The organism is Variovorax beijingensis (assembly GCF_007828835.1).
Taxonomy (GTDB): domain Bacteria; phylum Pseudomonadota; class Gammaproteobacteria; order Burkholderiales; family Burkholderiaceae_C; genus Variovorax; species Variovorax beijingensis_A.
The window spans coordinates 169,019-223,044 of record NZ_VIVL01000001.1 but is presented as its reverse complement, the minus strand read 5'-3'; the positions used below and the strand labels follow the sequence as shown (position 1 = coordinate 223,044).

Annotated in this window: 57 protein-coding genes and 1 pseudogene (2 of these 58 running past the window's edge); 26 read left to right on the top strand and 32 right to left on the bottom strand. The window is 68.4% G+C overall.

Features of this window, described 5'->3' with window-relative positions; genetic code table 11:
* Nucleotides 1-839, top strand: partial view of a penicillin-binding protein 1A gene (locus FB547_RS01040; protein ID WP_145738898.1) — the 3' end only. It extends 1,555 nt beyond the left edge of the window; only the last 839 of its 2,394 coding nucleotides appear in the window; the start codon falls outside the window, past its left edge; its stop codon occupies nt 837-839.
* 79 nt (nt 840-918) lie between these two features.
* A complete protein-coding gene (locus FB547_RS01035) occupies nt 919-1,524 on the top strand; it encodes a hypothetical protein (RefSeq protein WP_145738896.1) in 606 nt (201 codons plus the stop codon).
* Between the two features lie 5 nt (nt 1,525-1,529).
* On the opposite strand, the gene creC is transcribed toward FB547_RS01035, so the two are convergent.
* A complete protein-coding gene (creC, locus tag FB547_RS01030; protein ID WP_145738894.1) occupies nt 1,530-2,969 on the bottom strand; it encodes a two-component system sensor histidine kinase CreC in 1,440 nt (479 codons plus the stop codon).
* Nucleotides 2,966-3,751, bottom strand: coding sequence for a two-component system response regulator CreB (creB, locus tag FB547_RS01025; protein ID WP_145738892.1), 786 nt, complete (start codon nt 3,749-3,751; stop codon nt 2,966-2,968). Before creB ends, creC begins: the two co-directional genes overlap by 4 nt.
* A gap of 568 nt (nt 3,752-4,319) precedes the next feature.
* Between creB and FB547_RS01020 the strand changes: the two genes are divergently transcribed.
* Nucleotides 4,320-5,270, top strand: a complete 951-nt coding sequence (locus FB547_RS01020; protein WP_145738890.1) for a YcjF family protein — start codon at nt 4,320-4,322, stop codon at nt 5,268-5,270.
* A gap of 30 nt (nt 5,271-5,300) precedes the next feature.
* Here the strand turns inward: FB547_RS01020 and cueR are convergent, their stop codons facing one another.
* Together cueR and FB547_RS01010 are read right to left on the bottom strand one after the other, a co-directional pair.
* Nucleotides 5,301-5,708 (bottom strand): Cu(I)-responsive transcriptional regulator, encoded by a 408-nt coding sequence (gene cueR, locus FB547_RS01015; RefSeq protein ID WP_145738888.1) that lies wholly within the window; start codon nt 5,706-5,708, stop codon nt 5,301-5,303.
* Entirely contained in the window at nt 5,705-5,899 is a 195-nt protein-coding gene (locus FB547_RS01010) for a heavy-metal-associated domain-containing protein (protein ID WP_018903395.1), read from the bottom strand. Before FB547_RS01010 ends, cueR begins: the two co-directional genes overlap by 4 nt.
* Nucleotides 5,900-6,034: 135 nt before the next feature.
* On the opposite strand from FB547_RS01010, the gene FB547_RS01005 reads away from it, so the two are divergent.
* Nucleotides 6,035-8,275: a heavy metal translocating P-type ATPase gene (locus tag FB547_RS01005; RefSeq protein WP_145738886.1), complete on the top strand. Its 2,241-nt coding sequence runs from the start codon at nt 6,035-6,037 to the stop codon at nt 8,273-8,275.
* 16 nt (nt 8,276-8,291) lie between these two features.
* On the opposite strand, the pseudogene FB547_RS01000 reads toward FB547_RS01005, so the two are convergent.
* The 4 genes and pseudogenes from FB547_RS01000 to FB547_RS00985 all read right to left on the bottom strand — a co-directional run.
* A pseudogene (locus FB547_RS01000) lies at nt 8,292-8,777 on the bottom strand (N-acetyltransferase family protein); the annotation flags it as partial.
* Nucleotides 8,778-8,840: 63 nt separating this feature from the next.
* Nucleotides 8,841-10,073, bottom strand: coding sequence for a beta-ketoacyl-[acyl-carrier-protein] synthase family protein (locus tag FB547_RS00995; RefSeq protein ID WP_145738882.1), 1,233 nt, complete (start codon nt 10,071-10,073; stop codon nt 8,841-8,843).
* Nucleotides 10,070-10,369 carry an acyl carrier protein gene (locus FB547_RS00990; protein ID WP_145738880.1) on the bottom strand — a complete coding sequence of 100 codons (300 nt, stop codon included), beginning with the start codon at nt 10,367-10,369 and terminating at the stop codon, nt 10,070-10,072. The genes FB547_RS00995 and FB547_RS00990 overlap by 4 nt, the downstream gene beginning before the upstream one ends.
* 13 nt (nt 10,370-10,382) lie before the next feature.
* Nucleotides 10,383-11,261: an alpha/beta hydrolase gene (locus FB547_RS00985; RefSeq protein WP_145738878.1), complete on the bottom strand. Its 879-nt coding sequence runs from the start codon at nt 11,259-11,261 to the stop codon at nt 10,383-10,385.
* 142 nt (nt 11,262-11,403) lie between these two features.
* Between FB547_RS00985 and FB547_RS00980 the strand changes: the two genes are divergently transcribed.
* Nucleotides 11,404-12,093, top strand: a complete 690-nt coding sequence (locus tag FB547_RS00980; protein WP_145738875.1) for a response regulator transcription factor — start codon at nt 11,404-11,406, stop codon at nt 12,091-12,093.
* Nucleotides 12,090-13,532 carry a sensor histidine kinase gene (locus FB547_RS00975; protein WP_145738873.1) on the top strand — a complete coding sequence of 481 codons (1,443 nt, stop codon included), beginning with the start codon at nt 12,090-12,092 and terminating at the stop codon, nt 13,530-13,532. Before FB547_RS00980 ends, FB547_RS00975 begins: the two co-directional genes overlap by 4 nt.
* Nucleotides 13,533-13,545: 13 nt before the next feature.
* Here the strand turns inward: FB547_RS00975 and FB547_RS00970 are convergent, their stop codons facing one another.
* The 3 genes from FB547_RS00970 to gstA all read right to left on the bottom strand — a co-directional run bounded on the left by FB547_RS00970 (nt 13,546) and on the right by gstA (nt 16,082).
* Nucleotides 13,546-14,067, bottom strand: a complete 522-nt coding sequence (locus tag FB547_RS00970) for a RidA family protein (protein WP_145738871.1) — start codon at nt 14,065-14,067, stop codon at nt 13,546-13,548.
* A 70-nt stretch (nt 14,068-14,137) separates the two neighbouring features.
* Nucleotides 14,138-15,241 carry an alkene reductase gene (locus FB547_RS00965; RefSeq protein ID WP_145738869.1) on the bottom strand — a complete coding sequence of 368 codons (1,104 nt, stop codon included), beginning with the start codon at nt 15,239-15,241 and terminating at the stop codon, nt 14,138-14,140.
* 232 nt (nt 15,242-15,473) lie between these two features.
* On the bottom strand, nt 15,474-16,082 hold the full coding sequence (gene gstA / locus FB547_RS00960) for a glutathione transferase GstA (protein WP_145738867.1): 609 nt from the start codon (nt 16,080-16,082) through the stop codon (nt 15,474-15,476).
* Between the two features lie 189 nt (nt 16,083-16,271).
* On the opposite strand from gstA, the gene FB547_RS00955 reads away from it, so the two are divergent.
* The 8 genes from FB547_RS00955 (at nt 16,272) to FB547_RS00920 (ending at nt 23,536) form a co-directional block, all read left to right on the top strand.
* On the top strand, nt 16,272-16,457 hold the full coding sequence (locus FB547_RS00955; RefSeq protein WP_145738865.1) for a DUF1328 family protein: 186 nt from the start codon (nt 16,272-16,274) through the stop codon (nt 16,455-16,457).
* 332 nt (nt 16,458-16,789) lie between these two features.
* Nucleotides 16,790-18,748 carry a tRNA uridine-5-carboxymethylaminomethyl(34) synthesis enzyme MnmG gene (gene mnmG / locus FB547_RS00950; protein WP_145738863.1) on the top strand — a complete coding sequence of 653 codons (1,959 nt, stop codon included), beginning with the start codon at nt 16,790-16,792 and terminating at the stop codon, nt 18,746-18,748.
* Nucleotides 18,745-19,386: a 16S rRNA (guanine(527)-N(7))-methyltransferase RsmG gene (gene rsmG, locus FB547_RS00945; RefSeq protein WP_145738861.1), complete on the top strand. Its 642-nt coding sequence runs from the start codon at nt 18,745-18,747 to the stop codon at nt 19,384-19,386. Before mnmG ends, rsmG begins: the two co-directional genes overlap by 4 nt.
* A 115-nt stretch (nt 19,387-19,501) precedes the next feature.
* Nucleotides 19,502-20,116: a LysE family transporter gene (locus tag FB547_RS00940; protein WP_145738859.1), complete on the top strand. Its 615-nt coding sequence runs from the start codon at nt 19,502-19,504 to the stop codon at nt 20,114-20,116.
* A 7-nt stretch (nt 20,117-20,123) separates the two neighbouring features.
* Nucleotides 20,124-21,038, top strand: a complete 915-nt coding sequence (locus FB547_RS00935; protein ID WP_012745213.1) for a ParA family protein — start codon at nt 20,124-20,126, stop codon at nt 21,036-21,038.
* Nucleotides 21,038-21,583, top strand: coding sequence for an RBBP9/YdeN family alpha/beta hydrolase (locus FB547_RS00930; RefSeq protein WP_145738858.1), 546 nt, complete (start codon nt 21,038-21,040; stop codon nt 21,581-21,583). Before FB547_RS00935 ends, FB547_RS00930 begins: the two co-directional genes overlap by 1 nt.
* The gene (locus FB547_RS00925) at nt 21,583-22,530 is read left to right on the top strand and encodes a ParB/RepB/Spo0J family partition protein (RefSeq protein WP_145738856.1); all 948 of its coding nucleotides are present in this window, start codon (nt 21,583-21,585) and stop codon (nt 22,528-22,530) included. Before FB547_RS00930 ends, FB547_RS00925 begins: the two co-directional genes overlap by 1 nt.
* Nucleotides 22,531-22,636: 106 nt before the next feature.
* The gene (locus FB547_RS00920; protein WP_145738855.1) at nt 22,637-23,536 is read left to right on the top strand and encodes a CsgG/HfaB family protein; all 900 of its coding nucleotides are present in this window, start codon (nt 22,637-22,639) and stop codon (nt 23,534-23,536) included.
* A gap of 81 nt (nt 23,537-23,617) precedes the next feature.
* Here the strand turns inward: FB547_RS00920 and FB547_RS00915 are convergent, their stop codons facing one another.
* Nucleotides 23,618-25,042 (bottom strand): FAD-binding oxidoreductase, encoded by a 1,425-nt coding sequence (locus FB547_RS00915; protein WP_145738853.1) that lies wholly within the window; start codon nt 25,040-25,042, stop codon nt 23,618-23,620.
* Nucleotides 25,043-25,128: 86 nt separating this feature from the next.
* Here FB547_RS00915 and FB547_RS00910 point away from each other — a divergent pair, with 86 nt between their 5' ends.
* From FB547_RS00910 to FB547_RS00895, 4 genes are read left to right on the top strand one after another with little or no spacing between them, the layout of a single operon-like run.
* On the top strand, nt 25,129-25,635 hold the full coding sequence (locus tag FB547_RS00910; RefSeq protein ID WP_145738852.1) for a DinB family protein: 507 nt from the start codon (nt 25,129-25,131) through the stop codon (nt 25,633-25,635).
* A gap of 13 nt (nt 25,636-25,648) precedes the next feature.
* Entirely contained in the window at nt 25,649-26,254 is a 606-nt protein-coding gene (locus FB547_RS00905; protein ID WP_145738849.1) for a cob(I)yrinic acid a,c-diamide adenosyltransferase, read from the top strand.
* Nucleotides 26,251-26,619 carry a hypothetical protein gene (locus FB547_RS00900; protein WP_145738847.1) on the top strand — a complete coding sequence of 123 codons (369 nt, stop codon included), beginning with the start codon at nt 26,251-26,253 and terminating at the stop codon, nt 26,617-26,619. Before FB547_RS00905 ends, FB547_RS00900 begins: the two co-directional genes overlap by 4 nt.
* Before the next feature lie 34 nt (nt 26,620-26,653).
* Entirely contained in the window at nt 26,654-27,172 is a 519-nt protein-coding gene (locus FB547_RS00895) for a class IV adenylate cyclase (RefSeq protein ID WP_145738845.1), read from the top strand.
* A gap of 12 nt (nt 27,173-27,184) precedes the next feature.
* Here FB547_RS00895 and FB547_RS00890 read toward each other — a convergent pair whose 3' ends face one another.
* Together FB547_RS00890 and FB547_RS33510 are read right to left on the bottom strand one after the other, a co-directional pair.
* Nucleotides 27,185-27,823 carry a GDSL-type esterase/lipase family protein gene (locus FB547_RS00890; protein WP_145738844.1) on the bottom strand — a complete coding sequence of 213 codons (639 nt, stop codon included), beginning with the start codon at nt 27,821-27,823 and terminating at the stop codon, nt 27,185-27,187.
* A 51-nt stretch (nt 27,824-27,874) separates the two neighbouring features.
* Nucleotides 27,875-28,300, bottom strand: a complete 426-nt coding sequence (locus FB547_RS33510) for a hypothetical protein (RefSeq protein WP_225613009.1) — start codon at nt 28,298-28,300, stop codon at nt 27,875-27,877.
* On the opposite strand from FB547_RS33510, the gene FB547_RS00880 reads away from it, so the two are divergent.
* Nucleotides 28,278-28,721: an RcnB family protein gene (locus FB547_RS00880; RefSeq protein ID WP_145738842.1), complete on the top strand. Its 444-nt coding sequence runs from the start codon at nt 28,278-28,280 to the stop codon at nt 28,719-28,721. The genes FB547_RS33510 and FB547_RS00880 overlap by 23 nt on opposite strands.
* Before the next feature lie 93 nt (nt 28,722-28,814).
* Here the strand turns inward: FB547_RS00880 and FB547_RS00875 are convergent, their stop codons facing one another.
* Both FB547_RS00875 and FB547_RS00870 read right to left on the bottom strand, forming a co-directional pair.
* Nucleotides 28,815-29,075, bottom strand: a complete 261-nt coding sequence (locus tag FB547_RS00875; protein WP_012745225.1) for a hypothetical protein — start codon at nt 29,073-29,075, stop codon at nt 28,815-28,817.
* A gap of 114 nt (nt 29,076-29,189) precedes the next feature.
* Entirely contained in the window at nt 29,190-30,134 is a 945-nt protein-coding gene (locus FB547_RS00870) for a CysB family HTH-type transcriptional regulator (protein ID WP_145738840.1), read from the bottom strand.
* A gap of 191 nt (nt 30,135-30,325) precedes the next feature.
* Between FB547_RS00870 and FB547_RS00865 the strand changes: the two genes are divergently transcribed.
* Entirely contained in the window at nt 30,326-30,928 is a 603-nt protein-coding gene (locus tag FB547_RS00865; RefSeq protein WP_145738839.1) for a TetR/AcrR family transcriptional regulator, read from the top strand.
* Between the two features lie 215 nt (nt 30,929-31,143).
* Nucleotides 31,144-32,061: an alpha/beta fold hydrolase gene (locus FB547_RS00860; RefSeq protein ID WP_145738837.1), complete on the top strand. Its 918-nt coding sequence runs from the start codon at nt 31,144-31,146 to the stop codon at nt 32,059-32,061.
* Between the two features lie 51 nt (nt 32,062-32,112).
* Here the strand turns inward: FB547_RS00860 and minE are convergent, their stop codons facing one another.
* The 5 genes from minE to FB547_RS00835 all read right to left on the bottom strand — a co-directional run bounded on the left by minE (nt 32,113) and on the right by FB547_RS00835 (nt 35,960).
* Nucleotides 32,113-32,391, bottom strand: coding sequence for a cell division topological specificity factor MinE (gene minE, locus FB547_RS00855; protein ID WP_012745230.1), 279 nt, complete (start codon nt 32,389-32,391; stop codon nt 32,113-32,115).
* A gap of 3 nt (nt 32,392-32,394) precedes the next feature.
* Nucleotides 32,395-33,210, bottom strand: coding sequence for a septum site-determining protein MinD (gene minD / locus FB547_RS00850; RefSeq protein WP_124960303.1), 816 nt, complete (start codon nt 33,208-33,210; stop codon nt 32,395-32,397).
* A gap of 55 nt (nt 33,211-33,265) precedes the next feature.
* Complete coding sequence (gene minC, locus FB547_RS00845) at nt 33,266-34,042, bottom strand: septum site-determining protein MinC (RefSeq protein WP_145738835.1); 777 nt, start codon at nt 34,040-34,042, stop codon at nt 33,266-33,268.
* A gap of 121 nt (nt 34,043-34,163) precedes the next feature.
* Nucleotides 34,164-35,450 carry a solute carrier family 23 protein gene (locus tag FB547_RS00840; RefSeq protein WP_145738833.1) on the bottom strand — a complete coding sequence of 429 codons (1,287 nt, stop codon included), beginning with the start codon at nt 35,448-35,450 and terminating at the stop codon, nt 34,164-34,166.
* A gap of 87 nt (nt 35,451-35,537) precedes the next feature.
* Entirely contained in the window at nt 35,538-35,960 is a 423-nt protein-coding gene (locus FB547_RS00835; protein WP_145738831.1) for a hotdog fold thioesterase, read from the bottom strand.
* An 83-nt stretch (nt 35,961-36,043) separates the two neighbouring features.
* Here FB547_RS00835 and FB547_RS00830 point away from each other — a divergent pair, with 83 nt between their 5' ends.
* Nucleotides 36,044-37,381, top strand: coding sequence for a hypothetical protein (locus tag FB547_RS00830; protein WP_145738829.1), 1,338 nt, complete (start codon nt 36,044-36,046; stop codon nt 37,379-37,381).
* Nucleotides 37,382-37,441: 60 nt separating this feature from the next.
* Here FB547_RS00830 and FB547_RS00825 read toward each other — a convergent pair whose 3' ends face one another.
* The 3 genes from FB547_RS00825 to FB547_RS00815 form a co-directional block, all read right to left on the bottom strand.
* Entirely contained in the window at nt 37,442-38,830 is a 1,389-nt protein-coding gene (locus FB547_RS00825) for a tripartite tricarboxylate transporter permease (protein WP_186454094.1), read from the bottom strand.
* Entirely contained in the window at nt 38,827-39,279 is a 453-nt protein-coding gene (locus FB547_RS00820; protein ID WP_145738826.1) for a hypothetical protein, read from the bottom strand. The genes FB547_RS00825 and FB547_RS00820 overlap by 4 nt, the downstream gene beginning before the upstream one ends.
* 92 nt (nt 39,280-39,371) lie before the next feature.
* Nucleotides 39,372-40,658 carry a hydroxymethylglutaryl-CoA reductase, degradative gene (locus tag FB547_RS00815; protein ID WP_145738824.1) on the bottom strand — a complete coding sequence of 429 codons (1,287 nt, stop codon included), beginning with the start codon at nt 40,656-40,658 and terminating at the stop codon, nt 39,372-39,374.
* A 137-nt stretch (nt 40,659-40,795) separates the two neighbouring features.
* Between FB547_RS00815 and FB547_RS00810 the strand changes: the two genes are divergently transcribed.
* Nucleotides 40,796-42,184, top strand: coding sequence for a PLP-dependent aminotransferase family protein (locus FB547_RS00810; RefSeq protein WP_145738822.1), 1,389 nt, complete (start codon nt 40,796-40,798; stop codon nt 42,182-42,184).
* A 10-nt stretch (nt 42,185-42,194) separates the two neighbouring features.
* On the opposite strand, the gene FB547_RS00805 is transcribed toward FB547_RS00810, so the two are convergent.
* From FB547_RS00805 to FB547_RS00790, 4 genes are read right to left on the bottom strand one after another with little or no spacing between them, the layout of a single operon-like run.
* Entirely contained in the window at nt 42,195-44,012 is a 1,818-nt protein-coding gene (locus FB547_RS00805; RefSeq protein ID WP_145738820.1) for a feruloyl-CoA synthase, read from the bottom strand.
* A 1-nt stretch (nt 44,013) separates the two neighbouring features.
* Nucleotides 44,014-44,955: a 3-hydroxyacyl-CoA dehydrogenase NAD-binding domain-containing protein gene (locus tag FB547_RS00800; protein WP_145738818.1), complete on the bottom strand. Its 942-nt coding sequence runs from the start codon at nt 44,953-44,955 to the stop codon at nt 44,014-44,016.
* A 10-nt stretch (nt 44,956-44,965) separates the two neighbouring features.
* On the bottom strand, nt 44,966-45,958 hold the full coding sequence (locus tag FB547_RS00795) for a Bug family tripartite tricarboxylate transporter substrate binding protein (protein WP_145738816.1): 993 nt from the start codon (nt 45,956-45,958) through the stop codon (nt 44,966-44,968).
* 40 nt (nt 45,959-45,998) lie between these two features.
* Entirely contained in the window at nt 45,999-46,952 is a 954-nt protein-coding gene (locus tag FB547_RS00790; RefSeq protein ID WP_261380197.1) for a 3-keto-5-aminohexanoate cleavage protein, read from the bottom strand.
* Nucleotides 46,953-47,053: 101 nt separating this feature from the next.
* Between FB547_RS00790 and FB547_RS00785 the strand changes: the two genes are divergently transcribed.
* On the top strand, nt 47,054-47,764 hold the full coding sequence (locus FB547_RS00785) for a Crp/Fnr family transcriptional regulator (protein WP_145738814.1): 711 nt from the start codon (nt 47,054-47,056) through the stop codon (nt 47,762-47,764).
* Between the two features lie 9 nt (nt 47,765-47,773).
* Here the strand turns inward: FB547_RS00785 and FB547_RS00780 are convergent, their stop codons facing one another.
* Nucleotides 47,774-49,576, bottom strand: a complete 1,803-nt coding sequence (locus FB547_RS00780) for an NAD(P)/FAD-dependent oxidoreductase (RefSeq protein WP_145738812.1) — start codon at nt 49,574-49,576, stop codon at nt 47,774-47,776.
* Nucleotides 49,577-49,805: 229 nt separating this feature from the next.
* Between FB547_RS00780 and FB547_RS00775 the strand changes: the two genes are divergently transcribed.
* The gene (locus FB547_RS00775; protein WP_261380196.1) at nt 49,806-50,450 is read left to right on the top strand and encodes a TetR/AcrR family transcriptional regulator; all 645 of its coding nucleotides are present in this window, start codon (nt 49,806-49,808) and stop codon (nt 50,448-50,450) included.
* Nucleotides 50,447-51,661 carry a glycosyltransferase gene (locus tag FB547_RS00770; RefSeq protein ID WP_145738810.1) on the top strand — a complete coding sequence of 405 codons (1,215 nt, stop codon included), beginning with the start codon at nt 50,447-50,449 and terminating at the stop codon, nt 51,659-51,661. The genes FB547_RS00775 and FB547_RS00770 overlap by 4 nt, the downstream gene beginning before the upstream one ends.
* Here FB547_RS00770 and FB547_RS00765 read toward each other — a convergent pair.
* The 3 genes from FB547_RS00765 to FB547_RS00755 all read right to left on the bottom strand — a co-directional run.
* Complete coding sequence (locus FB547_RS00765) at nt 51,658-53,589, bottom strand: sigma-54-dependent Fis family transcriptional regulator (protein WP_145738809.1); 1,932 nt, start codon at nt 53,587-53,589, stop codon at nt 51,658-51,660. The two genes, FB547_RS00770 and FB547_RS00765, sit on opposite strands and share 4 nt — an antisense overlap.
* A gap of 143 nt (nt 53,590-53,732) precedes the next feature.
* Entirely contained in the window at nt 53,733-53,975 is a 243-nt protein-coding gene (locus tag FB547_RS00760; RefSeq protein WP_145738807.1) for a tautomerase family protein, read from the bottom strand.
* 10 nt (nt 53,976-53,985) lie between these two features.
* On the bottom strand, nt 53,986-54,026 hold the final stretch of the coding sequence (locus tag FB547_RS00755; protein WP_145738805.1) for an SDR family NAD(P)-dependent oxidoreductase. It continues 700 nt past the right edge of the window; 41 of the gene's 741 nt are visible here — the last part of the coding sequence; its start codon lies beyond the right edge, outside the window; its stop codon occupies nt 53,986-53,988.

The following is a 54,026-nucleotide window of genomic DNA, read 5'->3' as shown; positions in this document are numbered from 1 at the left end:
AGAACTTCGACGGCGGCTTCGAAGGCCCGATGCCGCTGCGCACCGCACTGATGAAGTCGAAGAACCTGGTGACGGTACGCCTGCTGCAGGCCATCGGCGCGCCGTATGCGCAGGAGTGGATCACCCGGTTCGGCTTCGACAAGAACAAGCATCCGGCCTACCTGCCGATGGCGCTGGGCGCCGGTTCGGTCACGCCGATGCAGATGGCCACGGCCTACTCGGTGTTCGCCAACGGCGGCTACAAGGTCAATCCGTACCTGGTCACGCGCGTGACCGACCTGCGCGACAAGGTGCTGCTCGAAACCGAGCCGCCGGCACTCGACGAAAGCCGCCGCGCCATTCCCGAACGCAACGCCTTCATCATGGATTCGCTCCTGCAGAGCGTGGTGAAGGGCGGCACCGCCGCGCGCGCCTACCAGGCACTCAAGCGCGACGACCTGTTCGGCAAGACCGGCACCACCAACGATTCCTTCGACACCTGGTTCGCGGGCTTCCAGCCCACCACTGTTGGCATTGCATGGATCGGCTACGACACGCCGCGCCAGCTGGGCGTGCGCGGCGAAACCGGCGGCAGCCTGAGCCTGCCGATCTGGATCGGCTACATGCAGGCGGCGCTCAAGGGCGTGCCGGTCAGCAAGATTGCCGAGCCGCCGGGCGTCGTCAACATCGATGGCGAGTGGTACTTCGACGACTTCACGCCGGGCCACAGCGTGGCGAGCCTGGGCGTGGAGAGCGAGGCGCCGCCAGTGCCGGCCGAAGAACTCTCGGGTGTGCCGCCGCCCCTGGGCCCGCCGCCGCAGCCCGAAGAGCGCAACCGCATCCTCGATTTCTTCCGCTGAGGCACGGCGGGAAGGAGCCGCACCGGGTCTCTACACTCGGTGCGGCTCCTTTCGCTTTACCTTCCCACGCTTCTCCCCCATGGAAATCCTCATCCTGGCGACGTCGATCATCGTCGGCGCCTACATCCTCAAGTCCAGGGACCAGCGCCAGCGCATCGCGCTGCTGGGCAGCCACCTGGGCAGATACCAGATCGAAAGGCTGATGGAGAGCCTCACCGAAGGCTACCTGCGCTGCCTGGGCGAGGACAGCGCCGAGCGGCGCCAGCAGATCTGGAGCCTGCTCGACTCCACCGAGGAAAAGCTCTCGGCCCAGTTCGACAGCTTTGCCGCCGAGTTTGCGCGCGTCGACGCGGCCGACGCACGCGTGAGCAAGCTGCCCGTGGCCATTCCGTTCGCGCACAAGCTGTTCCCGGCCGCGACCTTCGACCTGCGCGAGGCGCTGGCGATCCACGCGCGCGGCATTGCCGATGTCATGCGCAACGATGCGGGCCGCACGCCCAAGGCCAAGGCCTTCACCATGTCGGCCGAGCTGTTCCTGATGCAGCACACCTGCCACTGGTTCTGCAAGTCGAAGACGGTGGCCTCGGCTCGCATGCTGGCGCGGCACAAGACCTCGTACGAGCAATTGCTCGAGGCCGTGAGCCCCGCAACGCGCCGGGCCTACGCAGCACTCACGGGCCAGTAATCCGCTCAGTGGTGTGACAGCAGCGGCAGCGTGAGCGTGGCCACCGCGCCGCCGCGCGCCGCATTGCCGAGCTCGATGCGCCCGCGGTGCAGCGCGGCAATCTCCTTCACGAAGGCCAGCCCGAGCCCGGTGCTCTTCTTCCGGCTGTGCGGCCGCGCGAGCGAATAGAACTTCTGGAAGACCTTTTCCTGTGCGTAGTCCGGAATGCCCGGACCATGGTCGCGCACGCTCACGCGCGCCAGCTTCGAGGTGGTCTCCAGCGTCAGCAATACCTCGCTGCCCTGCGGTGAAAAATCGATCGCGTTGTCCAGCAGGTTGCTGATGGCGCGACGCAGCAGGAACGGATCGCCCTCGGTGCGGGCCTCGGCGCGGATGTTCACGCGCAGCTGGATGCTGCGCTTGGCCGCCGCGGGCTGCGCGCTGAGGGCGATGTCCTCGATCAGCGAAGCCAGCACCACCGGCTCCGTGCGGTCCAGCCCGTGGCGGGTTTCCAGTGCGGTGAGCTCCATCATGCGGTCGACGATTTCCTGGATGCGCTGCGTCTCGCGTTCGATGTTCTTCAGGAAGCGCTCGCGCTCGGCATGCGGCATCGACGGCTCCTGCAGCAGCTCGGCCGCGCCGCGGATCGCCGAGAGCGGGCTCTTCACTTCGTGCGTGAAGGTCTGCACGTAGTCGGCCACGTAGTTGCGGCCGGTCAGCGCATCGCGCATTTCGCTGAAGCCGGTGCGCACCGCATCGACCGCGCGCCGCGCCATGCGCGAAAGGCTCAGCGTGCGCTGCGCGCGCACCCAGGCCCAGTAGTCCGAGATCAGCCCGAAAGGCCGCACCAGCCAGACCGAAACGATCACCGCCAGCAGCAGCAGCGCCAGCCCCGAACCGACGCCCACCCACAACGTGCGGGCGCGCGCGTCCTCCACGAACTGGCCGAAGCTCTGCACCGGCTTGCCGACGCTCACCATGCCGACGATCTCGTTGTTCCACCGGATCGGTGCGCCCACGTACATCACCGAAGTGCGGGGGTCGCCGTCGACGTCGCGCGAGGTGCGCGCGCCGTACAGGCCGGCAAGCGTGCGGCTCACGTCGCTCCACTGCGAATAGTCGGCGCCCAGGTGCCTGCCGAGCGAATCAAACACCACGCGGCCGCTGCGGTCGGTGACGTACACGCGCAGCTCGACGCGGTTCTTGTGCAGGTTGTAGATCTGTGCGGAGAACTCGCGCGCATAGACCGTGCGGAACAGCGGCTCGAGCCGCGCGGTGTTGAGGGCGCCCGCGATCACGTCCTGCTCGACCAGGCTGGCCATGAGCTGCGAAGTCTCGACCAGCGATTCCTCGGCCGATTCGCGATAGCGCGGATCGATGTCCGACACCACGCGGTAGAGCAGGAACGCGATGCCCGCCGTGTAGATCAGCAGAATCCCGATAAAGATGCGCGTGCGCCTGCTCACGGCGCGTTGAGAGGCAATTCTTCGTTCAGCGCATAGCCGGTGCCGCGCAGCGTCCGGATCGGCTCCACGTCGGGCGCCACGGCCTTGAGCTTGGCGCGCAGGGTCTTCACATGGGCGTCGACGGTGCGGTCGAAGCTGTCGCTCGCGTCGTCCCAGACCAGCTGCAGCAGCTCGTCGCGCGTGAACACGCGTCCGGGCCGCTGGACCAGCAGCCGCAGCAGTCCGTATTCGTAGCGCGAGAGCTCGAGCAGGCGTCCGTAGTAGCGGATCTGCATGCGCTCGTTGTCCAATGCAAAGGGCATTGCGGGGGGCTGAGCGGGCGCTGGAGGCGCCGCGCCCGGAATTCGAGGGGGTACCCCATCGCCGGGGCCTGCGGTCCCTCCAGGGGCGGCTCGTGCGCTGCGCCGCAGGATGGTGCGCACCCGCGCCACCAGTTCGCGCGGCGAAAAGGGCTTGGCAATGTAGTCGTCGGCACCGAGTTCCAGCCCCACCACGCGGTCGATCTCGTCGCTTCGGGCCGTGAGAAACAGCATCGGCACCTCGGCGCCGCCCTGCGACTGGTTCAGCGCGCGCAGCCGCTTGAACAGCTCGAAGCCGTTGAGGTCGGGCAGCCCCACGTCCAGGATCGCGAGCGCCGGCGGCTCCTGCGCGAACTGCGCGATGGCGTCTTCGGCCGTGGCGCACCAGACCGGCGTGAAGCCGTCGCTCTTCAGCACGTACTGGAGGGTGTCGGCAATGCCCGATTCGTCTTCGGCGATCAGGATCCGCGGTTTGAAGCTCATCCCCGGATGTTAGCGAGCGGGCGCCGTCCGGCGACGGCCGGTTTGGCCGCGTGGCGCCGCGAACACGGCGCGGCCGTTCACGGACTTTTTTTCGGGCACGGCGCTGTCCCCGTTTCTATTTCTTATTTCTCTTATTCAAATTAGTAGTAGTAGATAAGGGCGGGGCCGGTCTGTGGACATGGCACTTTTTCCCTTGCGTGACATGGACTTGTCATGCCCGCGTCACTGTGCGCAGCTGCGCTTCCGTGCTGTCGCGCCAAAAGGAACAACATTGCTGGAAGCGCCGGCCCTGTGGATAACGCCCTGCTTGTGCCGGAAATCTCCCCAGAGTTGTCCTTTGACACGCTCCGGAAAATCTGCCAAAGGCGTTTTCCCGTGCGAGAAATTCATTGCCTCATATTTGGGCAGACTGTAGATTTTTCATATAGATCAACCACTTAGCTTTCTCTTACAAGGAAGTGCGAGTGTTATCCACAGAGTTGCCCAAGCTTTGTGGGGAGAACCGGCGGCGGAACCTTTGGGCCCCATGCCGAACGAACTTTGTCCCTCAACCAGTGGAAATTCGAACGTGACACCTTCCGAAACCCGGGCCATCGTGTCCCTCAGCCTCCTGGCCGCCTTCGTCGATGGCGAGAAGCACGAGCGCGAACGTGCCGAGATCAAGCGCATTGCCGAAGGTCTTTCGCAAGCCGACGGCGTGAACCTGCCCACGCTCTACCAGGACGTCCTGATGAAGCGCGTCTCGCTGGCTTCGGTCGCGGGCGAGCTGAAGAGCACGGAATCGAAGCAGCTGGCCTACGAGATGGCGGTGTGCGTGTGCGATGCGGACGGCGCGCAGTCCGATGCCGAGCGCATGTTCCTGGCGGACGTGCGCACCTCGCTCGGGCTGGCTGCCTCGGCGGCGCAGTTCTCGCAGCAGGCGGAAGAGATTGCGGCAGCGGTGCCGGCGGCGGCCACCGGCACGGGCACGGCCGTCGCGCCAGCTGCCGCTGAGCCATCGCCTGACAGCGCGGAGCTCGACAAGTCGATCCTCAATGCGTCCATCCTCAACGGCGCGCTCGAACTGCTGCCCGAGACGCTCTCGACCATGGCGATCATTCCGCTGCAGATGAAGCTGGTCTACCGCATCGGCAAGGCCTACGGCTACGAACTTGACAGCGGCCACGTGAAGGATTTCCTGGCCACGGTCGGCGTGGGCCTGACCTCGCAGTACCTGGAGCAGGCCGGGCGCAAGCTGCTCGGCGGCCTGCTCGGCAAAATGGGTGGCGGACTGCTGCGCGGCCTCGGCAACCAGGCGGTGAGCTCGGGCATGAGCTTCGCCTCGACCTATGCATTGGGGCATGTGGCCAAGCGCTACTACGCCGGCGGCCGCACGCTCTCGGCGCAGATGCTCAAGGACACCTTTTCGGGCGTGGTGCAGGAAGGCAAGAGCCTGCAGACCCAGTACCTGCCGGCCATCCAGGAAAAGGCCCGCACCCTCGATGCCGGAAAGGTGCTGTCGCTGGTCAGGGGAGCCTGATCCCCTTTTTCAGGAACACCGTGGGAGAGCCTATCTGGCCAGGTCGTCGAGGATCGGGCAGTCGGGGCGCGCATCCCCGTGGCAGCAGTGCACGAGGTGCGCGAGCGTGTGGCGCATCGACTGCATGTCGGCAATGCGCTGCTCCAGTTCGCCCAGGTGCTTTTGCGCGATGCGCTTCACGCTCGAACTCGCACGCCGGCGGTTGTGCCACAGGCCCACGAGCTCGGCGATTTCCTCCATCGAGAAACCGAGATCGCGCGAGCGCTTGATGAAGCGCAGCGTGTGGATGTCGGCATCGCCGTACTGGCGGTAGCCGCTTTCGGTGCGCGCCACCGGGGGCAGCAGGCCCAGGCCCTCGTAGTGCCGCACCATGCGCGCCGAGACACCCGAGAGCCGTGCGGCCTCGCCGATCGAGATGGTGGTGCCGAAGCTGCTCATTGGACCCTGTAGCCGGCGTTCTCTATTGCTGCCACGATGTCCTTTCGAGGCTGCGCGCTCAGCACGTCGACATGGCCGGTTTCAAGATCCACCGTGACCTGCGCCTCGGGGTCCACCGTCTGTACCGCGTTCTGCACCGCGCTCACGCAGTGGCCGCAACTCATGCCCGAGACCTGGAATTTCTGGCTCATCGTCTTTGCTCCTGTTGAATGAAATGAAGTGAACGAATCGCCAGTTTGAACCTTCTCATGATGTCAATGTCCAGCGCAGGGACACTGCGTACCCCGGCTTGACCTTGCCATGATGTGAGACTTTAGCCTCGGGGCATGGACAATCTGCTGCACAACTTGAGCGACCCGATGAGCACCCTGGATCTTTCCGTCGGCGGCATGACCTGCGCCTCTTGCGTGATGCGCGTCGAACGCGCGCTCAGGAACGTGCCGGGCGTGCAGGAGGTCAGCGTGAATCTCGCCACCGAATCGGCGCGCGTGACCGCCGCCGGCGGCGAGGACCTGGATGCCCGCCTGCGCCGCGCCGTGCGTGCCGCCGGCTACGAGCCGCGCGCGGCCAGCAGCGCGGCCGACGAGGCGGCTGCGCTGTCGCCCTGGCATGGCTTCGCGCCCGTGGCCATCGGACTGCTGCTGTCGATACCGCTGCTCGCCCCGATGCTCGGCCAACCCTTCGGGCAGGACTGGATGCTGCCGCCCTGGCTGCAGCTGCTGCTGGCGGCGCCGGTGCAGTTCTGGCTCGGGGCGCGCTTCTATCGCGCAGGCTGGCATGCCGCAAAGGCGGGCACCGGCAACATGGACCTGCTGGTGGCGCTCGGCACCAGTGCGGCATTCGGCCTGTCGCTCTGGCTCTGGTGGCGCGCGGCCACGGGCGTGCATGCGGGGCACGGCGGCGTGCCGCATCTGTATTTCGAAGCCTCGGCGGTGGTGATCACGCTGGTACTGCTCGGCAAGTGGCTGGAGGCGCGCGCCAAGCGGCAGGCCACTTCGGCGATCCGCGCGCTGCAGCAGCTGCGGCCCGAAACCGCGCATCTGGTCGGCCCGCGCGGCGAAAGCGACGTGCCGCTGGCCGAGGTGATGGTGGGCGACCGGCTCGCGGTGCGTCCGGGCGAACGCGTGCCCGCCGATGCGCGCGTGATCGAGGGGCAGTCCGAGGTCGATGAATCGATGCTCACGGGCGAGCCGCTGCCGGTGCCGAAGGGACCTGGCGACGCACTGACGGGCGGCGCGGTCAATGGCGACGGCCGCATGGTCGTCGAGGTGCGCGCGGTGGGTGCCGAGAGCGTGCTGGCGCGCATCATCCGCCTGGTCGAGGACGCGCAGGCGGCCAAGGCGCCGATCCAGCGGCTGGTGGACCAGGTCGCGGCCGTGTTCGTGCCGGTGGTGCTGGCGATTGCGCTGGCCACGCTGGCAGGCTGGCTGCTTGCGGGCGCCGGCATCGAGGCTGCCATGATCCATGCGGTGGCCGTGCTGGTCATTGCCTGTCCCTGTGCGCTGGGCCTGGCGACGCCGGTTGCCGTGATGGCCGGCACCGGTGTGGCGGCGCGCCGCGGCATCCTCATCAAGGACGCGCGGGCGCTGGAGCTTGCGCACCGCGTCGGCACCGTGGCCTTCGACAAGACCGGCACGCTGACGCTGGGCCGGCCGGTGCTCACGGCGCTGGTGCCGGTGGCGGGCGGCAGCGATGAAGCCGCATTGCTCGCAACCACCGCCAGCCTGCAAGGCGGCAGCGAGCATCCGCTGGCGCGTGCCGTGATGGCTGCTGCCGCACAGCGCGGCGTGCAGGCACCGCCACTGAATGCGATGCAGGCGATGCCTGGCCGCGGCGTGCGCGGTCTGGTGAATGGCGAGCCCTGGGCCATTGCCAGCCTGCGCTGGTGCGCGGAGCTCGGCGCCGTGATCGACGCCGCGCAGCTCGAGCATCTGCACGGGCAGGGTGCCACCGTATCCGCATTGCTGCGTTTCGACGCGGCGGGTGCTGCCCGGGTGCAGGCGCTGCTGGCCTTTGCCGACGAGCCCAAGCCCGAGGCCGCGCAAGCCATCCGCACGTTGCATGCACGCGGCCTGCGCGTGGTGATGATCTCGGGCGACAACCTGCGCGCCGCGCAGGCCATGGCGGCGCGGCTCGGCATTGCGGCCGAGGACGTGCGCGCCGAGGTGCTGCCCGCCGACAAGGCAGCGCAGGTCAGCGCCTTGAAGAAGAACGGCCAGGTGGTCGCGATGATCGGCGACGGTGCCAACGATGCGCCCGCGCTGGCCGCGGCCGACGTGGGCATTGCCATGGCGCCTGCGGGTGGCGGCACCGACGTGGCGATGGAAGCGGCGGGCATCACGCTGATGCGCGGCGACCTGTCGCTCGTGGCCGAGGCGCTCGAGCTCTCGGCGCGCACGGTGGCCAAGATCCGGCAGAACCTGTTCTGGGCCTTTGCCTACAACGTGGCCGGCATTCCGCTGGCCGCCTTCGGGCTGCTGAGCCCGGTGGTGGCGGGTGCGGCGATGGCGCTGTCGAGCGTCAGCGTGATGGCCAATGCGCTGCTGCTGCGGCGCTGGAAGCCTTGAGCCCTCCCCGTCGATCTCAGTCGATCAGCAGCGCCAGCAGGTGGTCGTCGATGTAGTCGGCCTGGCCGGCGCGCTTGTAGAACTTGCGCAGGGTGCCTTCGTACTCGAAGCCCAGCTTCTCGTAGAAGCGCAGCCCCGGCGCGTTGTCGCTCTCGGCGTAGAGCTCGATGCGCTTGACCCCCTCGGCCTTGAGCCTGGCGATGGCATCGCTCACCATGGCCTGCGCAATGCCCTTGCCGTGCAGCGACGGATCGACCGCGAGCGTGCCGAAGCAGGCCACGTGCCGCGCACGGCCCGGATAGCGCGTCGCGCGGTAGAAGCCTGCGACACGGCCATCGGCTTCATAGACATAGAAGCTGCGGCTGTCGACCAGCTCCTTGTAGATGGCGCGGAATTCATCGAGCGGCATGGGGTCGTAGCCCAGGAACGGGACCACGCTCTCGTGCATGTAGATGGAGAAGACCGCTTCGAGGTCCTGGGGGGTGGCGAGCCTGCGCATGGATGACGGATTTTCTGCGGATGCGGCGACGAAAGCGCCAGCATACCCAGTCCGTCGTCGCGCTCCTCAGCGGTCCATGGCGCGGCCCGCGACCAGCACGGCGTTGGTGCCGCCGAACGCGAACGAATTGGAAAGCACGTAGCGCAGGTCGCGGGCTTCGCGCGCCTCGCCGAGCACGAAGTCGACGTCGAAGGCCGCGTCGGGCACCCGAAGGTTGGCCGTCGGCGGAAGCACCCCTTGCGCCAGCGTTCGCAGCGCCGCCACCAGTTCGATCGCGCCGCCGCCGCCCAGCACATGGCCGTGGATGGCCTTGGTGGCGCTCACGGGCGTGGCACGGCCGAATACTTCGCGGATGGACGCAGCCTCGGCCGCATCGCCCGCGGTGGTGGCGGTGCCGTGTGCATTGATGTGGCCGACCTGCGCGGGCTCGATGCCCGCATCGCGCAGTGCCGCGCGCATGGCGCGCACCTGGCCGGCGGGATCGGGATTGGTGATGTGCGTGGCGTCGCAGTTGGTGGCATAGGCCGCCAGAAAGAGCGAAGAGGCACGGACGGCGCTTCGCGCGCCGGCATCCGATTCAAGCACCAGCGCAGCCGCGCCTTCGCCGAGTGCGAAGCCTGCGCGGTCGCCGGAGAACGGGCGGCAGGCGCTGCCGGGTGCACCGGGCGGCGGCGGCGCCGTCACGCGCATCGCATGCCAGCTGGCCATCACGCCCGGCGTGAGCATGGCCTCGTGCCCGCCGACGATGGCCGTGTCGATCCAGCCGCCCCGGATGGCGCGCATCGCCTCGCCGATGGCCACGGCCGACGACGCACAGGCACAGGCATACGCAATCGCCGCGCCCTGTGCGCCGAACTGCAGTGCGAGTTCCGCCACCGCGGCGTTGGGCATCACGGTGAGCACTGTCGTGGGCCGCATGCGGCGTCGCTCGCCGTAGAGCGCGCGCGTGGTGTCGTCGAAGCTGCCGGCGCCGGCCAGGCCGCTGCCCCAGAAGATGCCAAGGCGTTCGGGGTCGACGCTGCCGGACCGGAGCCCGGCCTGCGCGGCGGCATCGCGCGCGGCCGCGACTGCCATGGCGGTGCCCCGATCGAGTGGCAGGCGCGAACTGCTGCGCACGGCGGCCGCATCGAAATCGCAGGCGGCCACGGCCAGTTCGGCCGGATCGAGGCCTTCGATCTCGAGCGTTCGCGCGCGGACTGCGGAACGTCCGTTGAACAGTGCGTCGTCGAACGACTCGGCGGTGCAGCCCAGCGGTGTGATGAAGCCGATGCCCGTGACGTGAACGCGCGCGCCGCTCACGCCTGCACGGCCATCGGCGAATCGAGCTTGCAGTCGATCTCGGCCTCGATCGCCTCGCACAGGCGGCCGAGCGTGATGCCGGCCTCGCGCGGATCGAGCCGGTCTTCGGGCAGGCGAAGATGGAAGGCGTCTTCCACCGCGAACACGAACTCCATCAGCGAAAGCGAATCGAGACCGAGCTCGGACAAGGCGGCTCCGGGCGCGATGTCGTCGCGTGCCACGTCGAACTGGTTCACCAGGATGGCTGCGATGCTGTTGAAGACGGGCGAAGAAGAGGAAAAAGAAGAAGAGGGCATGGCGTGCTTTCTTTCAGGCGGCAAAGGAGCGTGCGGGCAGGGCGCCGATGGCTTCGGGCGTGCCATGGGCCACGGCATCGGCGAAGGCGGAGGTTTCGCGCACCACCTGGTGGCGGTCGTTGTCGATCGTGATCATGTGGTAGCTGTTGGCGAGCACCACGCTGCGGAACGTCCCGCAGCGAAGCCCGCGCGCGAGGATGTCGAGATTGGCGAGGCTGGCCACCTCGTCCTCGCGTGCATGCAGCGCGAGGACGCTGCCGCATTGCACGCGGTGCAGGTTGCGCCTCACGTGACGGATCAGCCGGTCGTGCTCGCGCAGGTGGCCCACGCCGATCACCGCGCTGCCGGCGCTCGACACCTTGCGGTGGCGCAGCTCGCGCTCGATCCAGGCGCGCACGCGCTCGTTCTTCACGCCGTAGGGCGGGCGTTCGCGGTATTGCCAGAACCGCCCGAGCGGCGTGTAAAAGGCCAGCGGCAGCAGCACCTGGGTGCGCGGCACGGCCCAGCCGTCGAAGCGCAGCGTGGTCGACATCAGCACCAGCGCATCGACGCCGCTGCCGCAGCGGATGGCCGCGCCGAGCGCCAGAGAAGAACCGGCCGAGATGCCCACCAGCATCACGCGCTCGTGCTGCGTGCGCAGCGCCTTCACCCGTGCCTCGATGGCGTCGATCCAGCGTTCGTACGGCAGGGCCTGCTGCACCGGTGCGGCGGCATCGAAGGAGTAGCCATCGACACGCATCGGATGCACTGGGTAGCCGCTCGCGCGCAGGGACGATTGCACGGTCAGGAGCTCGTCAGGTGTGCTGCATAAACCATGCAGCAGCACGATGGCCGTGCGCCGCACCGCGGGGTGCACCACGCTCAGGAGATCGGAGGGATCGCGGGCGCTCATCGCGTTGTCGCTGCGGCCTGGAAAGAGACCCGTGCCGCAGGTTGCTGTCGTATGCTCATGGCGCGTTTATCGCCGGGGTGTGCTGACCGGCCGCTGACCCTCCTTCGCGCAAGAATAGGCACTTCAAACCACCATACACACCATGCGAATCCTGCTTGTCGAAGACGATGCCGTGCTGCGCGACGTGATGCTGCGCAGCCTTGCGGATGCCGGCCATCGGGTCGACGTGTCGACCAACATCGAGGACGCCGACCACCTCTGGCGCGTGCAGCCTTTCGATGCGGTGCTGCTCGACCTGAACCTGCCGGCCACGGCCAGTCCCACCAGCGGCCTGGCGAGCGGCCTCAACGTCCTGCGCCAGGCGCGTGCGCGCGGCGACCGCACGCCGGTGCTGGTGCTGACGGCGCGCGGCCGCACCGAGGAGCGCATCGCAGGTCTCGATGCCGGTGCCGACGACTACCTGGGCAAGCCCTTCGATCTGGCCGAGGTCGAGGCGCGGCTGCGCGCGCTGGTGCGGCGGGCCAAGGGCACCGAAGACATCGTGCTGCTGGGCCAGCTCAAGCTGGACCGCAAGGCACGCCGCTTTTCCACCGCAAGCGGGCCGCTCGACCTGCCGGCGCGCGAGTTCGAGGTGCTGTGGGAGCTGATGAGCCCGCCGGGCCGCACGGTGAGCAAGCGGGCCCTGTCCGACAAGCTCTCCAGCTTCGACGAATCGCTGGGCGACAACGCGCTGGAGGCCTTCATCTCCCGGCTGCGCAAGAAGCTGGCCGGCTCGGGCGCGGGCATCCGCACGCTGCGCGGCATCGGCTACCTGCTCGAAGCCGAAGTGTGAGCCGTACGCATCCGGCCGCGCCCGCGCCATCGAAGGCAGCGCCTTCGCTCACGCGGCGCGTGCTGCGCAACGTGCTGGTGCCGCTGGCGCTCACGTGGATGGTGGGCGCGGTGATCGCGCTGGTCATCGCAAATTATTTTTCCGAGCAGGCCTTCGACCGCGCCATGCTCGACGACGCCTATGCGCTGTCGGCCAACGTGCAGGCGGGCGAGCGCGGCATCGAACTGCTGCTCACGCCGCGCGAAGTGGCCACGGTGCTGTTCGACCAGGTCGACAAGATCTACTTTGCGGTGCAGCGGCTCGACGGCACGCTGATCTCGGGCCAGGCGGGCCTGAAAGCACCGCTGCCGGCGGCTGGCGCGCACTATCGCTTTTCGGACGTGAATTACGAAGGCAAGGTCCTGCGCGCGGTGGTGCTCGAGCCTGTCACCGAGCCTGACCGGCTGATGCCCTACCGGGTGGTGATTGCGCAGACCACGCTGAGCCGCGCGGCGCTGGTGCAGCGGCTGCTCGGCTATGCGCTGGCGCCGCAGGTGCTGCTGCTGATACTGCTCGCGGTATGGCTCTGGCATGGCATTCGCAGCGACCTGCGCCCGCTCGGCGAACTCCAGCAGGCGCTGGACCGCCGCGATGTGCACGACCTCTCTCCGGTCGTGGTGGTGCGCACCTCGCGCGAGGTGCAGCGCCTGGGCAATGCGGTCAATGCGCTGTTCGACCGCCTGAACCACAGCGTGCGTGCGCAGCGCGAGTTCGCGGGCAACGTCGCGCATGAGCTGCGCACGCCGCTGGCGGGCATCCGCGCACTGGCCGAATACGGGCTTGCGCAGCACGACTCCACCGTGTGGCGCGAGCAGCTCGCGCGCGTGGCCGAGCGCCAGGCCCGCGCGAGCCATCTCATCGACCAGCTGCTGGCGCTCGCGCTCGCGGACGAGGCGCGCACCGGCCTTGCGCGCGAGCCGGTGCGTCTCGACATATTGGCCGAGCAGACCGTGCTGCGGCACCTGGCCCGCGCCGACGCGCACGGCGTCGACCTGGGTGCGCGCGGCCTCGACGAGCGCGTGGCGGTGCTTGCGAACGAAGCATTGGTCGAGGGCATTCTCGACAACCTGATCGACAACGCGCTGCGCTACGGCGGACGCACCATCACCGTCGAGCTGGCGGGCCGCACCCTGAGCGTGATCGACGACGGCCCCGGCATTCCGCTGGAAGCGCAGCGCGACCTGATGCAGCGCTGGGCGCAGGGCCCGGCGGGCCAGAAGCTCGGGCAGGGCTCGGGCCTGGGCCTGTCGATCGTGGCGCGCTATTCGGAGCTGCTGGGCGCCGATCTGCGGCTCGATGCGGCCGAGCCCACGGGGCTGCGGGTGAGCATTACCTTCGCGGAGCTCCGCGCGGGCACTGTCGCCGATGCGGGTGGTACGGGCGCGGCGCGCGCTGCCTGAGGTGGCGCGGCGTTCAGGCCTTCGCCGGCTTGCGCGGGGAGATGCGAGTGCGCGACTCGAACTCCACTTCGCCTTCGATCTCTACGGGGATGTTGAACGGGAGCTCCGCCATGCCGACGGCACTGCGCGCGTGCGCACCGATCGACGGGCCGAAGAGCTCGAGCACGAGATCCGAGAAGCCGTTGATGACGGCGGGCTGTTTGTCGAAGCCCGGTGCCGAGGCCACCATGCCGAACACGCGCGTCCAGGCGGTGATGCGGTCGAGGTCGCCGAGTGCGCGCTGCAGGCTGCCGAGCATGGCCAGTGCGGTGAGCCGCGCCGCCGCATAGCCTTGCTCGACCGTCAGCTCGCGGCCCAGCTTGCCGAGCGGGGCGGCAATGGTGCCGTCGGCATTCAGCGGACCGTGCCCCGAGACGATGGCGCGGCGCCCGGCAATGCGCACGAAGGCGAAGGGCAGCACCACGCCGGGCGGCGGCGTGACCGGCGGCGGCAGCACGAGGCCGAGCGTTGCGAGACGCTGTTCGATGCGGGCCATGCATTTTTCTCCTGCGGCGGTTGGATCCGCCGCCGCATCTTGCCAGGGCCCCGCCGCGGCCGCGAGGGACTCAGTCCAGCGTCGGATAGTCCGTGTAGCCCTTGACCCCGCCGCCGTACATGGTGGCCTTGTCCACGGTGTTGAGCGGCGCGTTCTCGCGCAGGCGGCGCACCAGGTCGGGGTTGGCGATGAAGGGCTTGCCGAAGGCGACAAGGTCGTCGCCTTCCTTGACGGCCTGGTCCGCGAGCGGCTTGTCGTAGCCGTTGTTGACCATCCATGCGCCCTTGCCGCCGGCCTGGCGGTAGGCGGCCTTGAGCGCCTCGTAGTCGAAGGGACGGTCCTCGATCTCGCGCGGACCGCCGGTGGCGCCTTCGATGATGTGGATGTAGGCCAGGCCGAGCGGGGCGAGCTGCTTCACCACGTAGGTGAAGAGCGGCTGCGGATCGGAATCGTGCACGTCGTTGGCCGGCGTGACGGGCGACAGGCGGATGCCGGTCCTGCCGCCGCCGACCGCGTCGACCACGGCGCGCGTGGCTTCGAGCAGCAGTCGGGCGCGGTTCTCGATGCTGCCGCCGTAGTCGTCGGTGCGCTTGTTGCTGCCGTCCTTGAGGAACTGGTCGAGCAGGTAGCCGTTGGCGCCGTGGAGTTCCACGCCGTCGAAGCCGGCGGTTTCCACCGCGTTGCGCGCGGCGGCCGCATAGGCGTGGACGATGCCGGGCAGTTCTTCGGCGTCGAGCGCGCGCGGCTCGGAGGTTTCGACGAAGGTCGGCACGCCCTCCTTGATGAGCACGGTCTTGGTCCTGGCGGTGATGGCCGAAGGCGCGACAGGCTTGCCGCCGCCGGGCTGCAGTTCGCTGTGCGACACGCGGCCCACATGCCAGAGCTGCACCACGATCTTGCCGCCCTTGGCATGCACCGCATCGGTCACGCGCTTCCAGGCGTCGAGCTGCTCGGTGCCGTAGAGGCCCGGCACGTCGGCATAGCCCTGGCCCTGGTGGCTGATGGCAGTGGCTTCGGTGATGAGCAAGCCGGCGCTGGCGCGCTGCGCATAGTAGGTGGCGGCAATGTCCTGGGGAATCGCGTTGGGCGAGCGGTTGCGCGTGAGCGGTGCCATCACGACGCGGTTGGCGAGCTGCAGGTCACCGGCTTGTACGGGATCGAAAAGGGAGGGCATGGCGGAACGTCAAAGAGTGGGACGGAGGACGCGAGGCTAAACCTGGGCGGCCAAACCTGCTGTCGCACGGTTGTCCGATTGCTGCTAGGCGTTCAGGCCGCTGCAAATGCGAGCAGTTCTGCCCCCACGCGCACGCCTCGCCCTTGCCGGCTTGTGGCTGAGAGCAGCCCGGGGTTTTCCTGCGGGTGGACGGGCCGCTTTGCGACTCTTGCGAGCTTCTGCCGACTTCTTCTTACTTCAGCAGGCCTTCGGCCTTCATCGCCTCTTGAACAGCGGGACGAGCAGCCACGCGCGCATGCCAGGCCTGGAGATTGGCGAAGCCCGAGATGTCGACGCCGGTGGACTTGGCCCAGTTGGTGACGGTGAACAGGTAGCCGTCGGCCACGCTGAACTGGTCGCCCATCAGATAGGACTTGTCGGCAAGCTGCCCGTCGAGCCATCCATAGCGCGACTTGAGCTTGTCCTTGAAGATCGCCTTGGCTTCTTCGGGCATGTTCGGGTTGAACAGCGGGCTGTAGCCCTTGTGCATCTCGGTGCCGATGAAGGTTAGCCACTCCTGCAGGCGGTAGCGCTGCAGCGTGCCGGCGGCCGGTGCGAGGTTCTTCGTCGGGGCCAGGTCGGCGATGTACTGCACGATGGCCGGGCCTTCGCGCAGGCGCGTGCCGTCGTCGAGTTCGAGCATGGGCACGTAGCCCAGCGGGTTGATGCCGTAGTAGTCAGTGCCGTCCTGCAGCTTGTGGGTCTTGGTGCTGGCCAGCACGGGCTCGAAGGCAAGGCCTGCCTCGTGCAGCGCGATATGGGGCGAGAGGGAGCAGGCACCGGGCGAGTAATACAGCTTCATGCGAAGAAATCTCCAATATTGGGAATATGGATAGCGGGAATCGATCCATGGACCAACGGGGATGCTAGCGGGTTTGCCCGCTGGGCGTTTGTCCTACGGCCGCTCGCGCGGGGCGACTATCGGGGCGGCTGCGGCCGGTTCCTAAGCTCCCCCGCACGGTGGGCGAGGCTCGCCGCAAGGAGTTTTCAGATGTTGAAGTACGCGATTATTTTTGCCTTGATCTCGCTGGTGGCCGGGGTGCTGGGCTTCGGCGGCATTGCGGCAGGCGCAGCCGGCATCGCAAAGTTGCTGTTCGGGTTGTTCCTGGTCCTGGCGGTGGTGTTCGTGGTCCTGGCGGCACTGGGGATCGGCGCAGTGAAAAAGGTGATCGACTGATGCAGCATCCGGCACCTGTCTGGCCGCGGGCCCGTCCGCTCGGACTGCTGCTGCAAAGCCCGGCCCATCGCGTGGTGCGTGTGCTGCTCGTGACCCAGAGCCACTGGCAGCTTCCAGAGCACCGCTCGCGCCGGCGGCGCGTCTGAACGCCGCATTGTTGCTATTAAAATAATAGCAAACTATCCAGGATACAAGAGGGATCGGCTGGGTCCGGGGTGATTTAGGAGCAATTAACCATATTGCCCGCATTTCGGGCGCAAAGCGGCACCCCCGATTAAAATTGGTGCCCCCTTTGCGCAGCGCACGCGTCAGTAGTGCGCCCCCTCTTTCAAATGCTGTACCCCGAAGAATTCGATTGTGTAGTCGTCGGCGGTGGCCATGCCGGCACCGAAGCCGCGCTTGCCGCCGCACGCATGGGCGCCAAGACGTTGCTGCTCTCCCACAACATCGAGACGTTGGGGCAGATGAGCTGCAACCCATCGATCGGCGGCATCGGCAAGGGCCACCTCGTGAAAGAGGTGGATGCGCTGGGCGGCGCGATGGCCATTGCGACCGACGAGGCGGGCATCCAGTTCCGTATTCTCAATTCGAGCAAGGGGCCGGCGGTGCGCGCCACCCGCGCGCAGGCCGACCGCGTGCTGTACAAGGCCGCGATTCGCCGCCGCCTCGAGAACCAGCCGAACCTGAGCCTGTTCCAGCAAGCCGTCGATGACCTGATGGTGGAGGGCGACCGCGTGGTCGGCGCCGTCACGCAGGTGGGCATTGCCTTTCGTGCGCGCACCGTGGTGCTCACCGCCGGGACTTTTCTCGATGGCCGCATCCATGTGGGCCTGGACAACTACCAAGCCGGACGCGCGGGCGATCCGCCGGCGGTCAGCCTGTCGGCGCGGCTCAAGGAACTCAAGCTACCGCAGGGCCGCCTGAAGACCGGCACACCACCGCGCCTGGACGGCCGGAGCATCGACTTCTCGAAGTGCACCGAGCAGCCCGGCGACGGCATGCCGGGCGGGGCAGGGCCGATGCCCGTGTTCAGCTTCATGGGCCGGGTCGACATGCATCCGCAGCAGATGCCGTGCTGGATCACCCATACCAATGCGCGCACGCACGACATCATCCGTTCGGGCTTCGACCGCAGCCCGATGTTCACGGGCAAGATCGACGGCGTCGGTCCGCGCTACTGCCCGAGCGTGGAAGACAAGATCAACCGCTTTGCCGACAAGGAAAGCCACCAGATCTTTCTCGAGCCCGAAGGCCTGACGACCAACGAGTACTACCCCAACGGCATCTCGACCAGCCTGCCGTTCGACATCCAGTACCAGCTCGTGCGCTCGATGCCCGGGCTTGAAAACGCCCACATCCTGCGACCCGGTTACGCCATCGAGTACGACTATTTCGATCCGCGCGAGCTCAAGAGCAGTTTCGAGACGCGCTCGATCAAGGGCCTGTTCTTTGCCGGGCAGATCAACGGCACCACCGGCTACGAAGAGGCAGCGGCCCAGGGGCTGTTTGCCGGCATCAATGCCGCGCTCCAATGCCGCGAAGAAGAGGCGTGGCTGCCGCGCCGTGACGAGGCCTACCTGGGCGTGCTGGTGGACGACCTGATCACCAAGGGCGTGACCGAGCCGTATCGGATGTTTACCAGCCGTGCCGAATTCCGGCTGCAGCTGCGCGAGGACAACGCCGACATGCGCCTGACGGAAGCAGGGCGCAAGCTGGGCCTGGTGGACGACGCGCGCTGGGATGCTTTCAGCCGCAAGCGCGACACTGTTTCACGTGAAACAGAACGACTCAAGTCGATCTGGGTGAATCCGCGCAACCTGCCGGCGTCCGAATCCGAGCGCGTGCTCGGCAAGGCCATCGAGCATGAATACAACCTGGCCGACCTGCTGCGCCGGCCCGATGTGAACTACCAGACGCTGATGTCGCTGGACGGCGGAAAGTACAGCGCAGGGGCTGCACTCACTGAAACCGAGATCGAGCAGATCGAAATCTCGGCCAAGTACTCGGGTTATATCGAGCGCCAGCACGACGAAGTGGAGCGCGCCGCGCATTTCGAGAACCTGCGCCTGCCGGCCGACTTCGACTACAGCCAGGTCAAGGCGCTGAGCTTTGAGGTTCGGCAGAAACTCGACAAGCACCGGCCTGAAACCCTGGGCTTGGCATCGCGCATTTCGGGTGTCACGCCGGCCGCCATTTCCCTGCTGATGATCCATTTGCGCAAAGGCGGCCACAAGGCATTCAACCGCGATGCAGACTCGGAAGCGGCTGCTGAATCGCAGCCCGCCCAATGAGCGCGCCCATCGACACGCTGCGCCAGGGCGCGGCGGCCCTGGGCACGGCCTTGAGCGATGCGCAGGCGGAACAGCTGCTGGCCTACGGCACGCTGATGCTCAAGTGGAACAAGGTCTACAACCTCACGGCGCTGCGCGACCCGGCCAGCGTGCTGACGCACCATCTGCTCGACAGCCTGGCGGCCGTGGCGCCGTTGCAGCGTGAATGGGCAGGGAAGGGCAAGTTGCTCGACGTCGGTTCCGGGGGTGGCCTGCCGGGCGTGGTGATTGCCGTCATGCGGCCGGAGCTCGAGGTGAGCTGCCTCGATGCCGTGGCCAAGAAGGCGGCCTTCGTCCAACAGGTGGCAGCCGAACTCGGATTGCCCAATCTGCGCGGCCTGCACGCGCGCGTCGAATCGCTGACGGGCAGCTATGAAGTCATCAGCTCCAGGGCCTTTGCCTCGCTGCCTGATTTCTTCAACGGGTCCAGGCACCTGCTCGCGCCGGGCGGCGTCTGGCTGGCCATGAAGGGCAAGGTACCCACCGATGAACTCGCTGCCTTGCCCCAAGGTATCGCAGTGTTTCACGTGGAACAATTGACCGTTCCTGGCCTGGACGCCGAGCGCTGCATCGTCTGGGCGCGCCAGGAAGCGGCCTGAATCGCCAAAAAAGAGGCCGCCGCACCGGTGAAAGCCGGTGCCGAACGATCCTCACCGGGCCGGCCTCGCTTAGACTCGACGCCTCCCCCTGGCTCTCCTTCTCGAGGCAAATCCCATGTTCGGCATTGCTGACTACGGCGCATTCGTCGCCGCCATCGTCCTCTTTCTCCTGATTCCCGGTCCGGGCAACCTCGCGTTGATCACCTCGACCAGCAAAGGCGGGATCCGTGGCGGCCTGGCGGCCACGCTGGGCGTGATCGTCGGCGACCAGTTCCTGATGTGGGCGGCGGTGGCGGGCGTGGCGGCTGTGCTGGCGGCCTATCCGGCCGCGTTCAAGGCGGTGCAGTGGCTGGGCGCCGTCTACCTCGCATGGCTGGGCGCCAAGATGCTGCTGGCCAAGCCCGGCGCGGCACCCATCCTGAACATTCGCCCCAGCCACTTCATGCGCCAGGCCCTGGCCATCACCTTGCTGAACCCCAAGGCCATCGTGTTCTACATGGCTTTCTTCCCGCTGTTCGTCGACCCGGCGCGCCACCAGGGCGTGGTCACTTTTGGCGCCATGGCGCTGACGATTGCTGCGCTGACCTTCCTCTACGGCCTCACTTCGACGCTGCTCACGCACTTTCTGGCCGAGCGCATCCGCGCCAATCCGCGCATTTCGGGCAGGCTCGAAAAGCTCGCGGGCGTCTTCTTGATCGCCTTCGGCATCAAGCTCGCCATTTCCCGCTGATTCTCATATGGCCAAGATTTTCTGCATTGCCAACCAAAAGGGCGGCGTCGGCAAGACCACCACCACCGTCAACCTGGCCGCCGGGCTGGCCAAGGTGGGCCAGCGGGTGCTGATGATCGACCTCGATCCCCAGGGCAATGCAACCATGGGTTCGGGCATCGACAAGCGCCAGCTGGAGCTCACGGTGTACGACGTGCTGCTCGAGTCGGCTTCCGTGGCCGAGGCGCGCGTCAAGGCCGACAAGCTGGTGGAAGGCGGCTGCGGCTACGACGTGCTGGGCGCCAACCGCGAGCTGGCCGGCGCCGAGGTCGAGATGGTGGCGCTCGACCGCCGCGAAAAACGCCTGCGCACCGCGCTCGCGACGGTGGGCGCCGAGTACGATTTCGTGCTGATCGACTGCCCGCCGAGCCTGAGCCTGCTGACGCTCAACGGCCTGTGCGCCGCCCATGGCGTGATCGTGCCCATGCAGTGCGAGTACTTCGCGCTCGAGGGGCTCACGGACCTGGTCAATACCATCAAGCAGGTGCACGCCAACCTCAACAAGAACCTGCAGATCATTGGCCTGCTGCGCGTGATGTTCGATCCGCGCATCACGCTGCAGCAGCAGGTGAGCGAACAGCTCAAGGCCCACTTCGGCGACAAGGTGTTCGATACCGTGATTCCGCGCAACGTGCGGCTGGCCGAGGCACCCAGCTATGGCTTGCCGGGCGTGGTGTTCGATCCGGCCGCGCGCGGCAGCCAGGCCTTCGTTGCCTTTGCCAAGGAGCTGGTCGAGAAAATGCCGCCCGCCAGCGCCTTTGCATCCGGAGCCGTTGCGCCTCCCATTGCCCCGGTCGGGCCGGTCGCACCGCCCAACCTGGCCGTTCCCGAGGACGTGCTGTCGCCGGCGGGTGGCCCCGATTCGGGCGAGAAAAGCTTCTGATGGCAGCGTCCCGTGTCTTCCTGCTGCCGGGCTGGCAGAACAGCGGCCCCGGCCATTGGCAGACCCGCTGGGAGTCGGTCCATGGCGACCACCGCGTCGAACAGCACGACTGGATGCGGCCGCTGCGCGGCGACTGGTCCGCGCGGCTCGAGGAGGAGGTGCTGGCGGCGCCCGGGCCCGTGGTTTTTGCGGCGCACAGCCTGGGATGCATCCTTGTTGCGGCCTGGGCCGCGCATTCGCGCAACACGCACAAGGTGCGGGGCGCACTGCTGGTGGCGCCCGGCGACGTCGAACGCGACGACCTGCGCCAGCTGATTCCGGGCTGGGCGCCCATCGTGCGCCAGCCGCTGCCCTTTCCCTCGGTGCTGATCGCCGCCAACGACGATCCCTACTGCGAGGCCGCGCGCTCGTGCCAGATGGCCGCCGACTGGGGCGCGCGCTTCGTCGACGCCGGTGCGGGCGGCCACCTGAATGCCGAATCCGGCCTGGGCGACTGGCCCCAGGGCCGGCAACTACTGAACGAAATCTCGAAAGACACGCACTGATGGCGACCAAGAAACCCAAGGGCCTGGGACGCGGCCTCGAAGCGCTGCTCGGCCCGACGGCCGCGCCGTCCGCCGACCCCACCGGCGCCGACGAGGGCGCGGCCGCGCAGAATCCGAACACGCTGATGCTCGACGAGATGGTGGCGGGTGTCTACCAGCCGCGCACCCGCATGGACGAAGGCGCTCTGTACGAACTGGCCGAGAGCATCAAGGCGCAGGGCATCATGCAGCCGATCCTGGTGCGCCGGCTCGATGCCGAATCGGCCGCCGCCAAGAACGCCGAGTACGAAATCATCGCGGGCGAGCGCCGCTTCCGCGCTGCCCGGCTCGCGGGCCTGGACCGCGTGCCGGTGCTGGTGCGCGATGTGCCCAACGAGGCCGCGGCGGCCATGTCGCTGATCGAGAACATCCAGCGCGAAGACCTCAATCCGCTCGAAGAAGCCCAAGGCCTGCAACGCCTGGTCTCAGAGTTTGGGCTCACTCACGAAGCTGCCGCACAGGCCGTGGGCCGGTCGCGCAGCGCGGCCAGCAACCTGCTGCGCCTGCTGAACCTGGCCGAGCCGGCGCAGCAGATGCTGATGGCGGGCGACATCGACATGGGCCATGCCCGCGCGCTGCTCTCGCTCGACCGCGGCACGCAGATCACCGCCGCCAACCAGATTGCGGCCAAGAAGATGTCGGTGCGCGAAGCCGAGGCGCTGGTGAAAAGGCTGGCGGCCGAGTTCACCCTCACGCCGTCTCGCCGCAGCAACGATGGCGAGAAATCGCGCGACCTGCAGCGCGTGGAAGAGGAACTGGCCGACCTGCTGACCGCCGAAGTCGAGGTCCGCATCAAGAAGCGCAGCAAGCGCGGCGGCAAGGTGGAGGAGAGCGGCGAGCTGGCCATCCACTTCGGCTCCATCGAGGCGCTCAACGGGCTGATCGAGCGCATCCGCCGAACGGCCTAGGCGCGGAGGCGTCCAGTCGGACATTCGCGTGATTGATTCTTGCAATCTTTTACGCGTATCCTCGCCGCTGACGTTTCAACCAGATCCTGACGAGGGGGAGTTCTCCATGAAGTTCACGACAAAGTTTCCGGCCACGGCCCTGGCCGTGGGCGCGCTGCTGCTGGCCGGCTGCGTGACCACCGACATGCAGATGGGCAGCCAGTCGGCCAAGACCATGGCCACGGGCAGCGCGGCAGGCTCCGCCACCGCCGGCGAAAGCAGCCAGCTCGAGCGCTGCGAATCGCCGCTCGGTACCGTCTCGCTGATCGAGAACGTCAATGCCGGCTGGTACACCATTCTCACGGGCGAATACCGCCTGCCGCCCACGGCCAACCTGCTGCGCCTGCTGGTGCAGCAGTCGAACTGCTTCGTGGTGGTCGAGCGCGGCGCGGCCGGCATGAACGCGATGACGCGCGAGCGCGCGCTCATGCAGTCGGGCGAAATGCGCGGCGGCAGCAACTTCGGCCGCGGCCAGATGGTGGCGTCCGACTACGGCCTGTCGCCCGAGATCGTGTTCAGCAACAGCGATGCCGGCGGCATCGGCGGCGCGCTGGGCGGACTGGTGGGCGGCGGCCGTGGCCGCGCCCTGGCGGCCGTCGGCGGCAGCTTGCAGACCAAGGAAGCCAGCGCGCTCCTGACGCTCATCGACAACCGCTCGGGTGTGCAGGTCGCGGCCTCGGAAGGCAGCGCCTCCAAGACCGATTTCGGCGCCTTCGGTGCCCTCGCCGGCCGCAGTGCCGGTGGCGGCCTCGGCGGCTACACCAACACGGCGCAAGGCAAGGTGATTGCCGCGGCCTTCATGGACGCCTTCAACCAGATGGTGCGTTCGCTGCGCAGCTACAAGGCGCAGACGGTGCGCGGCCAGGGCCTGGGGGGCGGCGGCCGACTGGGCGTGGATGGCGGCGCGGCGCCGTCGCAGACCTACGTGCCGGCCGAGCAGCCGGCGCCCACGCGCCGCCGCAAGTAGGCCGCAGGGCGCACGCCCAGCAACAGAAAAGCCCGGGGCTCTTGCGAGCCGCCGGGCTTTTTCACGGGCGCTTTCGAAGGATCAGAGCGCGAAGATCTTCCCGGGATTCATGATGTTCTTCGGGTCGAGCGCGCGCTTGATCGTGCGCATCATGTCGATCGCACCCACGCCTGCTTCCGTCACCAGGAAGTCCATCTTGTGCAGCCCCACGCCGTGCTCGCCGGTGCAGGTGCCCTCGAGTGCCAGCGCGCGGCTCACGAGCGAATGGTTCAGTTCCTCGGCCTTCACGCGCTCTTCGGGAATGTTCGGGTCGAGCAGATAGCCGAAGTGGAAATTGCCGTCGCCCACGTGGCCGACCAGGAAGTAGGGGATGCCGCTGGCATCGGCCTCGGCCACGGAGTCGAGCAGGCAGTCGGCCAGGCGCGAGATGGGCACGCAGGTATCGGTCGAGATCACGCGGCAGCCGGGGCGCGACTGCACGGCCGCAAAGTAGGCGTTGTGCCGGGCGGTCCACAGGCGCGTGCGCTCTTCGGGCGTGCTGGCCCATTCGAAGGCATTGCCGCCGTGGCCGCTCGCGAGCTCCTGCACCGTCTCGGCCTGTTCCTTCACGCCGGCCGGCGAGCCGTGGAATTCCATCAGCAACATCGGCTCTTCGCGCAGGTTCAGCTTGGCGTAGGTGTTGACCATGCGCACCGTGTTCACGTCGATCAGCTCCACGCGCGCGATCGGCACGCCCAGCTGGATGGTCTCGATGGTGGTGCGCACCGCGGCCTCGATGCTCGGGAACGAGCAGATCGCGGCCGATACCGCCTCGGGCAGAGGATAGATGCGCAGCGTGATCTCGGTCACCACGCCCAGCGTGCCTTCGCTGCCCACCATGAGGCGTGTGAGGTCGTAGCCGGCGGACGACTTCTTCGCGCGCGTGCCGGTGCGGATGACATCGCCGCCGGCTGTGACCACTTCGAGCGCCAGCACGTTCTCGCGCATGGTGCCGTAGCGCACCGCGTTCGTGCCGCTCGCGCGCGTGGCGGTCATGCCGCCGATGGAGGCGTCCGCGCCCGGATCGATCGGAAAGAACAGGCCCGTGCTCTTGATCTCGTCATTGAGCTGCTTGCGCGTGACGCCGGGCTGCACGGTGACGGTGAGGTCGTCGGCATTGACCGACAGCACCTTGTTCATGCGCGAGACGTCAATGCTGATGCCGCCCTGTACCGCGAGCAGGTGGCCTTCGAGCGATGAGCCGACGCCGAAGGGGATGACCGGCACGCTGTGCTCGCTTGCGAGCTTCACCGCATCGGCCACGTCCTGCGTGCTTTCGGCAAACACCACGGCCGACGGCGGCGGCGCGTCGAACGAGGACTCGTCGCGGCCATGCTGCGTGCGCACGGCCATGGCCGTGGAACAGTTGCTGCCGAAGCGCGCTTTCAGGCCCTCGATCAGGCTGTCGGGCACGTCGCGCAGATGAAGCTCCGGCATCAGGTGCGAGGTTTGGGTCGGGGCGTTCATCGGGCGTCTCCTGGTCGTGAAAGGGGAGCGGGGGCTCTGTCCGGCCATTTTACGGAGCGAGCACCATAATGCGCTTCGGAAAAGCCATGAACCCTACGACCCTCGCTGCGCTCGCCGCATTCCCTTCGCAGCTCGAAGCCCACTACGCGGCCATTCCCGACGCGTTCCGGCATTGGGCGCCGCCCTCGTGGGAGGGCGTGCCCAGCGAGGCTTTCACGGCCATCGAGCAGCTCTGCCATGTGCGCGATATCGAGGTCGAGGGCTATCACGTGCGCTTTCGCCGCACGCTGGAAGAAAGCCATCCGACGCTGGCCTCGATCGACAGCGAACCGCTCGCCATTGCGCGCGCCTATGGCATGGCCGACGCGGCAAAGGTGCTGGCTGAATTCCGCATCGCGCGTGCCCGGACCATGGAAATCGTCTCGAACCTGACGGAGGTGCAACTTGCGCGCAGGGCCGTGTTCGAAGGCTATGGGCCGCTCACGATGCGCAGCCTTGTCCACTACCTCTGCAGCCACGACCAGCAGCATCTGGCGGGCCTGCAATGGCTGGCCGGCAAGATCGACGCATCGAAGGCAGCCATCGCCGGCTAAACCAGGAGCTCCCATGAGCAACCGACTTTCGCAGATCGCCACCCGCACCGGCGACGACGGCACCACCGGCCTCGGCGACAACACCCGCGTGCCCAAGGACCACCTGCGCGTGCACGCGATGGGCGACGTGGACGAGCTCAACTCGCAGATCGGCCTCTTGCTGTGCGAGCCCCTGCCGGAGCCCGTGCGCGAGCTGCTGGTCGACGTGCAGCACCAGCTCTTCAACCTGGGCGGCGAGCTTTCGATGCCGGGCTACACGCTGCTGAAGGCCGACGCGCTGCTGCAGCTGGACAACGCACTGGCCGAGCACAACGCCGCCTTGCCGCGCCTGGCCGAATTCATCCTGCCCGCGGGTACGCGCGCGGCCTCGCTCGCGCATGTGTGCCGCACGGTGGCGCGGCGGGCGGAGCGCGCGGTGGTGGCGCTCGGCGCGACGGCCGAACTCAACGATGCGCCGCGCCAATATCTCAACCGGCTCAGCGACCTGCTCTTCGTGCTCGCGCGCGTGCTCAACCGGATGAACGGCGGCGACGACGTCTACTGGAAGAGCGAACGCATGGCACGCGCCGCAGCGGCAGACGCAGCCGAGCCCAACGACGAAGAAGGAAGCCCATCATGACGACGAAGAAAATGCCTGCCCGTGCATTCGCACTGGCTGCGACAAGCGCCGCACTCCTGCTGCTGTCTGCCGCTGCTGTTCACGCGCAGAGCGCCGACAGTCCGCCCACGGCGCAACCGGCGCATACGCTCAAGCCGCCGCCGCGTGACAGCAAGGTCGTGAACAGCGTGCAGCGCGGCACCAACGCCGCCGGCCGCGGCATCGACCGCGCCGAGGACGCGACGCGGCGCGGCGTCAACAATGTTTCGGAAAAAGCCAGCCGGCCGGTGCGCAGGGTGGGCGAAGCCTTCGGACGCAAGCTCGCGCCGGGTTCGAGCGGCCGCACCGCGCCGCCGCCTGTGGGGCCGCAGGGCAGCGCGCCCTGAGCGAGAGCCGCCGCGGCGAGGCAGGCCAACCGGAATGGCAAGAAACATAGAGATCAAGGCCCGCATCGACAGCGTGGAACGCGTGGCATCCATCGCCGCGAAGCTCGCCGATTCAGGCCCCATCGAAATCGCGCAGGACGACACCTTCTTCCGCTGCGAAAACAGCGCCGACTGCCTCAAGCTGCGCATTTTCGCGCCCGACCGCGCCGAGCTGATCTTCTATCGCCGCGCCAACAGCAGCGGCCCGAAGGAATCGTTCTATCTGATCTCGCCCACCACCACGCCCGATGCGCTGCGCGAATCGCTCACGCTCGCCTGGGGCCAGGCCGGCCGCGTGCGCAAGCAGCGCCGGCTTTTCATCGTGGGCCGAACGCGCGTGCACCTCGACCGCGTGGAAGGGCTGGGCGAGTTCCTCGAACTCGAGGTGGTGCTGAGAGAAGGCGAGTCCGCCGAGGCTGGCACGGCCGAAGCGCATGCGCTCATGGCGCAACTGGGCATTGCGTCCGGGCAGCTCGTGCAGGGTGCCTACGTCGACCTGCTGCAGGCCGCCTGAGCCTTGCGGTCCTCAGCGCCAGCCCGCGGCCTTGAACTGGTCGGCGAGCTGCTGCGCAACACGGGCATAGCCTTCGGCATTGGCATGGATGCGATCGGAGCGCAGCGATGCGTCCGACAGCACGCTCGAATACACATTGGGCACAAGCAGCGCCTGCCCTGACTTCGCCACCTCCTCGTAGAACGACGCATCGCTCAGCGACCCGACAGCCGCGCGCATCGCGTCGGGCGAAGGCGTGGCCAGCAGCGCGACGTGCGGCGTGTGCGCGCGCGCCTGGCTGACAAGGGCCGCGAGGTTGTCGCGCGTGGCCGCGGGCGGCACGCCGCGCAGCATGTCGTTGCCGCCGATGCCGATCAGGACCGCGTCGTAGCTGGCGGCGGCCAGCAGCGGCGGCAGGCGCTCCAGCGCGCCGGCCGAGGTGTCGCCATTGAGGCCCGCGTTCTCGATCTGCCAGCCCGTGAGCTCGCCGAGTTTCACGGGCCAGGCGGCCTCGGGCGGCGCGCCGTAGCCGAAGGTCAGGCTGTCGCCCAGTGCGAGCACGCGGGCGTCGGCTTTCAGTGCGGCAGCGGAGGGCTTGCGCTTGCCGCAGGCGGCCAGCACGGCGCTTGCAGGCAGGCCGGCCAGCAGGTGGAGGAGGTGTCGTCGCTTCATGCTGCGCGCGAGCTTAAACGCAGTCCAGGAATCGCCTGCCTGCGCCTTCGCTCAATCGGAACGCTTGAAGAAGCGGTACAGGCCCGCGACCAACATGACGGCGCCCAGGAGAGCACCGGCGGTCTGACCGCCTTGATAGCCGCCGATTCCGGCAGGCGGCCCCGACATGAGCCACTTCAGGAGCATGCCCCCGCCCCACACGATGCCGATGGCACCAATGATCTTGTCACGCATGTTGATGAATGGCGCCTCCACGCCTCTGCTGCTTTGCAGGCCCATTGTCGCCAGAGCCCCGGGCCGGGCGCAAATCGGTACCGCGAAACCCGGCTTGAAGGACAACGCGCCGCCGCGATACCAGCACTTACCTGATTTCACCTGACCGCGACCTGATGCGTGCAGGGCGGACACAAGCGCCACTGACAATGGACTCGTCATCAACACGAAGGAGTTCCAGATGATCATCAAGTCAAAGAGCATGGCCGTCGCTGCTGCGGCGCTCGCGATGTGCATGGCAGCGGGAAGTGCCTTCGCACAGGACCGGGGCCACGATCGCGATCATGACCGCGGCAACGATCGAGGCAACGGCCGCTACGAACAGCAGGACCGCCGGTTCGACCGGCACGACGACGATCGTCGCGGCGACCGCTACGGGCGCCAGGACTATCGGCCGGGCCGGCAGTTCGACCGCGCCGGCTACCCCCAGCCGCATGCGGAGTGGCGTCGCGGCGGGCGCGTGCCCCATGAATACCGTGGCCGCAACTACGTGGTGAACGATTGGCGCGCCTACCGCCTGCAGCAGCCGCCGCGCGGCTACCAGTGGGTGGGCGTGGGCGGCGACTACGTGCTCGCGGCCATTGCGACCGGCGTGATCGCGCAGATCATCGTGGGCAGCCAGTAACCAGCCGGGCGCGCAGGCTGCTGCGCACCGGACATTTCAAGACCGCCGCGGGGCTTCCTGCGGCGGTCTTTTGCTTTGGCGGGCGCGAGGCTCTCAGGCCACCACCGTGGGCAGCGACTGGGCGCAGACATTGCGCCCGGTGATGGTGAGCCGCAGGCCGCCGCCGTGCCATTCGAGCCAGTTCAGGCTCACGTAGGCCTCGATGTCGCTGTCGTCGATGCGGTCCGCCTGGCGGCTCTGCAGCAGCTCCACCGTGGCGGGCAATGCCCGCCTCAGCCGCTCGCGCCGTTCGGCGGCGTCGGCGGCCTTCAGGGCGGCCCTTGTTTTCTGTTGCTGCTGCGGGGTCGATGCCATTGCTGATCCGTTCCGGGAAGCCAAGGAATTAACCCGAATGTACGCCCCCTGTGTGAAGCGGCGCGCATCTTTTTAAAACCTGTTGCTGCAGGCGCCGAAGACGTTGCGCGGGCCCTAGATTTCGTAGTGCGATCCCTTCGCTTCATCGCCCAGAGCCTTTTCGACGACCGCGCGCGTCAGCGTGGGTGCGAACGACTCGATGAAGGCGTAGACGTACTTGCGCAGGTAGTTGCCGCGGCGAACCGCGAGCTTGGTCATGTTGATGCCGAAGAGCCGGCCCGCATCGAGCGCGCGCAGCTGCGTGTCGCGCTCCGTCTCGTAGGCCACGCCGGCCACGATGCCCACGCCCATGCCCAGCTGAACGTAGGTCTTGATCACGTCGGCATCCATCGCGGCCAGCACGATGTTGGGTTCGAGCCCGTGCTGCGCAAAGGCCTCGTCGATGCGCGAGCGGCCGGTGAAGCCGGTGTCGTAGGTGATCAGCGGATGGCGCGTGAGCGCCTCGAGCGTCAGCGGCGCATCGAGCAGCGCGTGGCCCGGCGGCACGATCACCGAATGCGTCCAGCGGTAGCAGGGCAGGGCCACCAGCTGGGGATAGTCGCCCAGCGCCTCCGTTGCAATGCCCACGTCGGCCTCGCCGTCGATCAGCATCTGCGCGATCTGCCTGGGCGAACCCTGGTGCAGGTGCAGCTTCACGTTGGGAAACTGCGCGCGGAATTCCTGCACCGCCACTGGCATCGCATAGCGCGCCTGCGAATGCGTGGCCGCCACCGAGAGCAGGCCGCTTTGCTGCGCCACGAACTCCTGCCCGGCATGGCGCAGGTTGCTGCTCTCCATCAGCATGCGCTCGATGATCGGCAGCACGTGGCCGCCCGGCTCCGTGAGCCCGGTGAGCCGCTTGCCGGCGCGCACGAAGAGTTCGATGCCGAGCTCTTCCTCCAGCTCGCGGATCTGCCGGCTCACGCCCGGCTGGGAGGTGTGGAGGGTATGGGCGACTTCGGTCAGGTTGAAGCCGCAACGAACGGCCTCGCGTACCGAGCGCAGTTGTTGGAAGTTCATCTGGCGCGGAGAAGATCGGGAGGAGAAGGCACAGGCCCGCGGCGGGCCGAGCGGCGATTCTCGGCACAAGTGCTCATGCGGGGAACGATGCGTTTGTTGGTTTCACATGAGCAAAACATCTGTGCCGGCCTGCTGCCGATGCCGCGGCCAGCGAGTTTGCAATTTCGCACGACTGTGCTAAAGTTGCCGGCATGGACGCCAAGACCCAGAAAAGCGAACTCACCCGCGCCGCCATCGTCGGCGCGGCAATGGACCTTGCGCTGGCCGAAGGCCTGGAGGCCATCACGCTGCAGGCCGTGGCCAGCCGCTTGGCGCTCTCCAAGAGCGGCGTGTTCTCGCGCGTGGGCTCGCGCGAAGCGCTGCAGAAGGCGGTGATCGAGGAATACGGCCGCCGCTTCCTGGCCGACGTGTTCGTGCCGGCCATGCAAAAGCCCAAGGGCCTGGCGCGCCTCAACGACATCGTCGGGCGCTGGATTGCCCGCACCCGCGACATCGAGGCCGAAACCGGCTGCATCTACATGGCGGGCGCCTTCGAATACGACGACCGCGAAGGCGAGCTGCGCGACCTGCTGTTCGGCGAGATCACGCGCTGGCGCGCCGCGCTGCGCCGCACGGTGCTCCAGGCGGTGGAAACCGGCGAGCTGCGGCCCGACACCGACCCGGCGCAGCTGGTCAGCGAACTGAACGGCCTCATCATGGGCCTGCTGCACGACGCGCGCTTCCTGCGCGACCCCCAAGCCGCCGATCGCGCCACGCAGACCTGGCAGCGGCTTCTTTCGAGCTACCGCGCCTGAGCCACGGCACAGGCCATTTCGTTCCGTCTTTCTTTGTCTTAATTTCGCACGATCGTGCGATAAAAGGAGAAACACCATGCTGATCATCGCCCTCTGTCTTGCCGTCTATGTGGTCGCCATCGGCGCCGACGCCACCCGCGATGCGCTGCGCAGCCTGCCGCGCAGCAATGAGGACTGGGTCTGGTACTGAACGACCGTACGCAGGAGCCCATTGCATGACGAGCACCACCACCTCCGCGGCCACGCACGCCGCCCAGTCCAACTACTACCGCCCGGGCCGCCTGATGCGCGCACTGCGCTTCGGCCTGACCGCCTCGCAGCGCCTGTGGCCCGCGCTGGGCGTGCGTGCGGCCTACCGCGTGTTCGGCACGCCGCTGCCGCCCAAGTGGCTCTACCGCGGCCAGGGGCCCGGGGCCGACTGGCGGCGCGAAGGCTGGGCCTTCGAGAATGCCGGCATCGGCCTCTATCACCTGGCCGCGCAGGACTCAGGTGCGGAATCGGCGCCCGTCGTGCTGCTGGTGCACGGCTGGGGCGGGCATGCGGGGCAGATGCTGGCGCTCGCGCAGGCGCTGGCCGATGCGGGCCTGCGGCCGGTGCTGCTCGAACTGCCGGCCCATGGCCGCAGCGCGGGCACGACGAGCAACTCGCCGCAGTTCGCGCGCGCCATCGCGTATGTGGTTGCTAGGCTCGCGGCCGACGGCCATGCGCTGCGCGCGGTGGCTGCCCATTCGCTGGGAGCCAACGCGCTGGCGCTGGCGGCCGCGCAGGGCCTGCAGGCCGAGCGGATGGTGCTGCTCGCGCCGCCGGCGTCGCCGCGCGAATACACGCGCTATTTCGCGCACACCTTCGGGCTCAGCGAGGCGACGCGCCAGGCCATGCAGCGGCGGTTCGAGGCGCGCGAAGGCATCCTGATGGCGCAACTGGAGCCGGCGGCCGTCGGTCCGCGCATCGCGCAGCCGACGCTGATCGTGCATGACCGCGACGACCGGGTGAACCGCTTTGCGGATGCCGAGGCCTATCGAGACGCGATCAGCGGAGCGCGGCTGGTGGCCACGCAGGGACTGGGGCACCGCCGCATCCTCAAGGAGGAGGACGTGGTCCACCAGGTGGTGCGCTTCGTGGCGCAGCCCTGAGCGGTGGGCGGGCGTGGGGGGCAATGCCGCCCGCGCCGCGTTCTTTCTTTTTCAGCGCGCCGGCGAGGGTGCCGGGTCGGGCAGCTCGATCTTGATGTCGAGCACTTCGAGGTCGTCCTGTTTTTCCAGGTGAACCTTGATGTCATCGGCATTGATCTTCACGTACTTGGAGATCACCGCCATCAGCTCGCGCTGCAGGTCGGGCAGGTAGTCGGGGCGCTTCTTGCCGCTGAGGCTGGACCGCTCGTGCGCGAGGATGATCTGCAGCCGCTCCTTGGCGACGCTGGCCGTCTTCTTCTTTTCGCCGAGCAGGAACGAGAAAAAGGACATGGCCTACTTGCCTCCGAAAATTCGCTTGAAGAAGCCCGGCTTTTCGGCGTCGACGAAGCGCATCGGGCGGTCCTCGCCCAGGAAGCGCGCCACCACGTCGCTGTAGGCCTTGGCCACGTCGGTTTCCTTGTCGTGGATGGCGGGCACGCCCTGGTTGGAGGCCTGCAGCACGCTCTCCGACTCGGGAATGACGCCGATCAGCTTGATGCGCAGGATGTCCTGGATGTCCTCCAGAGAGAGCATCTGGCCGCCGGCCACGCGGTTGGGGTTGTAGCGGGTGATCAGCAGGTGCTCCTTGATGGGGTCGCCGCCTTCCTTCGCCCGCTTGGTCTTGCTGCTGAGCATGCCCAGGATGCGGTCGGAGTCGCGCACCGAGGATACCTCGGGGTTGGTCACCACGAGCGCCTCGTCGGCAAAGTGCATGGCCATCATCGCGCCGGTCTCGATGCCGGCGGGCGAATCGCAGACGATGTAGTCGAAGTCCATCGCGGCCAGGTCGGTCAGCACCTTTTCGACGCCCTCCTGCGTGAGCGCTTCCTTGTCGCGCGTCTGCGAGGCCGCGAGCACGAACAGGTTGTCGCACTGCTTGTCCTTGATGAGCGCCTGGCTCAGGTTGGCCTCGCCCTGGATCACGTTGATCAGGTCGTACACCACGCGGCGTTCGCAGCCCATGATGAGGTCGAGGTTGCGCAGGCCCACGTCGAAGTCGATCACCGCCGTCTTCTTGCCCGCGAGCGCGAGGCCCGACGCGAAGCTGGCGCTCGTCGTGGTCTTGCCGACGCCGCCCTTGCCTGAGGTCACCACCACAATTTTGGCCATGGCCATTCCTTCTTGTTTCGATTCGGTTGTTGGTTGTCGGATGCGGCGCGGCCCGTCAGGGAATCGCGTCGATCATTAGCTTCTTGCCATCGAGGCGTATCTGGGCCGGCTTGCCGAGCACCGGGTCGGGCAGCGGCACTTCGTTGGTGCGATAGATGCCCGCGATGGCCACGAGCTGCGCTTCCATGCAGGTCGAGAAGATGCGCGCCTCGGTATTGCCGCGCGCGCCGGCAATGGCCTTGCCCCGCAGCGGTGCGTAGACGTGCACGTTGCCGTCGGCAATGACCTCGGCGCCGAAGCTCACCACCGCGGTCACCACCACGTCGCCGCCGCGGGCGTAGACCTGCTGGCCCGAACGCAGCGGCTTGTCGATCAGCAGGGTGCCGTTGGCCGGCACCGGCACTTCGCGCACGATCTGCGGTGCTTCGCTGGCGGGCGCCGGCGAAGCGGCCGGCGGTGCCGGGGAGCGCGGCGCGGGTGCCACCGGCATGGCCGTGAGCGACAGGCCGGCGGCGCGCGCCGCCGCATTCTGGGCGTTGTTGCCTCCGCGCACCGCAATCGGCTGCGTCTGGTGGCGCGCCAGCAGGCCGCGCAGCGCCGCGAAGTCGAGCGCCGGGGGTTCCTCGCCGCTTTCCTCGTCCGGCTGCAGCTGCGAGAGGTCGATGACCACCGGCTCCTGCTCGAAGAAATCGGGCGAGTCGGCCAGCTGCGCGTCGAGGGCCTCGGCCAGCACGGCCAGGTCGGCCGTCTTGAGGATCACTGCGATCAGCGGCAGCGTGGCGCTCTTGAATTCGAAAACCGCCTTGGTGCGCGCGGCGGAGACATCGGCCATTGGAAAACGTCGGTGCGAAAAGCGTTGAAGTCTAACGGGCGCGGGCTTCCGGCCAGTGACCGGGGCCCGCTTCAAGCACCTCGGACAACATTTCTTGCACGAGGTTTCACTTTGCAAGGCCTCAGGCGTTGCGCGTCCGGCCCAGAAGCGCGTAGAGGATGATGGCGCCGAAAGTCGCGGTGCCGATGCCGCCCAATGCGAAGTCGCCGAACTTCAGCGTGAAGTCGCCGGTGCCGATGATCAGCGTGATGGCGGCCACGATCAGGTTCTTGTTCTGCGAGAAGTCGACCTTGTTGTCGACCCAGATCTTGGCGCCCGCAATGGCGATGAGCCCGAACACCACGATGCTCACGCCGCCCATCACCGGCAGCGGAATCGCCTGGATCAGCGCGCCGAATTTGGGGCTGAAGCCCAGCACCAGCGCGATGAGTGCGGCCACCACGAACACCGCCGTCGAGTAGATGCGCGTGGCCGCCATCACGCCGATGTTCTCGGCATAGGTGGTCACGCCGGTGCCGCCCGAGGCGCCGCTCACCACGGTGGCGATGCCGTCGCCGATGAAGGCGCGGCCGATGTAGGGGTCGAGGTTGCGGCCGGTCATGGCCGTGACCGCCTTCAGGTGGCCGAGGTTCTCGGCCACCAGAATGATGGCCACGGGCGCGATCAGCAGCATGGCGTTGGCCGTGAACACCGGGGCGGTGAAGGTCGGCATGCCGAACCAGGCGGCGTTGGCGATGCCGCCCAGGTCCACCGGCTTGCCCAGGCCCATGCCGTTGGTCAGCGCCGCATAGACCAGCGTGGCCAGGATCAGCCCGACCAGGATCAGCAGCCGCTGCAGCATGCCGCGTGTGAACACCGCCACCAGCCCCACGCAGAGGAAGGTGACGGCCTGCATCCACGAATCGAAATTGCTGGCCGCCATGTTCTTGATCGGCACGCCCGCCAGGTTGAGCCCGATCACCGCCACCACGGCGCCCGTGACCACCGGCGGCATGAAGCGCTCGATCCAGCCGGTGCCGATCGCCTGCACGAGGGCGCCGATCAGGATGTAGACCACCCCGCAGGCCACGATGCCGCCGAGCGCCACCGCGATGTTGGCGTTGGGACCCTTGCCCGCGTAGCCGCTGGCCGCGATCACCACGCCGATGAACGCGAAGCTCGAGCCCAGGTAGCTGGGCACCCTGCCGCCCGTCACCAGGAAGAAGATCAGCGTGCCGATGCCGCTCATCAGGATCGCGATGTTGGGATTGAAGCCCATCAGGATGGGCGCCAGCACCGTGGCGCCGAACATCGCGATCACGTGCTGCACGCCCATCATGCCGGTCTGCAGCCAGGGCAGGCGTTCGTCGGGCGCGACCACGCGGCCCTCGGTGGCGGCGACTTCGCGCCAGCTGAACAGGTTGTTCATGAGTGGTGATCTCCTCGGTAGTTATTGATGTTCCTGGGGGGCTTCTCTCGGCCCGCTGCCGCCCGCATGCCGGGCGGGTTTCCTGCCCTAGCGCGGCGCCAGCACCGCCATTGTGATGCGCGAGACGCAGGTCAATTCGCCCGCGTCGTTGGTCATGTCGATCTGCCACACCTGGGTGGTGCGCCCGCGGTGCACCGGCCGCGCGGTGCCCGTGACCCAGCCGCTCGTGGCCGAGCGGATGTGGTTGGCGTTGATGTCCAGGCCCACGGCCCGGTCGCCCTCGGGGGCCGAGTAGTGCGCGCCGCAGGAGCCCAGCGTCTCGGCCAGCACCACCGACACGCCGCCGTGCAGGATGCCGTAGGGCTGGCGGGTGCGCTCGTCCACCGGCACGCGGGCGCGGATGAAGTCGTCGCCCACCTCCAGGAATTCCATGCCCAGCGTGGACACGGCGGTGCCGATGTGGTTGCGGGTCAGTTCCTCGACAGAGATGTCTTTTTTCCAGATACGCATTCGGTTTCTCCGGTGCAGGGTTTGGGAAACTATAGCGACGGGGGCTGACAACGGCAGTCGCCTTTGCGTGCTAAGTTGGCCGGATGAAACGCCCTGTCCGCCGTTGGCTCATCGGCATTGCCGCGGTCCTGCTGCTGGGTGCCGGCGCGCTGGTGTGGGTGGCGAGCACCCGCCTGCCCAGCGACGAGGAGGTGGCCGCGCGCATTGCCGAAGGTTTCGAGAAGCGCTTCGGCGTGGGCCTGAAGATCGGCGGTGCGCACTGGGCGCTGTGGCCCAGCCCCGTGCTGGTGCTGTCCGACTTGGCCACCGAGCAGCCGCGCCCCGTCACGCTGCGCCGCATCACGGTGCAGCTCAAGCTGCGGGAGCTGCTGCGCCGGGTCGTCGCGATCGACGAGGTCGAGATCGAAAGCCTGGTGCTGCCGCGCGAGTCGGTGCGCGCGTTCCGCGGCAAGGGCCCCAAGCCGAAGGAGGGCGCCCGCATCGTCGCGCTGCCGGCGCCCTGGACGCTGGCGCCCGTTCCGCTCGAAAAGCTGCGCTGGCGCGACCTGAGCTGGATCGACCGGCGCGGCATTGCGCTGGCCTACGACGGCGAAATCAGCTTCGACGCCGGCTGGCGGCCGCGCCAGGCGCGAATCGAGCGTGCCGGCGTGTCGCCGCCCGCCCGGCTGCGGCTGGACCGCGCCGCCGGACAGGACCGGTGGCGCACCCGCATCGACATCGGCGGCGGCACGGCGAACGGCGTGGCCTGGTTCGAGACCCTGCCCGGCGACCTGCTGCGCGTGTCAGCCGAGCTCGAGCCGCGGCAGGTGGACATCGAGGGCATGGTGCAGGCCTTCGGCCGGCGCAGCGCCGTCGCCGGCAAGGTTTCGGGCCAGTCCGCGCTGGTGGCCGAGACCGGCGAAGTGGGCGCGCTGCTGCGCAGCCTGCGCACCCGCACCACCTTCTCGGTCCAGCCCGCCACGCTCACGCGGCTGGATCTGGCCAAGGCCGTGACCACCGCCGGCATCAGCCGCGGCGGCACCACGCCGCTCGACGAGCTCACCGGCGTGCTCGACACGCAGGGTACCGAAGACGGCGTCGTGATGCGCTACACCGGGCTCAAGGCGCGTTCGGGTGTGCTCACGGCCAGCGGCAGCCTGCGGCTGTTCAACCGCAAGCTGGACGGCGAGATCGCGGTCGACCTGGTCGACGGCGTGGTCGGCATGCCGCTGAAGATCGGCGGGACCATGAGCGAGCCCGAGGTGTCGCTGACCGGCGGTGCGCTGGCCGGTGCGGCGGTCGGCACCGCGCTGCTGCCGGGCGTGGGCACGGCCATCGGCGCGCGCGCGGGGCAGCAGATCGAAAGGCTTTTCGGCGAGGAAGAGCCCGTGAAGAAGGCAGCGCCGGCGGCTCGCAGGAAAGGCCCTCGGGTTTCCCCCTGACCGGTGCCGGCGGGGCCTGCGACTGAAGGTCGTTGAAGCCGCGCTGCGCACCTCGAGGCATCAACCGAAGGCCTTGATGACGGCCGGCACCGTCAGCACCGCTGTGTAGTAGCCCATGAACTGCACGCCGGTGTTGAAGCCGATGGCGCGCGACAGCAGGCCCCCGAGCAGGCCCATCGTGAGGATCACCAGCAAGCCGAGCAGCTGCCCTTCCCATACGCTGATCACCACGATCAGGCCGACGAAGGTCGCGATGATGGCCTCGTGGCTCACCTTGCGCGAGACGAAGAGTGCCGCGCGGCGCGCGAAGTTCATCGTGAACGGATAGGCCACCAGCGCCGCGAGCATCACCGCCAGCATGCCGTAGCCCAGGAACTCCCAGTGGTTCAGCAGGTTGTGCAGGTTGTGGGTCTGGCCCGTGGCCGAATCGATGGTGAACACCGGCGGCGCATTGAAGAGCGGCGCGGCCGGGCCGGCCGCCACCGGGCTCAGCGGCAGGCCGATGGCGATCAGCGGAATCAGCGCCTCGGCGATGTAGGTGGCCTCGGTCACGCCGTTGCGCGCGGCCAGCGTGGTGGTCAGCCGGTGGTAGGCGTGCTTGATGCGCGAACCCACCAGCTCGCCCAGCACCACCGTCATTGCGACCGGGCTGAACACGAAGGTGGCGCTGGAGATCGCGGCGGTCGCAACGGTCCACTTCACCTGTCCGCGGTCGAGCACCTTGAACGGGTTCGGAAAGTAGCCTGACCAGCCCTTCACGTCCGGCGCGAGCGAGAAGGTGCGGACCTTGTCGCGCTTCATGCGGGCGCGTGCCGCCGGCGAGATCACCGAGAACAGGTCGGCCACCAGCGGCCCGATCGCGATGCCCAGGAAGTAGCTGATGCTGAGCTTCACGCCGTACTTGCCGGTGAGCGCTTGCAGCGCCACGATCACCATCACGAACGGCACCAGCGTGGCCACCGAGGCCCAGCGCCCGCTCGAGAAATACGCAATGGCCACGGCCGCCACCACGAAGATCCAGGGCGCCGCCTTGGTGATGGCTGCACCATAGGGCGCGAGCAGCACCGCGAACAGCACGGCCAGCGGCACGGCGAGGAAGGCCGCGATGATCGCGCCCGACACCATCTTGCGCAACGCGATGTGCGGCACGCCGAGGTTGCGCAGCACGTTCGCGTCCTGCAGCAGCGGTGTCGCCATGGTGTCGCCCGGGATGCCGAGCAGCGCCGTGGGCACCGCATGCGTCATGTGCTTGGCCACGGCCGCTGCGAGAAAGAAGGTGAACACGCCTTCGGGCGGCACGCCGAGCAGCACCACCAGCAGCGTGAGCGGTGCGAGCGTGGTGGTTTCGTCGGTGCCCGAGACAAGGCCGATGGCCGCGAAAACAATGGCCCCCACGAGGCCCATGCCGGTGGCAACGAGGATCTGGTCGAGGAGTGCGGCGTCGATCACGGTGCGGCTCCTCCGGCGCTGCGTGCGCTGGGCTTGTACGACGCGAACAGGTCGTAGATCTCCAGTTCCTTCATCTCGCGCACCACGGACGGCGGCAGGTCGTCCACCGAGCCCAGGTCGCCATGCTCGCCGGCCAGTTCGGCCAGCACTTCTTCGCGCCAGCGCGGATCGGCTTCGGTGCCTTCCACTACTTCGCGCTTCGGCGTGAAGAGCTTCGCGCAGACCAGGCCCGACACCACGCAGCCGCCGAGGCCGGCGAGCATGGCGTAGGCGCGTGCCAGCTCGGGTGTGCTCACGGCGCTCGCGAGCACGCGGCTGGCCACGAGATAACCCGTGAGGCTCACCGCGACGCCGATGACGATCGACCACGCGAGGTGGCCCAGGTCGGCCGTGTCGCCCCATATCTCCACCAGCCGCCATCTGGCGCGCGTTGCACTGTCTGCGTTCATTTGTGATGTCTCCGTCTTGGTGATGTGACGGCCACTTCCATGGCCGCCGCGGTTTCGGCCGCGGTCCGTTGTGCGGGCCTCTCCGGCCCTGCCTACTTCCTGCGCAGCGCTTCGAGCAGTGCCATGGCGCGGTCGGTACGCACGTCATGCTCGGCGGCCATCTGCCTGGCGATGCTGTCGATCTCGTCGCCGGTGGCGCCCGCGACCAGCGCGATGTTGCGGGCATGCAGCGCCATGTGGCCGCGCTGGATGCCTTCGGTGGCGAGCGCGCGCAGCGCGCCGAGGTTCTGCGCGAGGCCCACGGCCACCGCGACTTCGCCGAGTTCCTGTGCCGACTTCACGTCGAGGATCTTCAGTGCGAGCCGGGCGAGTGGATGCGTCTTGGTGGCACCGCCGACCAGCCCTACCGGCATCGGCATCTCGATGGTGCCGACCAATGCGCCTGTCGTGTCCTTTTCCCAGGTGGTCAGCGAGCTGTAGCGCCCGCTGCGGCAGGCGTAGGCATGCGCGCCGGCTTCCACCGCGCGCCAGTCGTTGCCGGTCGCGACGATCACCGGATCGACGCCGTTCATGATGCCCTTGTTGTGCGTCGCCGCGCGGTAGGGGTCGATGGCCGCGAAGGTGTACGCATCGATCACGCCCTCGACCACTTCTTCGCCGCTGCGCTCGCGCGTGGCCAGCACGGCCGGTGCGAGCCGCACGCGCGCACGCGCCAGCCGCAGGTCCGCCAGGTTCGACAGGATGCGCAGGCGCACCGTGCCGCCCGTGAGCTTCTCGACCAGCGGCGACACCGCCTCGGCCATGGTGTTGACCGTGTTCGCGCCCATCGCGTCGCGCACGTCGACGATCAGGTGCATCACCACCATCGCGCCGCGCGGCGTGTCGCCGAACACATGCACCTCGATGTCGCGGCAGCCGCCGCCGAGATCGATCAGCACTTTGTCGCGGCTGTTCGCCACGGCCAGGATCTCGTCGCGCGCACGCAGCAGCGCGAGCCGCGCGCCGTAGGGGTCGGTGATGCCGATCACCTGCACCTGCGCGCGCATCAGCGGCCCGGTGCTCGAGGCCTCGAAGCCGCCGCCTTCGCGCGCCAGCTTGGCCATGAACGACGCGGCGGCCACCACCGAGGGCTCTTCGACGGCCATCGGCACGAGGTAGTCGCGCCCGTTCACGGTGAAGTTGCCGGCCACGCCCAGCGGAAGCTCGAAAGTGCCGATCACGTTCTCGACCATGCCGTTGGCGCGGTCCACGCTCAGGGCGCCCGGTTGGGCGAGCAGCGCCGCCTCGTCGCCGGTGAGCGATGCGGCCTGCGCGATGTGGGCAAGGCGCTGTGCGGGCGTGAGCGCGCGGAAGTTGGGAATGCGGGAATCGGCGACCATCGTTGCTTGTCTCTTCGGAAGATGAATTCGGGAGCAGGCAATTTAGGCCGGCTGTACCGGCCGCGGAAGGCACAGTTTGGCGGGACAGTGCGGACAGTGGTGCGCCGCGGCGGCCTGCTGTGTCACAGTCGCAGCCCATGACCACGATTGCCGATTCGCTTGCCGACACCCTCGCGCGCCAGATCGCGAGCGGCGCCTACAAGGCCGGCGACAAGCTGCCGTCGCTGCGCGAACTCGCGCAGCTGCACGGCTATGCCAAGAACACGGTGGTGGCCGCGTTCGAGCTGCTGGTGTCGCGCGGCCTCGTCGAGCCGCGGCGCGGTTCGGGCTATTTCGTGCTCGCGCAGTCGACCGTCAAGCCCGTCGAGGAAGAAGCGGGCAGCCTTGGCCGCGCGATGGACATCGTGTGGCTCATGCGCGAGCAGCTCAAGACGCAGCCCGACGCGGTGGCCGTGGGCGACGGCTTCCCGCCGGTCGAATGGCTGGCCGACGTGCGGCTCGACAAGTACCACCCCAAGGTGGTCCGCACGGGGCTTGGCGCGCTGTTCCGCTACGGCAGCCGCTTCGGCTATGCGCCGTTGCGCGACCACCTCGTGCGCAAGCTGGCCGACTTCGGCATCGGCGCCGAGCCGCGGCAGATCGTGCTCACGCACGGCGCCAACGAGGCGATGGACATCGTCATCCGCTATTTCGTGCCGCCCGGCGGCAAGGTGCTGGTGGACGACCCGGGCTACTACCCGCTGTTCGGAAAGCTCAAGCTCGCGGGTGCGCAGATGCTCGCCGTGCCGCGGCTGGCCGACGGGCCCGATCTCGACGTGCTGGAGCGGCTGTTGATGGCCGAGCGACCGCGCCTCTTCTTCACGCAGTCGCTCGCGCACAACCCCACGGGCTCCGACATCTCGCCGGCCAAGGCCTTCCGCGTGCTGCAGCTCGCGCAGAAATACGACCTGCTGATCGTCGAGAACGACCCGCTGGCCGACTTCAAGCCCACGGCCTTGCCGCGGCTTTCGGCGCTCGACCAGCTGGAGCGCACCATCTACATCGGCAGCTTCTCGAAGTCGTTCTCGGCAGCCTTGCGCGTGGGCTTCATCGCCTGCGGGGCCGGCCTGGCGACCGACCTCGCGGACCTGAAGGCGCTGATCCACGTGAGCAGCTCGGAGTACAGCGAGCGCACGGTCGACGTGATCCTGAGCGAAGGCCACTACCAGCGGCACCTGAACCGCCTGCAGAACCGCCTCGGCGAGGCCACGCGCAAGGCCTTGCAGCTGTTCGATTCGGTCGATGCGGAAGTCTTCGCGCGCACCCCGCAGTCGCTCTATGTCTGGGCCGCGCTTCCCGGCGTGGCCGACTCGCTGGTGCTGGCGAAGGAATTGCTGCCGCGCAAGATCGTGATGGCGCCGGGGCGCATTTTCAGCACCGATTCGACGCAGGTCTCGCGCTGGTCGCGCTTCAACGTCGGTGCCACGGCCGACCCGCGTTTCGCGAAGGCGCTGCGTACCGCGCTGCGGCGACGTCCCGGCGGTTGATCTTTTTCAGTCAGTCGCGCAGCCGGATGACCTGCAGGTCGTGATCCGCGCCGGCATGCAGCCGCGCCACCTCGGCCGCGCGGCGCACGAGCACCGCGCGCTGGTTGATGTAGCCCTTGTCGGTGATCTCGCCCGCGTCGAGGCTCGGTGGTTCGCTGAGCACCAGCGCGCATGCGGGGCATTGCGAGGAACCCGCGCCTTCGCTGCGCAGCCTGCGCAGCACCTCGGCGATGCGCCCGGCCAGCGCCTGCGGCGCGAGCGAGGCGGCCTGCGGGCTCGCGAACACCAGCATGCCGATCTCGTCGCGGTCATGGCCCGTGAGCACCACGTCCTGCACATGCGGCGCCAGCATCGACACCAGCTTCACGCGCAATGTGCCCACCGAGACCCAGGTGCCGCTCGAGAGCTTGAAGTCCTCGGCCACGCGGCCGTTGAAGATCACGCCTTGCGAGGGCTCGGCGGGGTCCGCAAGAAAACCGGCATCGCCGATGCGGTAGTAGCCCTCTTCGTCGAAGGCCTCGGCGGTTTCGCGCGGCGCATGGCGGTAGCCCGGGAACACCGAGACGCCCTTGACGCGCATCTCGAGCTTCTGGCCGTTGGGCACGAACTTGAGTTCGAGCCCCGGCAGCGGTGCGCCGATGCAGCCCGCGCCGTCGAGCTTCCAGTGCGCCGAGGTGATGGCTGGCGAGGTTTCCGTGGCGCCCCATGAAGTGGTGAGCCACAGCGGCCGCTCGGGCCGCACGCGCCGCGCCACGGCCTCGAGCCGCTGCCAGGTCGAGGGCGCGAGCGCCGCGGCCGCATAGAAGGCCAGCCGCAGGCGCGAGAACACCTCGCGCGCGAGGGCATCGTCGGCTTCGAGAAAGGGCAGCAGCATGTCGAAGCCGCGCGGCACGTTGAACAGCAGCGTGGGCTTCACCTCGCGCAGGTTGCGCACGGTCTTCTCGATGAGCCCCGGCGCGGGCCGGCCCTCGTCGATGTAGAGCGCGCCGCCATGGGCGAGCACCATGTGCAGGTTGTGGTTGCCGCCGAAGGTGTGGCTCCAGGGCAGCCAGTCGACCAGCACCGGTTTTTCGTGCGCGAGGAAGCGCCAGGTCTGCGCCATCATCTGCTGGTTGGCGCAGAGCATGCGGTGCGTGTTGATCACCACCTTGGGCTTGCCGGTGGAGCCCGAGGTCAGCAGGTACTTGGCGTGGGTGTCGGGCAGGATGGCTTCGTAGGCCTGCATCACGGCGGATGTCTCGCGCGCCTGCAGCAGTTGCGCAAAGGGCAGGGCGCCGGCATGCGCGTCGGCATGACGGCTGAACACCGTGACCGCCTCGACGCCGCAGCCCGCGAGCGCGCCGCCGTAGATCCTGGCATCCGAGGCGTAGATCAAGGCGGGCTGCAGCGCCTGCAGCATGCCGTGCAGCCGCGATGGATCCCTGGCCAGGCGCGAGTACGCGCTCGACAGCGAGCACGCCGTGCGCCCGATGTGCATCGCCGCGAGCATCAGCACCGCGTGGTCGATCGCGTTGTCCGAGAGGATCACGATGGGCTTTGCGGCCGGCAGCGCCAGGTCGAGCAGCGCCTGCGCGACGCCGCCCACGGCCTCGCGCAGCGCGCGGTAGTCGAGCTTGCGCCAGCCTTCGCCGCTGTCGTCGCGTTCCGCGAAGGCCAGCGCGTCGGGTGTCTCGCGCGCCCAGCGCTCCAGCCATTCGCCGATGCACCGCGCATAGGGCTTGAGCGCCATCGGCGAACGCAGCGCGAAGGAGCCGTCGTCGAAGTCGATGCGCACCGTGCGCGGCGGGGCGATCTGGCTTTGGTCGAGGAGGAAGTCGTCGTCGTTCATTTCAATCGAGTCTGCCGGTTTCGGACTTCGCGCGAATCAGGTTCAACAGCAGGATGTCGCGCGCGGCCTCCAGCTCGGCCACGCGCCGCGCGCCCAGTTCCTCGGCCACGCCTTCGGCCACCTTCTGCTTGAGTTCTTCCGTCATCGACGGCGCGCCCAGGTCTTTCCACCAGTCCTCGATCGGCCCGCCCAGGTGCGCGAGCACGTGTTCGATGCCGCCCGCGCCGCCTGAAAGATGCAGGTTCATGAACGGCCCCATCACCGCCCAGCGCAGGCCGGGGCCGTGCGCAATGGCGGTGTCGATGTCGGCCACGCTCGCCACGCCTTCATCGACCAGGTGGAAGGCCTCGCGCCAGAGCGCAGCCTGCAGCCGGTTCGCGATGTGGCCCTTGACCTCGCGCTTCACGTGGATCGGCCGCTTGCCGATGGCGGCATAGAAGGCCATCGTGCGTTCGATGGTCTGGTCCGAGGTGCGCGCGCCGCCGACCACCTCCACCAGCGGGATCAGGTGCGGCGGGTTGAAGGGATGGCCCAGCACCACGCGCTCCGGGTGCTTGCACTCGGCCTGCACGGCGCTGATCGCGAGCCCCGAGGAGCTCGACGCCAGGATCGCGTGGGCCGGCGCGGCCTCGTCCATGCGCCGGAACAGGTCGACCTTGAAATCCAGCCGCTCGGGGCCGCTTTCCTGGACGAAGTCGGCCTGGGCCACCGCATCCTCGAGCCGCGCGTGGAAGCGCAGCCGCCCGGCCGAGGCGCCGCTGGCCACGCCGAAGCGTTCGAGCGTGGGCCAGTGCGCAGCCACGGCCGCGCGCAGCCGCGCCTCGGCATCGGGCGAGGGGTCGGTGGCCTCCACGTCGAGGCCGCGCGCGAGGAAGTAGGCGGCCCAGCTGGCGCCGATGACGCCGGTGGCGACCACCGCCACGCGTTTCGGAGTCGGTTCCATCTGCATCGCCTCAGGAGTCCGCCGTGAAGCCGATCTTCTTGACCAGCGGGCCCCAGCGCTCGACCTCGGCCCGCTGAGAGCGCGCCATCTCTTCGGCGGTGGAGCCCTGGGCGATCAGGCCGACCACGGCCAGGCTGTCCGTCGCCACCTTTTCCTTGATGGCCGCGTTGATCGCCGCATTGGCCGCTGCCACCACGCTGGCTGGCGTCCGGGCCGGCGCGTAGAAGCCGAACCATTCCTCGGTGGTCAGCTCGGCGAAGCCCTGCTCGGCGAAGGTCGGCACCTCGGGCGAGAAGGGCGAGCGCGCCTTGCCCGAGGTGGCGAGCAGCCGCAGCTTGCCGGCCTTGTGGTTGGGAATGAAGTCGCCGCTGGGCGTGACCATGGCGGCGATCTGTCCGCCCACCACGTCGGTCACGCCGGGAATGGAGCCGCGGTAGGGCACGTGCTTGAGATCGACGCCGTTGTGGAGGCCCAGCAGCGCGCCGATGAAGTGCGGCGTCGAGCCGGCCGCGGGCGAGCCGTAGCTGGCCTGGTTCGGGTTGGCCTTGGCCCAGGCGAGGAAGTCCTTCACCGTGCGCACCTCGGGCGGCACCAGCGGGCCGACCGCGAGGCCATGGTGCATGACGGCGGCGATCGACACCGGCACGAAGTCCTTGCCCGGGTCGTAGCTGAGCTTGCTGTAGATGTGCGGATAGATCGAGGTGCACGAGAAGGGCGACAGCGCCAGCACGCTGCCGTCGGCCGGCGCGCTCTTGAGCGTTTCCAGCGCGATGCGTCCGCCGGCGCCCGGCTTGTTCTCGACCACGGCCGCGTTGCGGCAGTAGGCCGAGCCCGCGAGCTTTTCGCCCACGCGGCGCGCCACGCTGTCGCCGGCGCTGCCGGCCGGGAAGCCGTAGTAGATCTTGACCTGCTCGAGCGCCTGGGCCAGCGCGGCCAGCGGCGAGAGGGCGCCCAGCGCAGTGGCTGCGCCCAGGGTGTGGAGGAAGCGGCGGCGGGTGTTCATGGATGTCTCCTTCGATGTTCTGGCGGGGTGAACGGCCGCTTCAGCGCGGCGCGAATTCGGGGCGCGGGCCGCTTCTGCGCGGCAGCCCCATCATCTGCCTTGCTTCGGCCGGCGTGGCCACTTCCATGTCGAGCTCATGGATGACGCGCACGATGCGTTCGGTGAGCTGCACGTTGGTGGCCAGCTCGCCGTGGCGGAAGTAGAGGTTGTCTTCGAGCCCCACGCGCGCATGGCCGCCCAGCAGCAGCGCCGCCACGTTGGCTTCCAGCTGCGAGGTGCCGATGCCGCTCACGCCGAAGATGCTGCCGCGCGGCAGGGTGTCGACCATCATCTGCAGGAAGCGGGGCGAATACGGCATCGCATTCTGGAAATTGCGGTGCACGTTCATCACCAGGTTGATGAAGTAGGGCTCGTCGTCATGGCCTTCCTCGATCAGCGTGGTGGTGTCCTGCAGGATGTGCGTGGGGCTGAACACCTCCCACTCGGGCTTGATGCCGCGCGCCTTCATGCCGGCCGCGAGCTCGCGGCCGCGGGTGATGGGCGTGTCCATCAGGATCTGCTTGCCCTCGAAGCTCAGGTTCAGCGTGGTCGCGTCGAGCGTGCACATCTCGGCGCCCGCGTCCATGCCCTTGATGCGCTCTTCCCAGGCGATCTCCCAGCGATCGCCCGCCAGTGGCTTCACCATGTCGCCGTGCACGCCGCCGCCGGTCGAGTTGTTGATGACGATGTCGCAGCCGGCATTGCGGATTCGGCTGTTGATGTCGCGGTACACGTCCGCGTCGCAGGTCGCGCCGTCATCGGGGCGGCGCGCATGGATGGCGGCCACGCTCGCGCCGGCGTTCCAGCAGCGCAGCACGTCGGCCGCGATCTCGTCGGGCTGGGTGGGAAGGTGGGGGTTCTGCGACTTGTGCGCCATGCCGCCGGTGGGGGCGATGGTCACGATCACTTTGCGCTTCGACGACATGCTCCGGATCTCCTGGGTGTCTTCTTTCATGAGGGGCGCGCTATTATTTTTGGCGGCGCAGGCACACTCAGTCATTGCGACGACATTTGGGCTCAGGGTTTACGCACCCGGGCCCCAGGAGCTTTCATTTCATGGCCACGACGAAGCCGGCCTTCAAGGCGGCATCGCTGACGATTCCCCAGTTGCTGCAGCGCTCGGCCTGGTATCCGCTGCTCGACGAAACGGCGCGCGAACGCGTGCTCGACGAGATCCGCGAGGTCGAAGTCGCGGCCGGCGCCGCGCTGTGCCGGCGCGGCGATACGCCGCTGCACTGGTACGGCACGCTCGAAGGCTTGCTCAAGTGGTCGATCACCTCGAGCGACGGCCGCTCGGTCACCTTCGGCGGGCTGTCGGTGGGCAGCTGGTTCGGCGAAGGCACGCTGCTGCGCGGCGCTCCGCGCTCGGCCGACGTCATTGCCCTGCGGCCCAGCCGCGTGGCTCAATTGCCGCTGGAGACCTTCGAGTGGCTGCACCGCACGCAGCGCGGCTTCGATCATTTCCTGCTGCAGCAACTCAACGAGCGGCTGCACTGGTTCATGGGCAACTACGCGGCGCACCGGCTGCTCGACGCCGACGGCCAGGTGGCCCGCGCGCTGGCGGGGCTGTTCCATCCGTGGCTGTATCCGGGCAGCGAGCTGCACCTGCAGACCTCGCAGGAGGAGATCGCCAATCTTTCGGGCGTGTCGCGCCAGCGCTGCAACGCGGCGCTGAACCGGCTGAGGGAAGCGGGCTTCCTTCGCATCGAATACGGCGGCATCACCGTGGTCGATCTCGAAGGGCTGCGCCGCTTCATCAGTGAATGAGCCGCCCGCTCAGCGCGTGTGGTAGGACGGCGCGCGCTCGTACACCGGCGTGTCGATGCCTTCCATGCGCGCCTTCAGCTGCAGCGCCAGGAACTGCGAGTAGTGGCGCGACTGGTGCAGGTTGCCGCCGTGGAACCAGAGGTTCTCGACCTGCGTGGGCTTCCACATGTTGCGCAGCTCGCCTTCCCAGGGACCCGGGTCCTTCGGCGTACCGGAGCCCAGGCCCCAGCACTTGCCGACCTTGTCGGCGATCTCGGGCGAGATCAGGTCGGCCAGCCAGCCGTTCATCGAGCCGTAGCCGGTGGCGTACACCAGCAGGTCGGCCGGCAGCTCGGTGCCGTCGGTCAGCGTGACCGAGCGCTCGTTCACCCGCTCGATGTTCACACCGCTCTTGAGGTGGATGCTGCCGTTGGCCACCAGCTCGGAGGCACCCACGTCGATGTAGTAGCCCGAGCCGCGCCGCAGGTACTTCATGAAGAGCCCCGAGCCGTCGACGCCGAAGTCGAGCAGGAAGCCCGCCTTCTCCAGCCGTGAATACAGGTCGGCGTCGCGCTTCTTCATCTCCTCATACACCGGGATGTGGAAGGTGTGCATGATCCTGTAGGGCACCGAGGCGAAGATCAGGTCGCCCTTGTGGTGGTCGATGCCGTTCTTCACGGCCTGCTCGGAGTAGAGCCCGCCCAGCGCCAGCTCCATCAGCGACTGCGAAGGCGCGATGTGCGTGGACGAGCGCTGGATCATCGTCACGTCCGCGCCGTGCTCCCACAGCGCCGCGCAGATGTCGTGCGCCGAGTTGTTCGAGCCCAGCACCACGCACTTCTTGCCGGCATAGGCCTCGGGCCCGGGGTGCTGGCTCGAATGGTGCTGGTCGCCCTTGAAGTTCTCCGCGCCCGCGATCTTCGGCACGTTCGGGTAGCCCGAGACGCCGAGTGCGAACACCAGCTGCTTCGGCCGCAGCACGACCTGCTTGCCTTCGCGCTCCACCGTCACCTCCCAGCGCTGCGTGGCTTCGTCGAAGCGGGCCTTCTTCGCGTTGGTGGAGCTCCAGTAGTTGAGCTCCATGATCTTGGTGTACATCTCGAGCCAGTCGCCGATCTTGTCCTTGGGTGCGAACACCGGCCAGTCGTCCGGGAAGGGCATGTAGGGCAGGTGGTCGTACCAGACCGGGTCGTGCAGGCACAGCGACTTGTAGCGCTTGCGCCAGGAGTCGCCGGCCTTCGCGTTGCGCTCCACGATGATGGTCGGCACGCCCAGCCGGCGCAGCCGCGCGCCCAGCGCGATGCCGCCCTGGCCGCCGCCGATGACCACCACCTCGGGCTGCTCGGTGTAGCCGAGCGCGGCCTCTTCGTCGCGGCGTTTCTCGAGCCAGTTCTTGCGGCCCTTGTGCACGCCGTGCTCCGCGCCCTTGATGCGGTTCTCGCCGGTTTTTTCCTCGAAGCCCTTGAGCTCGGTCATGGTGGTGAGCAGCGTCCAGGCCTTGCCGCCGCGCAGCCGAAGATGGCCGCGGCCGCGCGCCACGCGCGTCTCGAAGGTGAACCAGGCATCGACCACGCCATCGGCCTCGGTCGCCTCGCCCTCCAGCGCGAAGGCCGCGGGCTGCGTGTCGGCCAGCCGCGCCTGCAGCATCGCGCGGATGGCATCGGCACCTTCCTGCGTGCGGATGTTCCAGGTGAAGGCGACGAGGTCGCGCCAGTAGCTGTCGGCCTCGAACAGCGAGACGGCCGTGTCGATGTCGCCGCGTGCGAGCGCGGCGGCGAAGTCGGCGAGCCAGGTGGCGGCGGCCCGGGTGGGGGCGGTGGTCGGGTCTGTCATTGCATGTCTCCGTGTGTCGTTGAACGAGTCGAATCGAATCGCGGCGCAGCAAGGCGCACGCGGGATTCGTGGCGCAGCTTTCGTGCCGTGCGGAACGGGACGAAGAATCAAGGGCCTGGCCGGGGTTTTGTCGCAGGCGCCTGTTGCTGTCTCACCGAGACTGAGACAGCGCATGAGAATTTGAACGTCGTATAAAATTGGACGGCGTTTAAATTCAAGGGCCCACACCGTGACAGAACCCGACCCCCCAGGCCGCCGCGAGCGCCGGCGCACCCAGACGCTTGACCACGTTGCGTCCACCGCCATGCGCCTGTTCGAAGCCCAGGGCTACGACGCGACCACCATGGAGCAGATCGCGCAGCGGGCGGACGTGGCCAAGGGCACGCTCTACAACCACTTTCCGACCAAGGAAGCGATCCTGGCGCACTGGGTGCACCTTGAGCTCGTGTCCGATGTGCAGCGCCTGCACGAGGCGGTCGATCCGAAGGCGGATTTCGCGGTGCAGCTCGCCAGCCTGCTCGACGCGTCGGCCGAGTGGTCCGAGCGCTACCGGGCCTACCTGCTCGACTACTTCCGCTTTCGCTTCCTCAACATCGAGAGCGAACTCGGCGGCGGCGACCGCAGCACGCCGCGCGACCTGTCGGGGCTGTTCGAAGCGCTGATCGCCGCCGCCCAGCGGGCGGGCACGCTGCGCACCGACGTGTCGGCCGCGCACCTTGCGAGCCTGCTGCACCACCTGTACTTTGGCGCGCTGATGCGCTGGCTCACGCTGCCCGGCCTGGTGCTGCGCGACGAGTTCGCCGTGGTCGTCGACCTCTTCGCCCGTGGCGCACGCGCGGCGCCGAAACCCCCTGCAAGGAGGCGCTCCTCATGAAACTCGCCGTGCTCACCTACGGCACCGAGGGCGACGCCCGGCCGCTCGCTGCGCTGTGCCGCGCGCTGGACGACGCGGGCCATGCGTCGGTGCTGCTGGCGGACGCCACCACGCTCGGCGCGGCCGAACGGCTTGGCGTGCGCTCGCAGGCGCTGGCCGGCGACATGCGCGAGGCGCTCGGCAGCGTCGTCGCGCAGGGCGACAAACCGGCCGCGGCCGCGAAGGCGCTCGCGGACATCGCCAATGCCAACGCCACGTCCTGGCTGCGCCAGACCATCGAGACCGCGCAGGGCTGCGACGCCGTCGTCTGCGCGGGGCTCGCGGCCTTCGTGGGCCTGTCGGCGGCCGAGGCGCTGGGCGTGCCCGCCATTGGCGCGGGCATGTTCCCGCTCACGCCGACGGCCGCATTCGCCTCGCCCTTCCTGCCGCCGGCGCGCGTGCCGCGCTTCCTGAACCGCGCGAGCCACCATCTCGTCAACGGGCTGCTCTGGCGCGCCTTCCGGCCGGCCGTGAATGCAGCGCGCGCCGAGGTCTGCGGCCTGCCGCCGCGACGCCGCCTGTGGACCACGCACCCCGTGCTCTACGGCTACTCGCCGAGCCTGCTGCCGCGCCCGGCCGACTGGCCCGCCAACGCCGCCGTGTGCGGCCAGTGGCTCGCGCCCGCGCCCGGCTGGCAGCCGCCGCCGGCGCTGCGCGACTTTCTCGCGGCCGGCGAGGCACCCGTCTACATCGGCTTCGGCAGCATGACGGGCTTCGACAAGGCGCGGCTGCTCGCGGCCCTCGTCGAGGGCGTGGCCGGCCGGCGCGCGGTGCTGCATCCCGGATGGAGCGGCCTGGATGCGCGGCAGCTGCCACCGAACTTCCACGCCATCGGCGACACCCCGCACGACTGGCTGTTTCCGCAGATGGCGCTGGTGGTGCACCACGGCGGCTCGGGCACCAGCCACTCGGCCGCGCGCGCGGGCGTGCCCTCGGTGGTCGTGCCCTTCGCGGGTGACCAGGCGTTCTGGGCGCATCATCTCGCGCAGGCGGGCGTGGCACCGCCCGCGGTGGCGGGTGCCCGGTTCGGCGCCGGTGATCTGGCGCGCGGCATCGCGTTTGCGCATGACCCGCAGGTGCGCGCGCGGGTCCGCGCGCTGGGCGAACGCATGCGCGCGGAAGACGGCCTGGGCACGGCCGTGCGCGCCGTCGAGCAGATCCTGAGGCGTTAGCCGCGCTGCGGCGCCACGATGCCGAAGCGCTTCATGTGGCGGTACGCCGTGGCGCGGCTGATGCCGAGCGCCTGTGCGGCCCGCGCCACGTGCCAGCGGTGGCGCTGCAGCGCGTCGAGCAGGCGCGTGGCGTCGGCGGCGCTGTCGCCGTCCTCTGCCGGCGTGGGTGATGTGTCCCCGCGGTCGAGCGACGGACGATGCGGCGCCAGGCGCAACTCCTCGGGCGTGATGCTCGCCCCCGTGCAGAGCGCCAGTGCCAGCCGCAGCACATTGCGCAACTCGCGCAGGTTGCCCGGCCAGTCGTGCGCCATCAGCCGCAGCATCGCGGCCTCCGATAGCCGCGCGGCCGAGCCCATCGCCGCCGCCTCTTCATGGAACATCGCCTCGATCAGGTAGCGCCGGTCGCGCCGCGCGCGCAGCGGCGGCAGCTTCAGCACCGCGCCGCACAGGCGGTAGTACAGGTCCTCGCGAAAGCGCCCGGCCGCGACCAGCGCCGACAAGTCGCGGTGCGTGGCCGCCACCACCGCGATGTCCACGCGCTGCGGCGATTCCGCCCCCAGCGGCAGCACCTCGCCTTCGGACAGCACGCGCAAGAGCCGCGTCTGCAGCGCCATCGGCATGTCGCCGATCTCGTCGAGGAACAGCGTGCCGCGGTCGGCCTGCGCGATCAGCCCCTTCATGCCCTTGGCGCGGCCGCCGGTGAAGCTGCCGGGCGTGTAGCCGAAGAGTTCGCTCTCGATCAGCGAATCGGGAATGGCCGCGCAGTTCACCGCCACGAAGGGCATCGCCGCGCGGGCGCTTGCGCCGTGCATGGCGCGCGCCAGCACTTCCTTGCCGCTGCCGGTTTCGCCTTCGACCAGCACATGGATGCCGCGGTCCACCAGACGGCGCGCCTGCGCGAGAAGCTGCTGCATGGCCGGGTCGTCGCCGGCGATGCGCGCGAGCGGCGGCAGGCGATCGGAGGGGCGGGCCGTGCCAGGCGCTGGTGCTGCCGCCCGCCGCACGCGCGGCGCCAGCAGCGAGGCGTGGTATTCGCCGCCGCCCGGCAGCAGCACGGTGTGCGCGAAAGGCATGGCCGATGCGCCGCCGTTGCCCAGGCGCCAGATCGCGTCCATCGGCATGTGCAGCAGCTGCGACAGCTCGCGGCCCAGCGGGTTTTCGGCCAGGGCCTGCCGCGCACCGCTGTTGGCGCCGGCCACCGTGCCGCCCTCGTCGAAGGCCAGCATCAGCTCGCCGGCCACGTCGACCAGCCCGTAGGCCGTGCCCAGCCGCAGGATCCAGTGGCCGCGGAAGCTGCGCAGGAAATCGGCGTCCTCGATCATCCGCGCGTAGATCGACACCAGGTGCCGCACGAGGTGCTGGCTCTCCCGGGCCTCGGGCGAGCGCAGCGCCGAGACGTCGAGGATGGCCGTGAGCTTGCCGCTGTGGTCGAACAGCGGCGCCGTCGTGCAGGTGAGCGCGATGTGCGTGGCATCGAAGTGCTCGGTCTGGTGGCAGGTCATCGGCTGGCGCTCGATCAGGCAGGTGCCCACGCCGCAGGTGCCCGCATGGGCTTCGTTCCAGTCGGCGCCCAGGTAGAGGCCGGCGCGGCGCAGCTGGTCGTCCCAGGCCGGATTGCCGATGTAGTCGACCGTGATGCCTTCGGCGTCGGTCAGCAGCACCATGTAGCCGAGGTCCGCCACGCGGCGGTAGATGTCTTCCATGCCGGCGCGCGCCGCGCGCAAAAAATGCTCCAGCTGCTGCTGGTGCGCGCGCAGCTCCTGCGCCGGCAGGATGCGCGCGGGGCTGGGCTTCGTCGGGTCGAGGCCGTGCTCGCGCACGCAGCGCGCCCACGACTTGTGGACCAGGCTCGCCGCCGGATCGGCCAGTGCCGTGCCGGTGGCGATCGAGTAGACGTTGTCGATGTGACGCGATTGCAGGGAAGTCATGCTCAACCTCGCGGTGCGCACGGCCTCCGCGGGGATCCATGGGGCGTGCAGCCGCACATCATTCGACCGCCGCATGCCCCGGGGTGAGAGGTGAAACCCGGTGGAACGGAGGTTTTACGCCCCTCGCGTCGCGGGCGCGCCGCTCAATCCGGCGCAATTCCTTCACTGCCCGGTTTCGCACCACCGGCCGGCCGCTTGCGGTACTCGGTGGTCGTCAGTCCCGCGAAGCCCCAATCGTCGGTGTCGATCTCCTCGATCACGACGTGCGTCCATTCGGGCGGTTTCTTCAGCACCCGTTCGAGGGTTTCCGTGAACTCGGCAATGACCTGGGTTTTCTGTTCGCGCGTGACACCGTCGCGCGTGATCTTCAGGTTGATGAAAGGCATGGTGTGCTCCTTACCAGGTGCCCGTGCTCATGCCGCCGTCCACCGGCAGCA

Excerpts from the sequence above, each read along its gene's own strand:
- gstA (WP_145738867.1), bottom strand. The coding sequence starts at position 16,082 with ATGAAGCTGTATTACTCGCCCGGTGCCTGCTCCCTCTCGCCCCATATC.
- FB547_RS00785 (WP_145738814.1), top strand. The coding sequence starts at position 47,054 with ATGGCCACGACGAAGCCGGCCTTCAAGGCGGCATCGCTGACGATTCCC.
- FB547_RS00810 (WP_145738822.1), top strand. The coding sequence starts at position 40,796 with ATGACCACGATTGCCGATTCGCTTGCCGACACCCTCGCGCGCCAGATC.
- FB547_RS00780 (WP_145738812.1), bottom strand. The coding sequence starts at position 49,576 with ATGACAGACCCGACCACCGCCCCCACCCGGGCCGCCGCCACCTGGCTC.
- FB547_RS00835 (WP_145738831.1), bottom strand. The coding sequence starts at position 35,960 with ATGCGTATCTGGAAAAAAGACATCTCTGTCGAGGAACTGACCCGCAAC.
- FB547_RS00830 (WP_145738829.1), top strand. The coding sequence starts at position 36,044 with ATGAAACGCCCTGTCCGCCGTTGGCTCATCGGCATTGCCGCGGTCCTG.
- FB547_RS00795 (WP_145738816.1), bottom strand. The coding sequence starts at position 45,958 with ATGAACACCCGCCGCCGCTTCCTCCACACCCTGGGCGCAGCCACTGCG.
- FB547_RS00980 (WP_145738875.1), top strand. The coding sequence starts at position 11,404 with ATGCGAATCCTGCTTGTCGAAGACGATGCCGTGCTGCGCGACGTGATG.
- FB547_RS00915 (WP_145738853.1), bottom strand. The coding sequence starts at position 25,042 with ATGAACGCCCCGACCCAAACCTCGCACCTGATGCCGGAGCTTCATCTG.
- FB547_RS33510 (WP_225613009.1), bottom strand. The coding sequence starts at position 28,300 with ATGCTCTTTGACTTGATGATCATCTGGAACTCCTTCGTGTTGATGACG.
- FB547_RS00875 (WP_012745225.1), bottom strand. The coding sequence starts at position 29,075 with ATGGCATCGACCCCGCAGCAGCAACAGAAAACAAGGGCCGCCCTGAAG.
- FB547_RS00815 (WP_145738824.1), bottom strand. The coding sequence starts at position 40,658 with ATGGTCGCCGATTCCCGCATTCCCAACTTCCGCGCGCTCACGCCCGCA.
- FB547_RS00965 (WP_145738869.1), bottom strand. The coding sequence starts at position 15,241 with ATGCCCTCCCTTTTCGATCCCGTACAAGCCGGTGACCTGCAGCTCGCC.
- FB547_RS00870 (WP_145738840.1), bottom strand. The coding sequence starts at position 30,134 with ATGAACTTCCAACAACTGCGCTCGGTACGCGAGGCCGTTCGTTGCGGC.
- minC (WP_145738835.1), bottom strand. The coding sequence starts at position 34,042 with ATGGCCGATGTCTCCGCCGCGCGCACCAAGGCGGTTTTCGAATTCAAG.
- FB547_RS01035 (WP_145738896.1), top strand. The coding sequence starts at position 919 with ATGGAAATCCTCATCCTGGCGACGTCGATCATCGTCGGCGCCTACATC.
- FB547_RS00765 (WP_145738809.1), bottom strand. The coding sequence starts at position 53,589 with ATGACTTCCCTGCAATCGCGTCACATCGACAACGTCTACTCGATCGCC.
- FB547_RS00920 (WP_145738855.1), top strand. The coding sequence starts at position 22,637 with ATGAAGTTCACGACAAAGTTTCCGGCCACGGCCCTGGCCGTGGGCGCG.
- FB547_RS00805 (WP_145738820.1), bottom strand. The coding sequence starts at position 44,012 with ATGAACGACGACGACTTCCTCCTCGACCAAAGCCAGATCGCCCCGCCG.
- mnmG (WP_145738863.1), top strand. The coding sequence starts at position 16,790 with ATGCTGTACCCCGAAGAATTCGATTGTGTAGTCGTCGGCGGTGGCCAT.
- FB547_RS00910 (WP_145738852.1), top strand. The coding sequence starts at position 25,129 with ATGAACCCTACGACCCTCGCTGCGCTCGCCGCATTCCCTTCGCAGCTC.
- FB547_RS00840 (WP_145738833.1), bottom strand. The coding sequence starts at position 35,450 with ATGAACAACCTGTTCAGCTGGCGCGAAGTCGCCGCCACCGAGGGCCGC.
- FB547_RS00790 (WP_261380197.1), bottom strand. The coding sequence starts at position 46,952 with ATGAAAGAAGACACCCAGGAGATCCGGAGCATGTCGTCGAAGCGCAAA.
- FB547_RS00890 (WP_145738844.1), bottom strand. The coding sequence starts at position 27,823 with ATGAAGCGACGACACCTCCTCCACCTGCTGGCCGGCCTGCCTGCAAGC.
- FB547_RS00895 (WP_145738845.1), top strand. The coding sequence starts at position 26,654 with ATGGCAAGAAACATAGAGATCAAGGCCCGCATCGACAGCGTGGAACGC.
- FB547_RS00760 (WP_145738807.1), bottom strand. The coding sequence starts at position 53,975 with ATGCCTTTCATCAACCTGAAGATCACGCGCGACGGTGTCACGCGCGAA.
- FB547_RS00990 (WP_145738880.1), bottom strand. The coding sequence starts at position 10,369 with ATGCCCTCTTCTTCTTTTTCCTCTTCTTCGCCCGTCTTCAACAGCATC.
- cueR (WP_145738888.1), bottom strand. The coding sequence starts at position 5,708 with ATGAGCAGCTTCGGCACCACCATCTCGATCGGCGAGGCCGCACGGCTC.
- FB547_RS00985 (WP_145738878.1), bottom strand. The coding sequence starts at position 11,261 with ATGAGCGCCCGCGATCCCTCCGATCTCCTGAGCGTGGTGCACCCCGCG.
- FB547_RS00935 (WP_012745213.1), top strand. The coding sequence starts at position 20,124 with ATGGCCAAGATTTTCTGCATTGCCAACCAAAAGGGCGGCGTCGGCAAG.
- minE (WP_012745230.1), bottom strand. The coding sequence starts at position 32,391 with ATGTCCTTTTTCTCGTTCCTGCTCGGCGAAAAGAAGAAGACGGCCAGC.
- minD (WP_124960303.1), bottom strand. The coding sequence starts at position 33,210 with ATGGCCAAAATTGTGGTGGTGACCTCAGGCAAGGGCGGCGTCGGCAAG.
- FB547_RS00925 (WP_145738856.1), top strand. The coding sequence starts at position 21,583 with ATGGCGACCAAGAAACCCAAGGGCCTGGGACGCGGCCTCGAAGCGCTG.
- FB547_RS00770 (WP_145738810.1), top strand. The coding sequence starts at position 50,447 with ATGAAACTCGCCGTGCTCACCTACGGCACCGAGGGCGACGCCCGGCCG.
- FB547_RS00940 (WP_145738859.1), top strand. The coding sequence starts at position 19,502 with ATGTTCGGCATTGCTGACTACGGCGCATTCGTCGCCGCCATCGTCCTC.
- FB547_RS00970 (WP_145738871.1), bottom strand. The coding sequence starts at position 14,067 with ATGGCCCGCATCGAACAGCGTCTCGCAACGCTCGGCCTCGTGCTGCCG.
- FB547_RS00900 (WP_145738847.1), top strand. The coding sequence starts at position 26,251 with ATGACGACGAAGAAAATGCCTGCCCGTGCATTCGCACTGGCTGCGACA.
- FB547_RS00865 (WP_145738839.1), top strand. The coding sequence starts at position 30,326 with ATGGACGCCAAGACCCAGAAAAGCGAACTCACCCGCGCCGCCATCGTC.
- FB547_RS00905 (WP_145738849.1), top strand. The coding sequence starts at position 25,649 with ATGAGCAACCGACTTTCGCAGATCGCCACCCGCACCGGCGACGACGGC.
- FB547_RS00800 (WP_145738818.1), bottom strand. The coding sequence starts at position 44,955 with ATGGAACCGACTCCGAAACGCGTGGCGGTGGTCGCCACCGGCGTCATC.
- FB547_RS00955 (WP_145738865.1), top strand. The coding sequence starts at position 16,272 with ATGTTGAAGTACGCGATTATTTTTGCCTTGATCTCGCTGGTGGCCGGG.
- FB547_RS01010 (WP_018903395.1), bottom strand. The coding sequence starts at position 5,899 with ATGAGCCAGAAATTCCAGGTCTCGGGCATGAGTTGCGGCCACTGCGTG.
- FB547_RS00930 (WP_145738858.1), top strand. The coding sequence starts at position 21,038 with ATGGCAGCGTCCCGTGTCTTCCTGCTGCCGGGCTGGCAGAACAGCGGC.
- rsmG (WP_145738861.1), top strand. The coding sequence starts at position 18,745 with ATGAGCGCGCCCATCGACACGCTGCGCCAGGGCGCGGCGGCCCTGGGC.
- FB547_RS00880 (WP_145738842.1), top strand. The coding sequence starts at position 28,278 with ATGATCATCAAGTCAAAGAGCATGGCCGTCGCTGCTGCGGCGCTCGCG.
- FB547_RS01005 (WP_145738886.1), top strand. The coding sequence starts at position 6,035 with ATGGACAATCTGCTGCACAACTTGAGCGACCCGATGAGCACCCTGGAT.
- FB547_RS00820 (WP_145738826.1), bottom strand. The coding sequence starts at position 39,279 with ATGAACGCAGACAGTGCAACGCGCGCCAGATGGCGGCTGGTGGAGATA.
- FB547_RS00860 (WP_145738837.1), top strand. The coding sequence starts at position 31,144 with ATGACGAGCACCACCACCTCCGCGGCCACGCACGCCGCCCAGTCCAAC.
- creB (WP_145738892.1), bottom strand. The coding sequence starts at position 3,751 with ATGAGCTTCAAACCGCGGATCCTGATCGCCGAAGACGAATCGGGCATT.